49 protein-coding genes and 1 tRNA gene (1 of these 50 cut by a window edge) are annotated in these 56614 nt (G+C 71.9%); 23 read left to right on the top strand and 27 right to left on the bottom strand.

Going from position 1 to position 56614, the window contains the following annotated elements:
- Positions 1-252: 252 nt before the first annotated feature.
- The 5 genes from ACIBK8_RS31115 (at position 253) to ACIBK8_RS31135 (ending at position 6641) form a co-directional block, all read left to right on the top strand.
- Positions 253-1548, top strand: coding sequence for a M18 family aminopeptidase (locus tag ACIBK8_RS31115; protein WP_399045525.1), 1296 nt, complete (start codon positions 253-255; stop codon positions 1546-1548).
- A gap of 1 nt (position 1549) precedes the next feature.
- Positions 1550-3472: a BTAD domain-containing putative transcriptional regulator gene (locus ACIBK8_RS31120; protein WP_399045526.1), complete on the top strand. Its 1923-nt coding sequence runs from the start codon at positions 1550-1552 to the stop codon at positions 3470-3472.
- A 118-nt stretch (positions 3473-3590) separates the two neighbouring features.
- The gene (locus tag ACIBK8_RS31125) at positions 3591-4397 is read left to right on the top strand and encodes a DUF4232 domain-containing protein (protein WP_399045528.1); all 807 of its coding nucleotides are present in this window, start codon (positions 3591-3593) and stop codon (positions 4395-4397) included.
- A gap of 531 nt (positions 4398-4928) precedes the next feature.
- On the top strand, positions 4929-5828 hold the full coding sequence (locus ACIBK8_RS31130) for a helix-turn-helix domain-containing protein (protein WP_399045530.1): 900 nt from the start codon (positions 4929-4931) through the stop codon (positions 5826-5828).
- A 153-nt stretch (positions 5829-5981) separates the two neighbouring features.
- Entirely contained in the window at positions 5982-6641 is a 660-nt protein-coding gene (locus ACIBK8_RS31135) for a DUF4232 domain-containing protein (RefSeq protein ID WP_399045532.1), read from the top strand.
- Positions 6642-6690: 49 nt separating this feature from the next.
- On the opposite strand, the gene ACIBK8_RS31140 is transcribed toward ACIBK8_RS31135, so the two are convergent.
- Complete coding sequence (locus tag ACIBK8_RS31140; RefSeq protein WP_399045534.1) at positions 6691-8502, bottom strand: NHL domain-containing thioredoxin family protein; 1812 nt, start codon at positions 8500-8502, stop codon at positions 6691-6693.
- A gap of 64 nt (positions 8503-8566) precedes the next feature.
- Between ACIBK8_RS31140 and ACIBK8_RS31145 the strand changes: the two genes are divergently transcribed.
- Positions 8567-9097: an LURP-one-related/scramblase family protein gene (locus tag ACIBK8_RS31145; protein ID WP_399045680.1), complete on the top strand. Its 531-nt coding sequence runs from the start codon at positions 8567-8569 to the stop codon at positions 9095-9097.
- A gap of 281 nt (positions 9098-9378) precedes the next feature.
- Complete coding sequence (locus tag ACIBK8_RS31150) at positions 9379-10203, top strand: maleylpyruvate isomerase family mycothiol-dependent enzyme (protein WP_399045536.1); 825 nt, start codon at positions 9379-9381, stop codon at positions 10201-10203.
- Positions 10204-10571: 368 nt separating this feature from the next.
- Here the strand turns inward: ACIBK8_RS31150 and ACIBK8_RS31155 are convergent, their stop codons facing one another.
- The 3 genes from ACIBK8_RS31155 to ACIBK8_RS31165 all read right to left on the bottom strand — a co-directional run bounded on the left by ACIBK8_RS31155 (position 10572) and on the right by ACIBK8_RS31165 (position 13556).
- On the bottom strand, positions 10572-11900 hold the full coding sequence (locus tag ACIBK8_RS31155; protein ID WP_399045538.1) for a nitrate/nitrite transporter: 1329 nt from the start codon (positions 11898-11900) through the stop codon (positions 10572-10574).
- Positions 11897-12592, bottom strand: a complete 696-nt coding sequence (locus ACIBK8_RS31160; protein WP_399045540.1) for a GntR family transcriptional regulator — start codon at positions 12590-12592, stop codon at positions 11897-11899. Before ACIBK8_RS31160 ends, ACIBK8_RS31155 begins: the two co-directional genes overlap by 4 nt.
- A 127-nt stretch (positions 12593-12719) precedes the next feature.
- Complete coding sequence (locus ACIBK8_RS31165; protein WP_399045542.1) at positions 12720-13556, bottom strand: GNAT family N-acetyltransferase; 837 nt, start codon at positions 13554-13556, stop codon at positions 12720-12722.
- A 221-nt stretch (positions 13557-13777) separates the two neighbouring features.
- Between ACIBK8_RS31165 and ACIBK8_RS31170 the strand changes: the two genes are divergently transcribed.
- On the top strand, positions 13778-13954 hold the full coding sequence (locus ACIBK8_RS31170; protein ID WP_393684282.1) for a hypothetical protein: 177 nt from the start codon (positions 13778-13780) through the stop codon (positions 13952-13954).
- A gap of 71 nt (positions 13955-14025) precedes the next feature.
- On the opposite strand, the gene ACIBK8_RS31175 is transcribed toward ACIBK8_RS31170, so the two are convergent.
- From ACIBK8_RS31175 to pdhA (ACIBK8_RS31185), 3 genes are read right to left on the bottom strand one after another with little or no spacing between them, the layout of a single operon-like run.
- A complete protein-coding gene (locus ACIBK8_RS31175) occupies positions 14026-15453 on the bottom strand; it encodes a dihydrolipoamide acetyltransferase family protein (RefSeq protein ID WP_399045543.1) in 1428 nt (475 codons plus the stop codon).
- Between the two features lie 23 nt (positions 15454-15476).
- Complete coding sequence (locus ACIBK8_RS31180; protein WP_393684285.1) at positions 15477-16460, bottom strand: alpha-ketoacid dehydrogenase subunit beta; 984 nt, start codon at positions 16458-16460, stop codon at positions 15477-15479.
- A gap of 2 nt (positions 16461-16462) precedes the next feature.
- Positions 16463-17653: a pyruvate dehydrogenase (acetyl-transferring) E1 component subunit alpha gene (gene pdhA / locus ACIBK8_RS31185; RefSeq protein WP_399045545.1), complete on the bottom strand. Its 1191-nt coding sequence runs from the start codon at positions 17651-17653 to the stop codon at positions 16463-16465.
- Between the two features lie 328 nt (positions 17654-17981).
- Here pdhA (ACIBK8_RS31185) and ACIBK8_RS31190 point away from each other — a divergent pair, with 328 nt between their 5' ends.
- From ACIBK8_RS31190 to ACIBK8_RS31200, 3 genes are all read left to right on the top strand, one after another.
- The gene (locus ACIBK8_RS31190) at positions 17982-18638 is read left to right on the top strand and encodes a response regulator (RefSeq protein ID WP_393684288.1); all 657 of its coding nucleotides are present in this window, start codon (positions 17982-17984) and stop codon (positions 18636-18638) included.
- Positions 18639-18768: 130 nt separating this feature from the next.
- The gene (locus ACIBK8_RS31195) at positions 18769-19179 is read left to right on the top strand and encodes a pyridoxamine 5'-phosphate oxidase family protein (RefSeq protein ID WP_399045548.1); all 411 of its coding nucleotides are present in this window, start codon (positions 18769-18771) and stop codon (positions 19177-19179) included.
- A gap of 30 nt (positions 19180-19209) precedes the next feature.
- Entirely contained in the window at positions 19210-20253 is a 1044-nt protein-coding gene (locus tag ACIBK8_RS31200; protein ID WP_399045550.1) for a phosphotransferase, read from the top strand.
- 13 nt (positions 20254-20266) lie between these two features.
- Here the strand turns inward: ACIBK8_RS31200 and ACIBK8_RS31205 are convergent, their stop codons facing one another.
- Positions 20267-21886, bottom strand: a complete 1620-nt coding sequence (locus tag ACIBK8_RS31205; protein WP_399045552.1) for a protein kinase — start codon at positions 21884-21886, stop codon at positions 20267-20269.
- A 340-nt stretch (positions 21887-22226) separates the two neighbouring features.
- Between ACIBK8_RS31205 and ACIBK8_RS31210 the strand changes: the two genes are divergently transcribed.
- The gene (locus ACIBK8_RS31210) at positions 22227-23888 is read left to right on the top strand and encodes a protein kinase (protein ID WP_399045553.1); all 1662 of its coding nucleotides are present in this window, start codon (positions 22227-22229) and stop codon (positions 23886-23888) included.
- A 114-nt stretch (positions 23889-24002) separates the two neighbouring features.
- Here ACIBK8_RS31210 and ACIBK8_RS31215 read toward each other — a convergent pair whose 3' ends face one another.
- The 9 genes from ACIBK8_RS31215 to pdhA (ACIBK8_RS31255) form a co-directional block, all read right to left on the bottom strand.
- Positions 24003-24569 (bottom strand): bacterial proteasome activator family protein, encoded by a 567-nt coding sequence (locus ACIBK8_RS31215; RefSeq protein WP_393684298.1) that lies wholly within the window; start codon positions 24567-24569, stop codon positions 24003-24005.
- Between the two features lie 261 nt (positions 24570-24830).
- A complete protein-coding gene (locus tag ACIBK8_RS31220; protein ID WP_399045555.1) occupies positions 24831-25763 on the bottom strand; it encodes a hypothetical protein in 933 nt (310 codons plus the stop codon).
- Between the two features lie 194 nt (positions 25764-25957).
- Complete coding sequence (locus ACIBK8_RS31225; protein ID WP_393684302.1) at positions 25958-26938, bottom strand: NAD(P)H-quinone oxidoreductase; 981 nt, start codon at positions 26936-26938, stop codon at positions 25958-25960.
- A 99-nt stretch (positions 26939-27037) separates the two neighbouring features.
- Entirely contained in the window at positions 27038-28180 is a 1143-nt protein-coding gene (locus ACIBK8_RS31230; RefSeq protein WP_399045557.1) for a potassium channel family protein, read from the bottom strand.
- Positions 28177-30294: a molybdopterin-binding protein gene (locus ACIBK8_RS31235; RefSeq protein WP_399045559.1), complete on the bottom strand. Its 2118-nt coding sequence runs from the start codon at positions 30292-30294 to the stop codon at positions 28177-28179. Before ACIBK8_RS31235 ends, ACIBK8_RS31230 begins: the two co-directional genes overlap by 4 nt.
- Entirely contained in the window at positions 30291-31208 is a 918-nt protein-coding gene (locus ACIBK8_RS31240) for an NTP transferase domain-containing protein (protein WP_399045561.1), read from the bottom strand. The genes ACIBK8_RS31235 and ACIBK8_RS31240 overlap by 4 nt, the downstream gene beginning before the upstream one ends.
- A 215-nt stretch (positions 31209-31423) precedes the next feature.
- Entirely contained in the window at positions 31424-32866 is a 1443-nt protein-coding gene (locus tag ACIBK8_RS31245; protein ID WP_399045562.1) for a dihydrolipoamide acetyltransferase family protein, read from the bottom strand.
- Complete coding sequence (locus tag ACIBK8_RS31250; RefSeq protein WP_399045563.1) at positions 32866-33900, bottom strand: alpha-ketoacid dehydrogenase subunit beta; 1035 nt, start codon at positions 33898-33900, stop codon at positions 32866-32868. Before ACIBK8_RS31250 ends, ACIBK8_RS31245 begins: the two co-directional genes overlap by 1 nt.
- On the bottom strand, positions 33897-35078 hold the full coding sequence (gene pdhA / locus ACIBK8_RS31255) for a pyruvate dehydrogenase (acetyl-transferring) E1 component subunit alpha (RefSeq protein ID WP_399045565.1): 1182 nt from the start codon (positions 35076-35078) through the stop codon (positions 33897-33899). Before pdhA (ACIBK8_RS31255) ends, ACIBK8_RS31250 begins: the two co-directional genes overlap by 4 nt.
- Positions 35079-35302: 224 nt before the next feature.
- Between pdhA (ACIBK8_RS31255) and ACIBK8_RS31260 the strand changes: the two genes are divergently transcribed.
- Positions 35303-35851, top strand: a complete 549-nt coding sequence (locus ACIBK8_RS31260) for an Lrp/AsnC family transcriptional regulator (protein WP_399045567.1) — start codon at positions 35303-35305, stop codon at positions 35849-35851.
- Positions 35852-35951: 100 nt separating this feature from the next.
- Here the strand turns inward: ACIBK8_RS31260 and ACIBK8_RS31265 are convergent, their stop codons facing one another.
- Entirely contained in the window at positions 35952-36542 is a 591-nt protein-coding gene (locus tag ACIBK8_RS31265) for a TetR/AcrR family transcriptional regulator (RefSeq protein ID WP_399045569.1), read from the bottom strand.
- Positions 36543-37332: 790 nt separating this feature from the next.
- On the opposite strand from ACIBK8_RS31265, the gene paaN reads away from it, so the two are divergent.
- The gene (gene paaN / locus ACIBK8_RS31270) at positions 37333-39015 is read left to right on the top strand and encodes a phenylacetic acid degradation protein PaaN (protein WP_399045570.1); all 1683 of its coding nucleotides are present in this window, start codon (positions 37333-37335) and stop codon (positions 39013-39015) included.
- 83 nt (positions 39016-39098) lie between these two features.
- Here the strand turns inward: paaN and ACIBK8_RS31275 are convergent, their stop codons facing one another.
- The 3 genes from ACIBK8_RS31275 to ACIBK8_RS31285 all read right to left on the bottom strand — a co-directional run bounded on the left by ACIBK8_RS31275 (position 39099) and on the right by ACIBK8_RS31285 (position 41943).
- Positions 39099-39815 carry a TrmH family RNA methyltransferase gene (locus ACIBK8_RS31275; protein WP_399045572.1) on the bottom strand — a complete coding sequence of 239 codons (717 nt, stop codon included), beginning with the start codon at positions 39813-39815 and terminating at the stop codon, positions 39099-39101.
- A complete protein-coding gene (locus ACIBK8_RS31280) occupies positions 39812-41095 on the bottom strand; it encodes an HTTM domain-containing protein (RefSeq protein WP_399045574.1) in 1284 nt (427 codons plus the stop codon). The genes ACIBK8_RS31275 and ACIBK8_RS31280 overlap by 4 nt, the downstream gene beginning before the upstream one ends.
- A 179-nt stretch (positions 41096-41274) precedes the next feature.
- Positions 41275-41943 carry a DUF5819 family protein gene (locus tag ACIBK8_RS31285; protein WP_399045576.1) on the bottom strand — a complete coding sequence of 223 codons (669 nt, stop codon included), beginning with the start codon at positions 41941-41943 and terminating at the stop codon, positions 41275-41277.
- 240 nt (positions 41944-42183) lie between these two features.
- Here ACIBK8_RS31285 and ACIBK8_RS31290 point away from each other — a divergent pair, with 240 nt between their 5' ends.
- Positions 42184-43317, top strand: a complete 1134-nt coding sequence (locus ACIBK8_RS31290) for an acyl-CoA dehydrogenase family protein (protein WP_399045578.1) — start codon at positions 42184-42186, stop codon at positions 43315-43317.
- A gap of 187 nt (positions 43318-43504) precedes the next feature.
- On the opposite strand, the gene ACIBK8_RS31295 is transcribed toward ACIBK8_RS31290, so the two are convergent.
- The 3 genes from ACIBK8_RS31295 to ACIBK8_RS31305 form a co-directional block, all read right to left on the bottom strand.
- Positions 43505-43849, bottom strand: coding sequence for a rhodanese-like domain-containing protein (locus ACIBK8_RS31295; RefSeq protein WP_399045580.1), 345 nt, complete (start codon positions 43847-43849; stop codon positions 43505-43507).
- A gap of 9 nt (positions 43850-43858) precedes the next feature.
- Entirely contained in the window at positions 43859-44845 is a 987-nt protein-coding gene (locus tag ACIBK8_RS31300) for a J domain-containing protein (RefSeq protein WP_399045582.1), read from the bottom strand.
- 116 nt (positions 44846-44961) lie between these two features.
- Entirely contained in the window at positions 44962-46242 is a 1281-nt protein-coding gene (locus ACIBK8_RS31305) for an ABC transporter permease (RefSeq protein ID WP_399045584.1), read from the bottom strand.
- Positions 46243-46367: 125 nt separating this feature from the next.
- Here ACIBK8_RS31305 and ACIBK8_RS31310 point away from each other — a divergent pair, with 125 nt between their 5' ends.
- Entirely contained in the window at positions 46368-46802 is a 435-nt protein-coding gene (locus ACIBK8_RS31310) for a MarR family winged helix-turn-helix transcriptional regulator (protein WP_399045587.1), read from the top strand.
- 39 nt (positions 46803-46841) lie between these two features.
- Here the strand turns inward: ACIBK8_RS31310 and ACIBK8_RS31315 are convergent, their stop codons facing one another.
- Positions 46842-47204, bottom strand: coding sequence for a winged helix-turn-helix transcriptional regulator (locus ACIBK8_RS31315; RefSeq protein ID WP_393684325.1), 363 nt, complete (start codon positions 47202-47204; stop codon positions 46842-46844).
- A gap of 133 nt (positions 47205-47337) precedes the next feature.
- Between ACIBK8_RS31315 and ACIBK8_RS31320 the strand changes: the two genes are divergently transcribed.
- On the top strand, positions 47338-47988 hold the full coding sequence (locus ACIBK8_RS31320; protein WP_399045588.1) for an FMN-dependent NADH-azoreductase: 651 nt from the start codon (positions 47338-47340) through the stop codon (positions 47986-47988).
- Positions 47989-48096: 108 nt separating this feature from the next.
- On the opposite strand, the gene ACIBK8_RS31325 is transcribed toward ACIBK8_RS31320, so the two are convergent.
- On the bottom strand, positions 48097-49299 hold the full coding sequence (locus tag ACIBK8_RS31325) for an MFS transporter (protein ID WP_399045589.1): 1203 nt from the start codon (positions 49297-49299) through the stop codon (positions 48097-48099).
- Between the two features lie 142 nt (positions 49300-49441).
- Here ACIBK8_RS31325 and ACIBK8_RS31330 point away from each other — a divergent pair, with 142 nt between their 5' ends.
- Positions 49442-50332: a LysR family transcriptional regulator gene (locus tag ACIBK8_RS31330; protein ID WP_399045591.1), complete on the top strand. Its 891-nt coding sequence runs from the start codon at positions 49442-49444 to the stop codon at positions 50330-50332.
- Between the two features lie 207 nt (positions 50333-50539).
- Here ACIBK8_RS31330 and ACIBK8_RS31335 read toward each other — a convergent pair.
- Positions 50540-50623 (bottom strand) — tRNA-Leu (locus ACIBK8_RS31335).
- Between the two features lie 504 nt (positions 50624-51127).
- Here ACIBK8_RS31335 and ACIBK8_RS31340 point away from each other — a divergent pair.
- From ACIBK8_RS31340 to ACIBK8_RS31360, 5 genes are all read left to right on the top strand, one after another.
- A complete protein-coding gene (locus tag ACIBK8_RS31340; protein ID WP_399045593.1) occupies positions 51128-51958 on the top strand; it encodes an FhaA domain-containing protein in 831 nt (276 codons plus the stop codon).
- Between the two features lie 10 nt (positions 51959-51968).
- Positions 51969-52493, top strand: coding sequence for an FHA domain-containing protein (locus tag ACIBK8_RS31345; protein ID WP_393684333.1), 525 nt, complete (start codon positions 51969-51971; stop codon positions 52491-52493).
- 132 nt (positions 52494-52625) lie between these two features.
- Complete coding sequence (locus ACIBK8_RS31350) at positions 52626-54188, top strand: Stp1/IreP family PP2C-type Ser/Thr phosphatase (protein ID WP_399045595.1); 1563 nt, start codon at positions 52626-52628, stop codon at positions 54186-54188.
- 23 nt (positions 54189-54211) lie between these two features.
- Positions 54212-55597 carry an FtsW/RodA/SpoVE family cell cycle protein gene (locus ACIBK8_RS31355; RefSeq protein ID WP_399045597.1) on the top strand — a complete coding sequence of 462 codons (1386 nt, stop codon included), beginning with the start codon at positions 54212-54214 and terminating at the stop codon, positions 55595-55597.
- Positions 55594-56614: the 5' portion of a peptidoglycan D,D-transpeptidase FtsI family protein gene (locus tag ACIBK8_RS31360; protein WP_399045599.1), read on the top strand. Its footprint extends 449 nt past the window's final position; only the first 1021 of its 1470 coding nucleotides appear in the window; its start codon is at positions 55594-55596; the stop codon falls past the right edge of the window. The genes ACIBK8_RS31355 and ACIBK8_RS31360 overlap by 4 nt, the downstream gene beginning before the upstream one ends.

The raw sequence follows: 56614 nt of genomic DNA on the forward strand, positions 1-56614 counted from the left end.
TTTTTGGTGGTGTGGGGGGCGGTGTTGGGTGGGGCCGGCGCGGGCGGGGGGGGGGGGGGGGGGGTGTTTGGGGGGGGGGTTGGGGGGGGGGGCCGCCCCCCGCCCCGGGGGGGGGCGCCCACGGCCGTATCCCGGCCCCCCGGGGCACATTCATGGCGATTGCACGCATCCTGGCCGGAAGAGAGCGGAAGGGAGCGGAGTCACCCCGCACGCAGGCGGGGTTCGGGGGGCCCGGCTCCTTATGCTGAATCCATGACCAACTCCGCCCGCTTCGATCGCGGCCACACCGACGACTTGATGTCCTTCCTCGCCGCAAGTCCGTCCCCGTACCACGCGGTGGCGAACGCCGCGGCGCGGCTGGCGGAGGCCGGCTTCCGGCAGGTGGCGGAGACGGACGCCTGGGACGGCAGCAGCGGCGGCAAGTTCGTCCTGCGGGGCGGCGCGATCATCGCCTGGTACGTCCCGGAGGGCGCGGGCCCGGCGACGCCGTACCGGATCGTGGGGGCGCACACCGACTCCCCCAATCTGCGGGTCAAGCCGGTCCCCGACACCGGCGCGAACGGCTGGCGGCAGATCGCCGTCGAGGTCTACGGCGGCACCCTGCTCAACACCTGGCTCGACCGCGACCTGGGCCTGAGCGGCCGGGTGACCCTGCGGGACGGCAGACACCACCTGGTGCACGTCGACCGGGCGCTGCTGCGGGTGCCGCAGCTCGCCGTGCACCTCGACCGCTCGGTCAACACCGACGGTCTGAAGCTGGACAAGCAGCGCCACATGACGCCGATTTGGGGCCTGGGCAAGGTCGCCGAGGGCGATCTGATCGCCTTCGTGGCCGAGGAGATCGGCGTCGCCCCCGAGGACGTACGCGGCTGGGACCTGATGGTGCACAGCATCGAGCCGCCCGCCTACCTGGGGCGCGAGCGCGAGCTGCTCGCCGGGCCCCGGATGGACAACCTCCTCTCCGTGCACGCCGGTACGGCCGCGCTCGTCGCGGCGTCCGGCGGGGGCGGCGACCTGACGGCCATTCCGGTCCTGGCCGCCTTCGACCACGAGGAGAACGGCAGCCAGTCGGACACCGGCGCCGACGGCCCGCTGCTCGGCACGGTCCTGGAGCGTTCGGTCTTCGCCCGCGGCGGCTCGTACGAGGACCGGGCGCGGGCGCTCGCGGGTACCCTCTGCCTGTCGTCCGACACCGGGCACGCCGTACATCCCAACTACAGTGAGCGGCACGAGCCAGGGCACCACCCGATGCCCAACGGCGGTCCGATCCTGAAGGTGAACGTCAACCAGAGATATGCCACCGACGGCAGCGGGCGCGCGGTCTTCGCCGACGCCTGCGAGCGGGCCGGCGTTCCCTGGCAGGCGTTCGTCTCACACAACGCGATGCCGTGCGGCACGACGATCGGGCCGATCACCGCGGCCCGGCACGGCATCAGCACCGTCGACATCGGCGTCGCGATCCTCTCCATGCACTCGGCCCGCGAACTGTGCGGCGCCGAAGACCCGTATCTGCTGGCGAACGCCCTGACGGCCTTCCTGGAGGGCTGAGTTGGACTTCTCACTGCTGGGCCCGATCGCCGTCACGTCCGGCTCCGGCGAGCTGTCGCTCGGGCCCGCGAAACGGCGCAGTGTGCTGGCGCTGCTCCTGTTGCAGCCCAACACCACCGTCCCCCTGGAGCAGCTGATCGACTCCCTGTGGGAGGACGAGCCGCCCGAACACGCCCGTACGGTCGTCCAGGGCCATGTCTCGCGGCTGCGCGCGACGCTCGCCGAGGGCGGCGCCGACGCGTACGGCATCGAGCTGGCCACCCACGGATCGGCCTATCTCCTGCGGCTGCCCGAGGAGTTGATCGACGCCCACAGGTTCGGTGAACTGGTCGCGCTGGCGCGGCCCGAGGAGGCACCGGCCGACGCCGTACCGCTGCTGCGCGAGGCGCTGGGGCTGTGGCGCGGCCCGGCGCTGACCGGCACGGTCACCAGCCCGCCGTTCGCCGCCGCCGCCCATGCCCTGGAGGAGCGCAGGCTGACCGCGGTCGAGGCGCTGGGCCGCGCGCACGGCACGCTCGGCGAGCACGAACAGGCCGCGGCCATCCTCTACTCGGCCGCCGTCAACCACCCGCTGCGGGAAGGGCTGATCGCCGGCCTGATGGGGGCGCTGTTCCGTACCGGGCGGCAGTCCGACGCGCTGGAGTGGTTCCACCGCACCCGGCGGCTGCTCAACGAAGAGCTGGGTGTCGACCCCGGCGAGCGGCTGCGCGACGCGTACGAGGAGATCCTGCGGGCCGAGGCCGCCGACCGGCGCGAGGCGGGCTCCGCCGCGCGCGGCACCCAGCAGCGGAGCACCGGTGGCACCGCGGGAGCGGCGGCCGGCGAGGAGCGGGTGCCCGCACAGGGCGGCCCGGCCGATTCCGGCGCCCGCGGGCGCACGCCCGCCGCGCCCCGGCTGCTGCCCAGGCCGCCGGCCCGCTTCCTGGGCCGCCAGGACCAACTCGCCGCGCTGACGGGCGCTTTGACGGACCGTTCGACGGGCGAGAGTCCGCTGGCGGTGGTCGCGGGCCCGGCAGGCGTCGGCAAGACCGCCTGCGCCGTGCAGTGGGCGCACCAGTACGCGGGGGCGTTCCCCGACGGGCAGCTCTTCGCCGATCTGCGCGGCTTCGGGGAGGGCGACGAGGCGGCGCCCGCCGAGATCCTGCGGGACTTCCTGCTGGCGCTCGGCACACCCCAGGAGCGGGTGCCGACCTCGGCGCAGGCAGCGTCCGCGCTGTTCCGCTCCCTGGTCGCCGACCGCAGGCTGCTGGTCGTCCTGGACAACGCCCGCAGCTCGGCGCAGGTCAGGCCGCTGCTGCCCGGCGGCCTGAGCTGCGCCACCGTCGTCACCAGCCGCAGCAGGCTCGACGGCCTGGTCGCCACCGACTGCGCCCGCCCGGTGAGCCTCCAGGCGCTCGGCCACGCGGAGGGCGCGGCGCTGCTCGGCGCCATGCTCGGGGCGGAGCGCGTCGCCGAGGACCCGGCGGCTGCCCGGGAACTCGTCGCGCTGTGCGACGGGCTGCCGCTGGCGCTGCGGGCCGCCGCGGCCCAGCTGATGGCCAGGCCGCGCTGGCGGCTGGCCCGGCTGGCCGCCGCGCTGCGTGACGAACAGCGGCGGCTGGCCCTGCTGTCGGCCGAGGACACCGGTATCGCCGCCGCGCTGCGGATGTCCGTCGCCCGGCTGTCGGCCGACGACGCCCGGCTGCTGAGCGCCCTGGCCACCAGCGCCGACGGGCACCTGAACGCCTCGGTGGCGGCGGCGCTGGCCGGCTACGACCCGGAGCGCACCCAGGACGGCCTGGACCGGCTCGCCGACATGCACCTGGTGGACGAGGAAGCCACCGACGTCTACACGATCAGCGCTCTCACCCAGCTGTTCGCGCGGGACGAGAAGGACCATTCGGGAGACACGGACGGCGGCGGGGGCCCCGGCGGTACCGGCTGAGCGGAGTGGGCGGGGCATGGCGGGGCCGGGCGATGCGTTAGGCGTCCGTTAGTGGCACGGCAGCGGCGGGCGGCAGTGTGGTGGCACAGCAGGACGCGCCCCCAACGGGAGAGACCTCATGCCCCGCACCGCACGCACCCCCGACGCGGCAGCCCGCCGCGGCAACGGCCGGAGCGCCGCCCGGCGTCGCACCCTGCGGATCGCGGCGGCCGGTCTGACCGCCGTTGCCGCGCTCACCCTCACCGCCTGCGGCGGCAACGGCGATTCCCTCAAGACGCACGACGCCAAGCACTTCGACCCCGCGCCGCAGGACGCCGAGGACCCGGCGGCCGGGAACGGCGGGACGGCGCCGAGCGGGGCGGGCGCGTCGGACGGCAAGGGCGGCGGCGGCAAGCCGTCCGGGCAGTCGTCCCCCGAGCCCGGCGGCCACAAGACCGGTCCGGACGCCGCGAAGGACACCGCCGCGAATTCCGGCAGCGGCGGCGCCGACACCGGCGGCCACCAGCCCTGCGACGCCTCCCGTCTGCACGTCACCGCAGCGCCGCTCACCCGGCCGGTCAACCACCTGATGCTGGAGGCCAAGAACACCTCGGGCAGCACCTGCGACCTGTACGCGTACCCGTTCCTGCGGTTCGACGACGATCAGGCGCCCGTCGCCTCCTTCGACGACAGCAAGCCGCAGGCGGTCGTCAGCCTCGCCCCCGGCGAGTCCGGCTACGCCGGGGTGCTGACCTCATCGGCCGACGGCGGCGGCGCGCACGGCCACACGAGGACCTCCCTGTCGGTCCTCCTGGCCGGCCGCGACGGGCAGGGCAGCTCGGGCGGCGCCGCGCAGGTCGGGCTGCCGGGCGGCTCGGCGTACATCGACGACAGCGCCTGGGTCACGTACTGGCAGTCGGACCTCGCCGACGCCACCCAGTGGTAGCCCACGACGGCTGCCCCACCGAACCAGGGCGCCCGCATCCCCCAGCGGGCGCCCTGCCGCACCTCCCCCTGCGGCAGATGCCCGCCCCCGACGTCCCGTCATGTCCCACGCGGCGCCCTCCGCTGTCCCGCGCCTGATCCACGCTCAGGTCGTTCGTGCAGGTCACAGCCCTGGAACGGGCGTGACTTCGTCCCACGGGACGGATCCCGCCCGGATCGGCCCGCCGTCGGCCCGACGATGGTGACCGCCGTCGGGGCCGACCACCCGGCGGCTTCTCGACCGCTCGTACACCGCGTACGAACAGCGCGGCGGCCACGGCACCGACCACCGGAGCCTGGCCTACGGACTGCCGGGCGACGACGCCGCGTTCACGCCGTACCGCCCGGTGGCGTTCGGGGACTGATTCCCGGCCCTTCGGGGCGCGCATTCTTCACGGTTCGGTCCGCGTGCGGTCCGGATCGTGTCACGAGGGGCACTTCCGTCACAGGGGAGCGGAAGTGCCTCTCGCGCGCGTATGCCCACTGTGCTGGAATGCGGGACGTGCCTGGCCACCAGAACCACGCCGCGAACTCCCGCCGCAAACCGCTCGCCCCGCTGCCCGCCGAACTGTCGGGGCCGATACGGGAGTTCGTCTCCGCGCTGCGGCGGATGCACGGTGAACTGGGCTACAGCCTCAAGGACATGGAGAAGCGGCTGCCCGCCAGCCGCTCCTCCCTCTCGCGGTACCTGCGCGGCCAGAGCCTGCCCGACGAACGGCTGCTCGTGCAGTGGTGCAAGCTCTCGTTCACCGGCGAGGACCGGCTGCCCGCCCTCGTCGAACTGCTGCACCGCGCCCACGAGGCGAACGAGACGCCCCCGGCGCAGGCTCCCGCGGGGGAGCACGGCGACGGAGCGGGCGAGGGGCCCGTCCCGGTGGCGCAGTCGACCGCGGAGCCGGACACCACGACCGCCGCGGACCCGGCGGCTGCCGTCCCGGGCCGCCGCCGGCTGCACCTGGCGCTCGCCGGCCTCGGTACCGCCGTGGTCCTGGCCGCCGCCGCGGTGGCCGTCACGACGCTCACCGGCACCTCGGCGGACGCACCCGAAGGGTCAGGGGGCGCGGCGCCCGCGGTCACCGGCACCGCCCGTTTCACGGTCAACAACGTCGAGCTGGCCTGCCGGCACAGCCGCAGCCCGAACTGCGGGCTCGGTCTGGCCCGCGACCCGTACGTGCCCTACGGCCGCGCCAACGTCGTCGGACACGTCTGGCACGGCGACGTGCTGCACGCCCGCTGCCGGATCGCCGACGGCGTCTCGGTCACCGACGAGGTGGGCGGGCACAGCAGCATCTGGCTGCGCGTCGAGCACACGGGCGGCGAGGCGTGGATGCCGGGAATCCGCGTCCGTCCCGAGCAGCTGGAGAACACCGAGCTGCCGGTCTGCCCGCACTGATGGCGACATTTCCGGGCGGGCGGCGCACGCCCCGTCCGCCCGGTTCCCCGCTCCGCCGGGTCCGCCCTGGCGCATCGGACGCGAGTCGCTATCGTGGCGATGCCATGACACAGACGCTCAGCTGATCGCAGCAACTCACTGGGGGAACCACCGATGACCGCACACCGCTCCCGCCGCCGTTCCGCCGCGTATGCCGCGCTGGCCCTCGGGCTGTGCGGCACGCTCGCACTGACGGGCTGCAACAGCCACTCGAAGAAGTCGAAGAAGCACTCCTCGTCGTCCAGCCACAAGAGCAAGAAGCACAAGATCGCCGCCGCTGGTGGTGCGGCGGCAGCGGGCGCCGGCGCGGGTGCCGCGGCGCACCGGATCAGGGACTGCCGTCCCGACAACTACAAGATCCGGTTCGCCCAGCAGTCGGGCCCGCAGGGCTATGTGACGGTCACCTTCTTCAACTCGTCGAGCACCACCTGCCGGCTGCACAACGCGCCCCGGCTGCGCTTCGACAACGCCGCGAAGCCGCTGCCGCTGCTCCAGGGCGAGCCGGGCCTCATGGACGACACCAAGGTCGACGTCCCCTCGAAGGGCAAGGCGTACGCGGTCATTCCGACCGGTACCGCCGCCGCCAAGGGCACCCGGAAGAAGACCGCGCACATCGAGTTCATGACCAACCGCTCGGACATGACCATCGGGCAGACCGACTTCCCCTTCGACGAGAAGAACGATCACATCTCCGTCGGCACCACCAAGGTCACCAACTGGAACGGGCTGCTGTCCGGCGCCAAGCTGGCGGCCAAGATCCGGACCGACAGCTGACCAACAGCCGCTGAACGGCGGCGGTTTCACGTGAAACCGCCGCCGTGGGCTATCCGGCGTCCAGCCCCGCGAGCACCAGCCCCAGCCGGGCCTGTCCGCCCGCGGTGACCGTGACCGGCACACCCCAGTCCTGCTGGTGCACATGGCAGGCCGGGTACTCGATCTCCGGGTCGTCGTCGCAGGACGCGGCCATCGCCGAGACGTGCAGCACGCCTTCGGTCACGCCGTCGGCGAGCACCAGATCGCGCGCCAGGTCGGTGCCCGCGCCGGAGCCGTCGGCCAGCAGCTCCGGCGGCGTCGCGCTGACCAGCAGCCGGGTCGACGGGCCGTAGCGGGTGTCCAGCTTCTGTCCCGCGGGGGCCTGGAAGACCACGTCGAGCCGCAGGGCGCCCGGCGCGATCTCGGTGGCCGCGCGCTGGGTGCGGTGGGCGACCGACTCGACGCGGACCGCCTCATCGGGGAGGCGCAGCCGGGTCAGACGGTGCCGTGCCGACTCCACCACGACGATGTCGTCGTCGGCGAGCACCGCGTCCGACGGCTCGCGCAGGTCCGTCGCGAGCGTGCTCACCTCACCGCTCGCGGGGTCGAAGCGGCGCAGCGCGTGGTTGTACGTGTCGGCGACGGCCACCGAGCCGTCGGGCAGCGCCGTGACCCCCAACGGGTGCTGGAGCAGCGCCTGTTCGGCGGCACCGTCGCGGTGCCCGAAGTCGAACAGTCCGGTGCCGACGGCGGTACGCACCACATATCCGGCGTCGTCCCCGGCGGCGCGCTCCACCCAGCGCACCGCGCTGGTCTCCGAGTCGGCGACCCACAGCCGGTCGCCGCCGGCCGCGAGCCCGGAGGGCTGCGCGAACCACGCCTCGGCGGCCGGCCCGTCGACCAGGCCCTCGTTGGTGGTGCCCGCCGCGACCTCGACCGTGCCGGTCGCCGGGTCGTACGTCCACAGCTGGTGGACACCGGCCATCGCGATCCACAGCCGGTCCTGCCACCAGGCGACGTCCCAGGGCGAGGAGAGGTCGGTCTCCAGGGCCGGGCCCGCGGTGGGCGAGCCCTGCCACCACTGCTTGCCGGTGCCTGCCACCGTCTCCAGCGTGCCGCTCTCGGGGTCGAACACCCGGATCGCGTGATTCACCGTGTCCGCCACGGCGACCTTGCCGTCGGGCAGCAGCGCCAGGCCCTGCGGCTCGTTGAGAGCACCGGCGGCCAGGCCCCGCTCGCCGGACCCGATCCGGCGCAGCACCCGCTCGCCGTCGTCGGACAGCTCCACGAGCTGGTGCCGGGTGGTGTCCGAGACGAGGAAGGTGCCGGACGGCAGGCGCAGCGCCTTGCCGGGGAAGCGCAGGTCACCGGCGACCGGCTCCGGCGGTACGTACGGGCCGTCGCCGCGGCGCAGCGTCCCCTTCGCCGTGTGTTCCGCCTCCAGCTCGTCGACCAGCGTCTCGATGGCGTGGGCGTGGCCCTCACCGGCGTGCTGGGCGACGACATAGCCTTCGGGGTCGATGACGACGAGGGTCGGCCAGGCCCGCACCGCGTACTGCTTCCAGGTGGCCAGCTCGGGGTCGTCGAGCACCGGGTGTTCGACGCCGTACCGCTCGACGGCGTCCACGACGGCCTGGTGCTCCGCTTCGTGCACGAACTTGGGCGAGTGCACGCCGATGATCACGACGGTGTCGCGGTGGCGTTCCTCCAGCTCGCGCAGCTCGTCCAGAACATGCAGACAGTTCACACAGCAAAAGGTCCAGAAATCGAGGACGACGATGCGTCCTCGCAGGTCGGAGAGGGTGAGGTCGGTATCGCCCGTGTTCAGCCAGCCGCCCTTGCCGGTCAGTTCGGGGGCGCGGACGCGTGCACGTGAAGCCATGTCCACATTCAACGTCACCCCGGTGCGTACGCATTCCGCCGGGGTGCTGGGGAACACGTCACCCATGCAGCAATACCCCGGGCATCACTCCCCGCACTCGCGCAAGTACCTCGTCCGTGACCGGATCTTCGGTATCGGTGACGACTACTGGATCGAGGACGACCACGGGCGGCACGCCTTTCTCGTGGACGGGAAGGCGCTGCGGCTGCGGGAGACCTTCGAGCTGAAGGACACCGACGGCCGGGTGCTGATCACCATCCGCAAGAAGGTGCTGAGCCTGCGCGACGCGATGACCATCGAGCGGGACGACCGGACGCTGGCCGTCATCAAGCGCAAGCGGCTCTCGCTGCTGCGCCACCACTACCGCGTCGAGCTGGCGGACGGCACCGAGCTGGACGTCAGCGGCAAGATCCTCGACCGGGAGTTCGCGGTGGAGTACGAAGGCGAACTGCTCGCCGAGATCTCCCGGCGCTGGCTGACGCTGCGCGACACCTACGGCATCAACGTCGTCCGGGAGGACGCGGATCCGGCGCTGCTGATCGCCATCGCGGTGTGCGTGATCAGGATGGCGGAGCGGGAGCGGGGCGAGAACTGACGTCGGCCGGCGGCGGGCCGCGCCCCGGATCGCGGGGCCTCCTCCACTCGTCCGCGACCGGCCCAAACGGCCTGCACGCGCCGGGAATTGACCGTTTGCGGAGGGTATGCGCCGTTCTGGAGCGAGGCGGGCGGGCACAGTACCACCGCTCAAGGTCTCAGGCCGGGCCGCCGCCGGAAATCCACCTACGATGGTCATCCGAAAGCACTGCCGGGGTGCCCGTGCGCAGCGTAACTTAACTGCCAGACAGCAGCCCGCGTACGAACCGTCCGAGGGGTCACGTGACCGTCCATCCCAGCCTTCAGTCCTCCATCGATGCCTGGACGCACTCCATAGAAGCGGTAGTCGAGCTGGTGACACCGCTCGTCGAAAGCGAATGGAGCAGGGCAACGGACCTCCCAGGGTGGTCCGTTCGCGATGTCGTCTCCCACATCATCGGCCTGGAAAGCGAGATGCTCGGCGACCCGCGGCCGATCCACTCGCTGCCGCGCGACCTCTACCACGTGCGCAGCGAGTCGGCCCGCCGCATGGAGGTCCAGGTCGATGTCCGCCGGCACCACACCGCGCCGGAAATGCTCTCCGAACTGGAATACATCGTCATCCGGCGCTCCCGGCAGCTGCGCAACGAGAGCCGGCAGCCGGACGCGGTGATCCGCAGCCCGCTCGATGAGGACAGATCGCTCGATTTCGTGCTGCAACAGCGGGCGTTCGACGTCTGGGTGCACGAGCAGGATCTGCGCCGCGCACTGGGCAAGCCGGGCAATCTCGACTCGCCCGGTGCGTATGTGGCCCGCGATCTGCTGGTGAAGTCGCTGCCCGGGATCGTCGCCAAGCGGGCGCAGGCGCCTGCCGACTCGGCGGTGGTCTTCGATGTGGCGGGCGCTGTGGAGTTCATGCGCACGGTCCGCGTCGACGCCGCGGGCAACGGCACGGTCAACGGCAGCGTCTCGCTCGGCCCGACGGTGACCCTCGCGCTGGACTGGGACATCTTCGCCCGGCTGGCCTGCGGCCGGGTCAGGCCCGCCGCCGTCGCCGACCAGATCAAGATCGACGGGGACCGCGAACTGGCCGACGTGATCCTGGACCACTTCGCCGTCACACCGTAGGCAGCACGGCGGGCCGTCGGCACAGGGCACGACGGGGACCATGCGCACGGGGACGACGAAAGGCCCGAGGGCAGCGGCGGCTGGATCCCCGCCCCCTGTCGGCCGTCGGCCACGCACGCCGATGACGCCGTTTCACGTGAAACGCCACCCGGCGATCCGCCCGGTCAACTGGCCGTTCCTGTAGAGACGTTGGCGCCCCGCAGCGGGTGCCCCATGGAATGCGGGGCGCGGGCTGCGAGGCGCCAGGGAGACGGCGTCGGCGATGCGGTCCATCACGGCGGTGGTGAGCGGGCGGAGCGACCGGGACGCGGCTGATCCCGGCCCGCCCCGACCCTGCGAGAAGCCGCCGCCCCGCCGCCGTCCGGTCCTCAGGCGGGGACGTGGACGGCCTCGACCCGGCTCACCACAAGCCGCTCCTGCTCGCGGCGTACCGCGCGTCTGCGCAGCCGCAGGATCTGCGAGACGCCGATCGCCTCCAGGACGAAGACCGAGGCGAAGGCGATCCGGTAGTTGTCGCCGGTCGCGTCCAGCAGCACGCCGACGGCCAGCAGCGTCGTCATCGAGGCGGTGAAGCCGCCCATGTTGACGATGCCGGACGCGGTGCCCTGACGCTCGGGCGGGTTGGCCGGGCGGGCGAAGTCGAAGCCGATCATCGAGGCGGGGCCGCACGCCCCCAGCACCAGACACAGCACGATCAGCAGCGGCATCGGCGCGTGCGCGGCGGGCCAGAACACGGTGAGCGCCCACAGCGCGGCGGTGACCGCGGTGGTGCCGAACGCCAGCGGCAGCCGCGCCGCGTGATGGCGGGCGATGACCTGCCCGTAGACCAGGCCGACGGCCATGTTGGAGAGCACGATGAGGGTGAGCAGTTCGCCCGCGGTGCCCCGGGACAGGCCCTGCGCCTCGACGAGGTACGGCAGCCCCCACAGCAGCAGGAAGAACATCGCGGGGAACTGCGTCGTGAAGTGGATCCACATGCCGAGCCGGGTGCCGGGCTCGCGCCAGGCGTCCGCGATCTGCCGGCGGATGAAGGCGATGCCGGTGTGCCCGGAGGGAGCCGGCGGCGGCTCGAAGCCCTCGGGGTGGTCCTTGAGGAAGACCAGCAGCACGACGAGGACGACGACGCCGCCCAGCGCGCTGGCGGCGAAGGTGGGAGTCCAGCCGAAGGAGTGCAGCAGCCGGGCCAGCACCAGGGTGGAGACGAGGTTGCCCGCCATCCCGACCAGCGCGGCGATCTGCGCGATCAGCGGACCGCGGCGGGCCGGGAACCACCGGGCGCCCAGCCGCAGCACGCTGATGAACGTCATCGCGTCACCGCAGCCGAGCAGCGCACGCGAGCCGAGCGCCATGCCGTACGAGCTGGAGAACGCGAAGCCGAACTGGCCGATGGTGTAGAGCACCGCGCCGATGGCCAGCACCTTCTTGGCGCCGAGCCGGTCGACCAGGAGGCCGACGGGTATCTGCATGCCGGCGTAGACCAGCAGCTGGAGGATCGAGAAGGTGGACAGGGCCGAGGCGTTGATGTGAAAGCGCTCGGCCGCGTCCAGACCGGCCACGCCCAGGCTCGTCCGGTAGGTGATCGCCACGAAGTAGACGGCGACGCCGATGCCCCAGACGGCCATGGCCTTGCCGCCGCCGGGCGGATCGCCGCCCAGGGTGCGGGCCGGGGAGTTGCCGACGCCGGTGGTGCCGCTCATCGGTCGTCCCCCTGCGCGAGGTTGCGGACCCAGCTGACGTGCCGGTGCAGGGCGCCGGTGGCCGCTTCGGCGTCACCGGCCCGCAGGGCGTCGAGGATCTCGGCGTGCTCGGTGATGTTCTTGGCGATCCGGTCGGGGTGGGCGTGCATCACCGCGACACCCATCCGCAGCTGCCGGTCCCGCAGCTGCTCGTAGAGCCGGTCGAGGATCTGGTTGCCCGCGCTGCGCACAAGGGCGGCGTGGAAGCAGCGGTCGGCGACGGAGACGGCGGCCAGGTCACCCGCCGCGGCCTGCTCCTGCATGGTTTCCAGGTGCTCGGCCAGCTCGGCGAGGAGCGCCTTGGACGCCGGCACCGCCTTGGCCGCCGCGTGCTTCTCCACCAGCAGCCGGGTCTCGACCACATCGGCGATCTCCTGCGCGGAGACCGGCAGCACCAGCGCGCCCTTCTTCGGGTAGAGCTTGATCAGCCCTTCGACCTCAAGGCGCAGCAGCGCCTCCCGCACCGGTGTCCGCGATACGCCGACGGCCTCGGCCAGCTCGCCTTCCGTGAGCAGCATGCCGCCCTCGTAGCGACGCTGGAGCACGGCGTCCTTGACGTGGGTGTAGACCCGCTCGGCGGCCGGTGGCTGCTTGGTGGGGGCGGTCCCGGTGCGCTGCCGGGACGGGACGGTGGGCGCAGACGCTGGTGGCATGCGCACAGGATAGATACAACAGGTATACGAACGCCTGTGCTTTCCACCATGCGGACGGAGGAAGCGTGCGGAGTGGGCGCGGGAGGTGGCACGGGCCGGGACCGCGGAGTCCCGGCCCTGCCAGGTCTCAGGCCCGCATCAGACCCTGGGCCACGAGCCGGTCCACAACCTGGGAGTGCGCGGGCGCACAGCGCTCCCGCGCCTCCTGGCGGTCGAACCAGGCGTACTCGGCGATCTCCCGGCCGGGCACCGGCTCGATGTCCTGCGGGCCGCCGGTGAAACAGGTCATGTGCAGACGGCGGCCGTTCTGTCCGTGCGCGACGTCGTGGATGACGAACGCCTCCGCCAGCCCGCCGGCCGGAACCGTGAGGCCCAGTTCCTCGGCCAGCTCGCGGGAGAGCGCCTCGGGCGCGGTCTCCCCCTCCTCGTACTTGCCGCCCGGCAGATAGAACGTGTCGTTGCCGCGTGTGCGGACGCTCAGCAGCCGCCCGTCGCGCAGGTGCAGCCAGCCCACCGAGCGCAGCGGCGCCGTACGGTCCAGCGCGATCAGCACCTCGCCGGTCTCCTCGTCCACCCGGCGGGCCCGCTCGGTGAAGCCGAGGCCGTCGTAGAACCTGCGGGAGCGCTCGTTGCGCGCGAAGACTTCGAGGGTGAGCGCGCCGTGCAGCGAGGCGGCGTGCTCGACCAGGGCCCGGCCGGTGCCGCGGCCCTGCGCCTCGGGGGCGACGAACAGGCCGCCGATCTCCGGTCCGAGCAGCCCCAGCAGACCGACGACGGTGCCCTCGCGTTCGGCCACCCAGTTGTCCGCCGTGACCAGGTACACCTCCCGCAGGATGCGGGCCCGTTCGCCTTCGCCCTCACCCGGGATGAAGGGGTGGGCCTGGCGTACCGCCCGCGACCACAGGTCGGTGACGGCCGCCTCGTCGGCTGGCCGATAAGGCCGGATGATCATGTCGCTGCTCATGCCGCCGACGCTAAACAGCGCTGACGGCAGCGGCAAATCCTTTCCGGTCGCACCCCACGGCGGCCGGGCCCGCCCGCCCCTCGTATGCCGGAAGGGGGACAGCCGGTACGTCTCAAGTCGGAGCCGAATCCGTACCTGACGCGTACGAACCCGCGAGGATTCCATGGGTGAATAGAGGTGCGGAGCCGGACCGGCTCCGGCACCGGAGGGGGAGAAACACCATGCAGCCCAGGACGACCGCCGGCCGCCGCACCCGGAACACCGTTGTGGTGGCACTGCTCGTTGCCGCTGTCTGGGCCGGCACCAGCCTGGCCCGCAGCGCCGCGCACGCCGACCCGTCGGCACCGACGGGCCCGGTCGCGCACTTCAGCCGCGCCGTGGAGCTCATCCGCGGCTGACACCCGCCGATCGAAGGGAACGGCCCGTGACCGCAGTTGCGATCACGGGCCGTCCTCTTCCGTCCCGGGCACTAGCCCCAGGTCATCAGCCGCTTCGGCTTCTCCAGGATGCCCGCGATGTCGGCGAGGAGCTTGGAGCCCAACTCACCGTCGATCAGGCGGTGATCGAACGACAGGGCAAGCGTGGTGACCTGACGGGGCTTGACCTTGCCCTTGTGCACCCACGGCTGGAGCTTGACCGCGCCGAAGGCGAGGATCGCCGACTCCCCCGGGTTGAGGATCGGCGTACCGGTGTCGACGCCGAAGACGCCGACGTTGGTGATCGTGACCGTGCCGCCGGACATCGCGGCCGGCGAGGTCTTGCCCTCGCGGGCGGTGGCGACCAACGCGCTCAGTTCCTCGGCGAGTTGGGGCAGCGTCTTGACGCCGGCGTCCTTGATGTTCGGGACGATCAGCCCGCGCGGGGTCGCCGCGGCGATCCCGAGGTTGACGTAGTCCTTCTGCACGATCTCCTGGTGCTCCTCGTCCCAGGACGCGTTGGCCTCCGGGTGGCGCTTGAGGGCGACCAGGAGTGCCTTGGCGACGAAGAGCAGCGGGTTGACGCGCAGGCCCGCCATGTCCGGGTCCTGCTTGAGCTCCTGAACGAGCTTCATGGTGCGGGTGACGTCGACGGTGATGAACTCCGTGACGTGCGGCGCGGTGAAGGCCGAGGCGACCATCGCCTGCGCGGTGGCCTTGCGCACGCCCTTGACCGGGATGCGGGTCTCGCGTGCGGACGCCTCGACCGTGCCGACGGCCGCCGGTGCGGCTTCCTCGGGCGCGACGGCGGTTTCACGTGAAACCGGCGCGGCGGCGGACGCCGCGGCGTGCACGTCCTCCCGGGTCACGACACCGTCGGCACCCGTCGGCACCACGGCGGCCAGGTCGATGCCGAGGTCCTTGGCGAGCTTGCGCACCGGCGGCTTGGCCAGCGGGCGGCCCGCCGACGGCACGGCGGGCGCCACCGGCTCCGGAGCGGGTGCGGTCCGCCCGTTCAGCTCGGCCTGAAGGCCCGCGGTCACCGGCTCCTGCTGGGCCGGAACCCCCGGCTGCGCCTTGCGCGGCCGGCGCTTGGTCGACGACGGAGCGGCGCCGTAGCCGACGAGCACGGCCTGCCGGCCCTGCGGCTCGGCCTCTTCCTCGGGCGCGGCCGGAGCCTCCGCCGGGGCGGGCGCACCGACGGGGCCCGCGCCCGGGTCGGTGTCCACCGAAATGATGACGGTGCCGACGTCGACGGTGCTGCCCTCATCGAAGTTCAGCGTGTGCACCACCCCGTCGTAGGGGATGGGCAGTTCGACGGCGGCCTTGGCGGTCTCGACCTCGCAGACGACCTGGCCGTCGGCGACGGTGTCGCCCGGCTGGACGTACCACTTGAGAATCTCGGCCTCGGTGAGTCCCTCGCCCACGTCGGGCATCTTGAACTCGCGGAAACGCTGTGCCTGGGCGGCGGTTGCAGTCATGGTCACGGCTCTCCTCAAACCCCTCAGTACGCCAGCGCGCGGTCGACGGCGTCGAGCACCCGGTCAAGGCCCGGGAGGTACTCGTCCTCCAGCCGGGACGGCGGATACGGGGAGTGGAAGCCGCCGACCCGCAGGACCGGGGCCTCCAGGTGGTAGAAGCAGCGCTCCGTGATGCGGGCGGCGATCTCGGCGCCGAGACCGAGGAAGACCGGAGCTTCGTGTACGAGCACCAGACGGCGGGTCTTCTCCACCGACGCCTGGACGGTGTCGAAGTCGACGGGGGAGAGCGAGCGCAGGTCGACGACCTCGACGGACTTGCCCTCCTCGGCCGCGACCTTGGCGACGTCCGTACAGACCTTCACCATCGGCCCGTAGGCGGCGAGCGTGAGGTCCGAACCGGCCTGGGTGACCCGGGCCTTGTGCAGCGGGTCCGGGATCGCCTCGGTGTCCAGGCGCGACTTGTCGTGGTAGCGGCGCTTGGGCTCGAAGTAGATGACCGGGTCGTCACCCGCGATGGCCTGCTGGAGCATCCAGTAGGCGTCGGACGCGTTCGAAGGCGTCACGCACTTGAGCCCTGCGACGTGCGCGAACAGCGCCTCGGGGGACTCGGAGTGGTGCTCGACCGCGCCGATGCCGCCCGCGTACGGGATGCGGATGACGACGGGCACCTTGACCTTGCCCAGCGCGCGGGCGTGCATCTTCGCGAGCTGGGTGACGATCTGGTCGTAGGCGGGGAAGACGAAACCGTCGAACTGGATCTCCACGACCGGGCGGTAGCCACGCAGGGCCATGCCGATCGCGGTGCCGACGATGCCGGACTCGGCGAGCGGGGTGTCGATCACCCGGTCCTCGCCGAAGTCCTTCTGAAGGCCGTCGGTGACGCGGAAGACGCCGCCGAGCTTGCCGACGTCCTCACCCATCACGAGGACCTTGGGGTCGGCCTCCATGGAGGCCCGCAACGAGGCGTTGATCGCCTTGGCGATGGTGATCTTCTCGTGGACGGCCATGATCAGTTCTCCTCCGCGGCGGCATCGGCGTCGGCGAACGACGCCTGGTACGCGGCGAACTGCGCGCGCTCCTCATCGACGAGCGCGTGCCCGTCGGCATAGACGTTCTCGAAGATCGCCATGGTGTCCGGGTCGGGCATTGCCCGTACGGCGTCGCGGACCCGCTTGCCCAGGGCGTCGCTCTCCTCCTCGATCCCGGCGAGGTAGGCGTCGTCGACGAGACCCTCGGTCTCCAGGTACGTCCGCAGCCGCAGGATCGGGTCCTTGGCCTCCCAGGCCAGCGTCTCCTCGTCGGCCCGGTACTTCGTCGGGTCGTCGGACGTGGTGTGCGCGCCCATCCGGTAGGTGAACGCCTCGACCAGCATCGGTCCCTGGCCGGTGCGGGCCCGCTCCAGGGCGGCCTTGGTCACCGCCAGACAGGCCAGCACGTCGTTGCCGTCGACGCGGACGCCGGGGAAGCCGAATCCGCGGGCACGCTGGTAGAGCGGCACCCGGGTCTGCTTCTCGGTGGGCTCGGAAATCGCCCACTGATTGTTCTGGCAGAAGAAGACGACCGGGGCGTTGTAGACCGCGGAGAAGGTGAAGGATTCGGCGACATCTCCCTGGCTGGAGGCGCCGTCACCGAAATAGGCGATGACCGCGGAATCCGCGCCGTCCTTCTGCACACCCATCGCATAACCGGTCGCGTGCAGCGTCTGCGCGCCGATGACAATCGTGTAGAGGTGGAAGTTGTTGCTGTTGGGATCCCAGCCGCCGTGGTTGACGCCACGGAACATGCCCAGCAGATTCGTCGGGTCGACGCCACGGCACCAGGCCACGCCGTGCTCGCGGTAGGTCGGGAAGACGTAGTCGTCGTCCCGCAGAGCGCGGCCCGAGCCGATCTGGGCGGCCTCCTGGCCGAGCAGCGAGGCCCACAGACCCAACTCGCCCTGGCGCTGGAGCGTGGTGGCCTCGGCGTCGAACTTCCGCGTCAGCACCATGTCGCGGTAGAGACCGCGCAGTTCGTCGGGGGACAGATCGATCGCATAGTCCGGGTGCTCGACCCGCTTTCCCTCGGGAGTCAGCAGTTGAACGAGCTGATCCCTTTCCGCCTGGTCAGCGGCCTTGGCCTTGGCCGGTGACGCCTTTTTGGCGGTGGTGCGCTTGCTGCCGCTGCGGGTGGTTTTCCGCTGGGCAGTGCCTTCCACGGTCACGTGCTGCTCCTCCGTCTGTCCGGCCCCCGGGGTCCGCCGGTGGCCGTATTGCGGCTCACCCGGTATCCGATACGGCGCACGGGGTGTGTGCGAACGCGGCCTGATCCGGGTGGAACAAAGCGCCCCGGAAGGTGGCCTGCTCATTGCACGTTACCTATTGTCAAAGCCTAAGTGGAAACGGCCCTGACCTGCGATTTTGCTTGGATTTCCAAGTAAATCGCCAAGGCTGGGAACAACTCCTGGTCACAGCGTTGCAGGCCGCCGGGACAACGGCACGTTATATCGGTGACCTGGAGCACGGGAAGAGTCCATGTGTGAGACTGGGGCCGTGCGCGAAGACGGAAAAATCACGGTATTCCTGCTCGATGATCACGAAGTGGTGCGGCGGGGCGTCCACGAAATGCTGGCGGTCGAGGACGACATCGAAGTGGTCGGTGAAGCAGGCACCGCCGCAGATGCCCTGGTCAGGATCCCGGCGACGCGTCCGGATGTAGCCGTACTCGATGTCCGGCTACCGGACGGCAGCGGCGTCGAGGTCTGCCGCGAGATCCGGGCGCAGAACGAGGACATCGCCTGCCTGATGCTCACCTCGTTCGCGGACGACGAGGCCCTTTTCGATGCGATCATGGCCGGTGCGGCCGGATATGTCCTCAAAGCCATCCGCGGCAACGAGCTGCTGGCCGCCGTCCGTGACGTCGCGGCCGGAAAGTCACTGCTCGACCCCGTGGCCACCGCCCGCGTTCTCGAACGGCTGCGCGGCGGCGCCGACAAGGGTGACGACAAGCTGGCGAGCCTCACCGACCAGGAACGCAAGATCCTCGACCTGATCGGCGAGGGCCTGACCAACCGCGCCATCGGCGAACGGCTTCACCTCGCCGAGAAGACGATCAAGAATTACGTCTCCAGCCTGCTCTCCAAGCTCGGCATGGCCCGCCGCTCCCAAGCCGCCGCCTACGTCGCCCGGATGCAGGCCGAGCGCCGCTGACCCCCACCGGGACGGCGCCCGCACCCCGGCCCGCCGTCCCGGATTCCGGCGCGCCAATCGGGACCAACGTCCCGGATTCTCGGGGCTGCTGCCTCTACTGACGGCCGGTTGCCATGGGCACGCTGGCAGCATGCCCACCGACGACCACCGCGCGATCGAACTGCTCAGCCGCACCCCGTACGGACGGGTGTCGGCCAGCCGGCGGGCACTGCCCTTCACCACCGTCACCCGGCATCTCGTCACCGACGGCCGGCTGATCCTGCGGCTGCACCGCGGTTACGGCTACCACCACGCGCTGGACGGCAGCGTCGTCGCGTACGAGGCGGACAACGTCGACAGTGGCGCCTGCGACGCCTGGTCCGTGCAGTGCACCGGCACCGCCAGGGTCATCGAGCCCGCGCCGGCCGAACGCGAGCGCTTCGGCCGCACCCCGCGGCTGGCCGACGGCGTGCCGTTCGACCCGGTGTTCCTGCGCATCGAGCCGGAATTCATGACGATGCACCACCTGGCGGACGTACCGGTCTTCCGATACGCCCACTAGTCCCCTGGCCAGTGATCTAACATCTGGCGCGTGCTGCGCTCATCTGTAGTCCGGACGGCGGTCGCGCCCGACGGACCCACCCTCGACTCGTTACTGCACCACTACGTCGACGCAGGGGAGCCGCTCTCCTGCGAACCCGTCGCCGAGGGGCTGCTCAACCGCGGATACGTTCTGGTCACCACCCACGGCCGGTTCTTCCTCAAGCACCACCTCGACGGCGACCGCACCGGCATCGCGCGCCAACACCGCGCCACCCGCAGGCTCGCCGCGCTCGGCCTGCCCCTCGCCCCGCCGCGCGCCCGCGCCGACGGCCGCACGGTCACCGTCCTGGACGGCCGCTGCTACGCCCTGCATCCGTGGGTCGAGGGCGAACACCTCGGCGGCGCCGCGCTCAGCCCCGGCCAGTCCCGGCACCTCGGCGCGCTGCTCGGCCTCGTCCACACCGCCCTGGAACAGGTCATGCGGACCGGCTCCGCACCACGGCGCACGCCGCGTCCGCAGCGCAGCGCGGAGCCCGCGCGGACCTTCGAGATGATCGACGAACTGCTGGCCATGGCCCGCGGCACCCGCCCGCGCACCAGCTTCGACGAACTGGCCGAACACCGGCTGCGGGAGCGCCGGACGCTGCTGGCGCGCCATGCCCACCGGCGTCCCGCGGACCCCGCCGCAGCCGCCACCGGCTGGGTGCACGGCGACTTCCACCCGCTGAACGTCCTCTACCGGGACGCCGAACCCGCCGCGATCGTGGACTGGGACCGGCTGAGCGTGCAGCCCCGCGCGGAGGAGGCGGTGCGCGCCGCGGCGATCTTCTTCGTGCGTCCCGGCGGGACGCTGGACCTGGCGAAGGTGGCGGCGTACGCGGGCGCCTACCGCAGCGCGCGCGGCGCGGATGCCGGCGAGCTGGCCGCGGCCGTCCACCGGGTGTGGTGGGAGCGGCTGAACGACTTCTGGATGCTCACCTGGCGCTACCGGCTGGGCGACCGGCGCACCGATCCGCAGTTCCCCGCCGCCTCCGCGCTGGCCGTGTGGTGGACGCGCGAATACGAGGCGGTACGGGACGCGTTCACCGGGTGAACCGCGGGGCGGCTCAGCCGCCCGCCCCGGCCACCGCCCCGGCGTCCGTACCCGTGGTGGAGCCCCCGTCGGTGGTCCCGCCGTCCGTCGTCCCGCCGTCGGTGGTGCCGCCGTCCGTCGTCCCGCCGTCCGTCGTCCCGCCGTCGGTGGTGCCGCCGTCCGTCGTCCCGCCGTCGGTGGTGCCGCCCGTGGTGCTGGTCGGGGGCGTGGTCGTCGGGGTCTCCACCGGGCTGGAGGGGGTCTGGGATGTGGAGGGGCTCTCGGGCGGCGGGGTGGTCTCGGGCTGCGGCTGGGTGTAGCCGCCGGTCCCGCCGGGTTCGGTGACCTCGTCCGTCGGCTCGTCGCTCGGCGGCTCGGTGGTCTCCTCCTCCGTCGATGACGAGGCGGAGGGCGACTTGGTGGGGTCGGGGGACGTGCCGCCGCCGTTGCCGCTGTTCTGCAGCGCGAAGGCCACGCCGACGGCGATGGCGATCACCGCGAGCGCCGCGATCAGCCAGATCTTGCCGCGTCCGCTCTTCGCGGAGCGGTGGCCGCCCTCGAAGGCGCCGTCGTCCGCGTGCATCCCGGGCGGCAGGATCGGGTTGGCCGCGGTGGGGCCGGCGTCCGAGCGCGGCATCGCGGTGGTGGCCGCGGTGCCCATCGCTGGGGTGCCGCCCTCGTGCACGGCGACCGGGCCGGTGTTCCAGGTGCCGGTGTGGCCACCCTGCTCGTGCAGCATCTGCAGCGAGTACTGGACCAGGCCGCGCATCTCCTCCGCGGTCTGGAAACGGTCGTCGGGGTCCTTGGCCAGCGAGCGCATGACCAGGCCGTCCAGCTCCGGCGGCACCGCGTCGGCGACATCGGACGGCGGGACGGGCATGTCCTGGACGTGCTGGTAGACAACCGAGAGCGGCGTCTCGCCGGTGAACGGCGGTCGCAGCGCGAGCAGTTCGTACAGCAGACAGCCGGTGGCGTAGAGGTCGGAGCGGGTGTCGACGGTCTTGCCGAGCGCCTGCTCGGGGGAGAGGTACTGCGGGGTGCCCATGACCATGCCGGTCTGGGTCATCGTGGACTGGGCGCCGTGCAGCGCGCGGGCGATGCCGAAGTCCATGACCTTGACGGCGCCGCTGTTCGTGATGATCACGTTCGCGGGCTTGATGTCACGGTGCACGATGCCGTGCTGATGGCTGTAGGCCAGCGCCTCCAGCACACCGGAGACGATGATCAGTGCCTGGTCCGGCGGCGGTGCGTCGGCGTTCAGCAGCAGGTCACGGATGGTCCGGCCCTCGACCAGCTCCATCACGATGTACGGCACGGTGTTGCCGCCGACGAAGTCCTCGCCCGAGTCGTAGACCGCGACCACCGCGTGGTGGTTCAGGCCGGCCACGGACTGTGCCTCGCGGGTGAAGCGGGCCTTGGACACCGGGTCCTCGGCGAGGTCGGCGCGCAGCAGCTTCACGGCGACGGTACGGCCGAGCCGTACGTCCTCGGCGGCGAACACCTCCGCCATGCCACCGCGGCCGAGCCGGTGCGTGAGCCGGTAGCGGCCGTCGCCGACCAGCCCGCCGTTGCCCCACATCTCCGGTACGTCGGGGATATTGGAGCCGGTGGCGTCAGGATCGGACGGGCCCTGGGGGCTCTGCGTCGGTGCCATCGGTCCTCGCCGTCGAATCGATCCGCGTGAGCGGTAAGGTCTCGGTCCTCGCCAGGGCCTGGCGAAACTGCGCCCGCCCTGTTGGAGCACGCTACAGGCTCCGCGGCACCCGCCGGTCCGTGGAGGACCGGCCATCAAACCTTCCGGATACCAAGTGTCGCAAGTTGACCGCGGGTAATCGAAGCCCTCGTCCGTTCCCGGCCGTAACCGGATCTTGCACATCTGGTCACGGAACGGGCACACAGCTTGACGTGTCCCCGGCCTGGGGCAGACTTGGCAGCGAAATCATGGATTTTGATCGCCATACATGCAGGCAGTGCGCCGAGGGGGAAGCGGAACGATGAGCCAGGACGGCGCTCAGGGCCAATTCGATGGCCGGGCGGTCGGCGGAGGACGTTACCAGCTTCGTGATCTTCTCGGCGCCGGCGGTATGGCATCCGTGCACCTCGCCTACGACAGCGTGCTCGACCGCGAGGTGGCGATCAAGACCCTGCACACGGAACTGGGCCGTGAGCAGGCATTTCGTGAGCGATTCCGGCGTGAGGCGCAGTCCGTCGCCAAGCTGACGCACACCAATATCGTCTCGGTTTTCGACTCCGGCGAGGACGAAATCGACGGCGGCATGGTGCCGTACATCATCATGGAGTACGTCTCAGGACAGCCGCTCCGTTCCGAACTGGACAACGACATTGCGCAGCACGGCGCGATGCCGACCGAAAAAGCACTGAAAATCACCGCGGATGTGCTCGCCGCGCTCGAAGCGAGCCATGAGATGGGCCTGGTCCACCGGGACATCAAGCCGGGCAACGTCATGATGACCAAGCGCAACGTCGTCAAGGTCATGGACTTCGGTATCGCCCGCGCCATGCAGTCCGGTGTGACGTCGATGACGCAGACCGGCATGGTCGTCGGCACCCCGCAGTACCTCTCGCCCGAGCAGGCGCTGGGCCGCGCCGTGGACGCCCGCTCCGACCTCTACTCCGTCGGCATCATGCTCTTCGAGCTGCTGACCGGGCAACTGCCGTTCGACGCGGACTCCCCGCTCGCGATCGCGTACGCGCACGTGCAGGAGGAGCCGCCGGTTCCGTCGAGCATCAACCAGTCGGTGCCGCCCGCGGTGGACGCGCTGGTCGCCCGTGCGCTGAAGAAGAACCCCAACGAGCGTTTCCCCACCGCCGAGGCGATGCAGGACGAGTGCCTGCGCATCGCCGGAACCGCGCAGTCCGGCGGGACACCGCTGATCATCAGCGAGGGCCCGCGGGCGCGCACGAGCGGTGCGTCGGTCTCCTCCGCGGTATTCCCCACGGCGACCGGCAACGCTCCGCACACCCCGGCGCCGCCGAACGTGCAGCAGCCGTACCAGCCGCCGCAGAACGGGGGCTTCGGGCCCTCCACCCCGCCGCCGGTGAACAACGCCTTCCCGACTCCGGTGCCGGGCCCCGCACCGTACAACGCCGGCGGTTTCCCGACCCCCGCCCCGGCTCCGGCACCGTTCACACCGCCGCCCGTGGCGCCCCCGATGCCGGTCGGCGGCGGCCCGCGTCCGCGGAAGAACAACACCCCGGTGATCGTCGTCTCGGCGATCGTCGGTGTCGTCGTGGTGACCGCCATCGCGATCGGCATCGGGCTGAGCGCCGGATCCGGGGACAACAAGGGCAGCGGCAGCAGCCCCACGTCGACGTACACGCCGTACTCGTCCCCGACGGTGAGCACCCGGCCCGAGGACAAGAACTCGACGGTGACGACCGACAGGTGCACCAACGCCTCCCACCCCTACGGCGAGAAGAAGAAGGTCTATTTCCCGTCCTTCATCTACCGGAACCTGGAGTCGGTGAAGGCGTGCATGGACGCGGCGGGCTGGAAGTACACCGTCAAGGAGGAGAACGACTCGCTCTGGGGGAAGAACACCGTCACGAAGCAGTCGCCGACCGGCCTCGACCGGTGGGATCCGGACAGCGGCGAACCCATCGAGCTCACCGTCTCGACGGGGCGCAGCAACTGACGCGGGACCGCACGGAGAACACGGAGAAGAGGGGCCCGGCACGCGGAATGCGCGCCGGGCCCCTCTCTGCGTTCCCTGCCTCGTCCGGTGACAGGACACCGGCGGGCCGGACGGTCAGAGATACGGGCCGGAGCGGGTGGCGCCGTGACCGCCGAGGTGGTCCTCGCCGTCCTCCGCCGCTGCGGCACCGGGCGGCAGTGCCCGGCGCATCGTCTCCAACTGGGCGCGGGCGGCCATCTGTTGCGCGAACAGCGCGGTCTGGATGCCGTGGAACAGGCCCTCCAGCCAGCCGACCAACTGGGCCTGCGCGATGCGCAGTTCCGCGTCGGTGGGCACCGATTCGTCGGTGAACGGCAGCGACAACCGCTCCAGTTCCTCGACCAGTTCGGGCGCCAGCCCGTCCTCCAGCTCCTTGACCGAGCTGGAGTGGATCTCCTTCAGGCGGACCCGGCTCGCTTCGTCCAGCGGAGCGGCCTTCACTTCCTCCAGCAACTGCTTGATCATGCTGCCGATCCGCATGACCTTCGCCGGCTGCTCGACCATGTCCGTCACCGGCATCTCCCGGGGCTCTTCGTCGCCGTCCCCGCCGCCGGAGCCGGCGCTGCCGAGCGCCATGCCGTCCGGGCCGACAACCAGGACGTGCGGACTCTCCTGCGACCGTTCGTTCATCGGCATATCCATGCCGCCATTCTCTCGTACACGCGACCTTCCACGAGGGTGCCCCCACCACACCGTGATCCACCCTCCGCGAACCCCGGGCCGCTCCGTCCGCCTCTGGTGACCTGCGGTAGCGGGGGGGGCGGCCGGAGGCAGGAGGCGCCCGCCCCTCGCTTCGGGTCCGCGAGGTTTCACGTGAAACCGGCGGGGCCGGCCGTGTCCGCCATTCGGGTTTCACGTGAAACCGGCGCCGCGGCATGCCGTACGCGCCTCCCGGCCGGGAGATCAGTACCGGCGCAGCCGCAGGGCGAGGAAGGCCAGGCCGAGGCCGGTGAGGGCCAGTCCTGCTCCCATCGGCAGCACCCGCTCGACCCGGGCCGTCGAGCCGTTGAAGGTGTACGGCCCGCCCGCGGTGGGCGATTCGGCCTCCACCGCCGCCGGCTCCGAGCTGCGCCGGTCCTCACTGCCGACGGTTGCCGACGGCTCGTCCCAGCGGGGCGGGCGGCTCGACGTCCCGGTGCCCCGCCGGTGCGACGGCCGGCTCGGCGAGACGGCGGAGCTGGGGGAGGCCGAAGGCGAGGCGGCGGGGCGGGGCGGCTTCGCCTTGCCGGACGGGGTGCCCGTGCCCGGCCTTTTGGCTCCCGGGGCGGGACGGCCGGCGTCAGGGTCTGCCGCGTGCCGGGGCGGGCCGGACGGGATCGCCCCGGCGGGCGCGCCGGGACCACCGGTCTCGGCGGGCGCGTCCGCCAGGTCCGGCCATCCACCGGGCGGGACGGCACCGTTCACGGGCGGTCCGTTCGCGTCCCGGCCGGCGTCGCCCGGTACGGAATCCGCCGGGGGCGGGGGGACGATGGGCGGGCCGTGCGGCGGGACATGGGACCACGGGGTGTCATCGGCGTACCGGCCGTGCGGGTGCCGCGGCTCGTCCAGGAACCCGAGGAAGGCGTCCGGCAGCTCGGCGAGACCGGCGAAGGGTTCCGGCAGGTGGCTGTCGGAGGCCGGGCCGTCGTGATGGTGGCGGTGGGTCGCGCCGCCGCCCGTGAGCCGCAGGCGCGGCGGAGCGGTATCGGCGGCGCGGGCCGCGCGCAGGAAGCTGCGGTCGGTGGGGGCGGCGCCCGCCGGTGACGCCGCCGCGACGAGGGCCGCCACCGGGACGGGCAGCGCGGCGGACAACACCAGCAGGCCGGTGGCAAAGCGCGTACGGAATCGTGGAGCCACGGTCGTGCCCCTCCCGTGCCGAGCCGTCGAGTGACGTGCTCAGCGTCACACGGCACCCGGGTCGCGGCATCTTGGAGATGTCGCTCAGGTGACGGGGCGGGGCGGGGAACGCGGGCCCTGCGAAGGCGGGCCGGGGGGGCGGGCAGGCGGCGGGCCGGCCACCGTCCCGCGGTGGCCGGCCCGTCCGGTCGTGCTCAGCCCGTCGTCAGGACGACCTTGCCGACGTGGGTGCTCGCGTCGACGACGCGGTGCGCCTCGGCGGCCTGGTCCATCGGGATCGTGCGGTCGATGATCGGGCGGACCTGGCCGTTGGCGATCAGCGGCCAGATGTGTTCGCGTACGGCCGCGACGATGGCCGCCTTCTCGCCCAGCGGGCGGGCGCGCAGGCCGGCCGCGGTGATCGCGGCACGCTTGGAGAGCAGGGTGCCGATGTTCAGCTCCGCCTTGATCCCGCCCTGCATGCCGATGATGGCGAGCCGCCCGCTGACCGCCAGCGCCTTGACGTTCCGTTCCAGGTACTTCGCGCCGATGATGTCGAGGATGACGTCCGCGCCCTTGCCGTCGGTGGCCCGGCGGATCTCCTCGACGAAGTCCTGTTCGCGGTAGTCGATGAGGATGTCGGCGCCCAACTCGGCGCACCGCGCCAGCTTTTCGGCGCCGCCCGCGGTGACCGCGACGCGCGCGCCGACGGCCTTGGCCAGCTGGATCGCCATGGTGCCGATGCCGCTGGACCCGCCGTGCACCAGCAGGGTCTCGCCGGGGCGCAGATGCGCGATCATGAAGACGTTCGACCAGACCGTGCAGGCGACTTCGGGCAGCGCGGCGGCCGACACCATGTCGAGGCCCTGCGGCAGCGGCAGCACCTGTCCCGCCGGGACGGCGACCTTCTCCGCGTACCCGCCGCCGACCAGCAGGGCGCACACCTCGTCGCCGACGGACCAGCCGTGCACGCCGGGCCCGAGCGCCGCGATCCGTCCGGCGCATTCGAGGCCGGGGTAGGGGGACGAGCCGGGCGGCGGATCGTAGAAGCCCTGACGCTGCAGCAGATCAGCGCGGTTGACCGCGCTGGCCACGACCTCGATCAGGACCTCGCCTTCGGCGGGCTGCGGATCCGGCACGTCGGCCCAGACGAGGGCTTCGGGGCCGCCGGGTTCGGGAATGGTGATCGCTCGCATGGCCGCGAGGCTACTCGCCGGTGGTGCCAGGGGCGACAGCACGGGGCCGCGCGGCCCCGCCCCGTGTGGGCAGACCGCGGGCCGTCCTTGCGTCCGTGCTCAGTCGTCCGCCCGGCGCATCGGCGAGACCCCCGAGCCGGGCAGCGGCGACTTGCCGGTGCGGCTGCTCCGGCCCGCCAGGTCCGGGTCGTCCGGGACCGCGCGGACGATGGTGATCAGCCGGTCGGCGGCCTGGAGCGGGCTGGCCGCCGGGTCGTCGTAGCCGAGGAGCCGGTGGCCGCGCAGGACGGAGACGACCAGGTCGCCCGTCTCGCGTACGGACTTGCCGACCTCGGCCTTCACCACCGGACGCTCGATCAGGTCGAGGCCGCTGCCCTGCTGGATCAGGTCCTCCATCACCGTGCCGGCGCTGGGGCTCTGGACGGAGAGTCCCAGCAGGCGTCCGGCCGCGCTGGCCGAGGTGATCACGGAATCCGCGCCGGACTGCCGCAGCAGCGGCGCGTTCTCCTCCTCGCGGACCGCGGCCACGATGTTGGCCTTCTTGTTCAGCTGACGCGCGGTCAACGAGACCAGTACGGCAGTGTCGTCGCGCTGGGTCGCGATGATCACCTGGTGGGCGCGCTGGATCTCGGCCCGTACGAGCACATCGCTGCGGGTGGCGTCGCCGATCACACCAACGAAGCCCTCGGCGACCGCCGAGTCGATCACCTTGGGGCTGGGGTCGACGACCACGATGCGGTCGCGGGTCAGGCCGGTGGCGCAGAGGGTCTGGACCGCGGAACGGCCCTTGGTTCCGTAGCCGACGACGACGGTGTGGTCACGCAAGGTTTTTCTCCAGCGTTTCAGTTGCCACTGCTCGCGGGTGCGCTCGGTCAGCACTTCCAGTGTGGTGCCGACCAGGATGATCAGGAAGAGCACCCGCAGGGGCGTGATGAGCAGGATGTTCAGCAGCCGTGCGCTGTCGCCGTACGGGACGATGTCGCCGTAGCCGGTGGTGGAGAGCGTGACGGTGGCGTAGTAGACGCAGTCGAGCAGGTCGACCGAGCCGTTGGCGTTGTCGTGGTACTCGTCGCGGTCGATCCAGACGATGACGACCGTCGCGACGAGGACCAGCAGGGCCATCAGCAGCCGCCTGGCGACCTGCCGTATCGGCGCCACCGGCGTCCGGCGCGGCAGCATCACCTGGTGGGAGTTGTCCTCGGGGATCTCACGCGCCGCGGCATCGTGGGAGGGGAGCTTCACGCGGCGCCTCCGGTCGGGGGTGCGGGAACAGTGGAGCGTACGGGACCGGCGGGGCCGGGGTGCGCACCGGGTCCGTACGCGGGGCCCGGCGCGGACCGGTCCGTCAGCCCGCTCTCGGGGCCGCCCGCCGTCCCGCCGGCCGGCCAGGGAAGTTCCAGGATGCCGACCTCGGTGCCGCGTTCCGCGCCGCCGGGCGGGATGACGGCGAGCGCGTCGGCCGCCGCGATGCCGCGCAGCATGGCGGGCCCGTGGAAGCGCAGCGGCTGTGCCGTCAGCCCGCGTGCGTCCTCGCGGTAGATCACCGGGACCAGCCGGGTGTCGTGCGGATGCCCCGGTACGGCGTCGCCGAGCGGCGCGCGGTGCGGGAGCGAGGGACGGCGCGCGGCGAGCGTTCCGAGCAGCGGTTCGGCCAGGGTCAGCAGGCCGGAGACGGCGGCGAGGGGGTTGCCGGGCAGCCCCACGAGGTGCCGGCCGGGGGCGAGCCTGGCCAGCAGCATGGGATGGCCTGGCCGCACCTGCACGCCGTCCACCAGCACCTCGGCGCCCAGGCCGCGCAGCGTGGGATGCACGTGGTCGACGGGGCCCGACGCGGTGCCGCCGGTGGTGATGACCAGGTCGGCGGTGGACGCGGATACGGCCGCGTGGAGCGTGCCGAGGTCGTCGGTGAGGTGCCGGGGCGGGGCCACGTCGGTGCCCAGGGCCCGCAGCCAGGGGCCGAGCATCGGGCCGAGCGCGTCCCGGATCCGGCCGTCCTGGGGGAGGCCGTGCCGGAGCAGTTCATCGCCCAGGACGAGGACCTCGACGCGGGGCCGCGGAAACGTCGTCAGCTCGTCGTATCCGGCGGCTGCGGCCAGGCCGAGGACCGCGGGGGTCACCGGCGTACCGGCCGGCAGCAGCTGATCGCCGCGACCGCATTCCTGGCCGCGCGGGCGGATGTCCTGGCCCAGCGGTGCGGGCCAGGGGGAGAACAACCGGGCGCGCCCGTCCGCCAGTTCACGCACCTCGCCGTGCTCGCTGCGCAGCACGGCGGTGGCCCCGGCCGGCACCCGTGCCCCGGTGGCGATCGCCACCGCGTGCCCGTCGGGGAGTACGGCGGCGGAGGTGTGCCCGGCGAGGAGGCCGTGGGATGCGGCCGGGCGGTGCGTCCCGGGGGCCGACGTGCCGGGCGGGCGGTCGCCGGCCTCCTGGTCGAGGGACCAGGGGCCGGGGCCTGAGACGGCCCAGCCGTCCATCGCGGAGGTGTCGAACGAGGGCAGGTCGGTCAGGGCGGTGAGCGGCGCGGCGAGCGTACGGCCGAGCGCGTCGGCCGGCGCGGTCGTCTCGGGCGGGCGCGGGCCCTTGGCCGCTTTCCTGGCGATCTCCCGGGCCACCTGCCAGGGAGAGGACGGCTCGGAGTGCCCGCCGCGGGCCGCCGGGGCCTTGCGGTCGCCGGGGCTGCCGGGCTCCGCCGGGGCCTTGCGGTCGCCGGGGCTGCCGGGCTCCGCCGGCCCGCCGGGGTCGGCGGCGACGAGCGGGGGGCGGGGGTCGGCAAGCGGGGGTCGGGGGTCGGCGAAGGCGTCGGTCGCGAGGCGGGTGGTGGGCCGGTCTGCGGTGACGGGCGGATCCGTGGTGGCGGACGGCTTCGGGGTCGTGGGCGGCGCCGTGGTGGTGGACGGCTTTGCGGTGGTGGCGGTGCGCGGAGCGGGTTCCCGGGGTGTGGGTGCCGCGCCGGTGCCGGATTCCGGTTCGTGCGCCGCGCCGTGGTCCGCGGCCGTGGTCTGCTTCCGGGCCCGGCTTCCGGCCGTGCCCCGGCGCTCGTTCCGGCCGGTGTCCTGGGGCTGACCGGCGTCCGCGCCCCGGGGTTCGTCGGGCCAGAAGTCCCAGCCGAAGCACGCGTCCGGCTGCGCGTCACCGCGCGCGCCGCCTGCCGCGGGGCCTCCGGCCACCGGGTCGGTGCGGCCGGTGCGCGGAGCGGCTTCGGCCTCTCCAGGGCCGGTGCCGCCCGCGTCGGACGCGGTTTCCGCCGTCCCCCGAGCGGTGCGTCCCTCGGACCGCGGGGCCCGCGCCGCCGCCCGGTCGCCGTTGGCCAGGGCCAGTGCGTCGGCGAACGCGTCGTCGAACTCCCCGTCGGTCATTCCGCGGGCTTCCCTGCGGGCCTGCCGCCGGTGGACGGGGCGCCATCGCCGCCGTCCGTGGTTTCCGCGGCCCAGCGGTTGGCCAGTGCGGCGACCCGCTCGGCCAGCTCCGTCACGTCGCCGTCCTGGCGGCCCGCCGCGTAGCCGATCAGGAACGTCGTCAGCGGCGCTGCCGGGCGTGCCACGCCGTGCGCCGCGTCACGGGCCAGGTCCAGGAGCGCCGTCGTGTCGACATCGAGGGTGATGCCCAGTTCGGCCTTGACTGCGGTGATCCATTCGTCCAACACGTTGCCATGCTCCCTGATACGCGCGCGAGCTGCGCTGATGTCCTCCCAGGTGTCGCAGTCGAAGGATGCCGTGGCCGTGGCGTCCTGGACCCGTTCGACCGCGAGTCGGGACAGCACGGCGCGCAGCGGAAGACCGGCCAGGGTGCCGCGTTCGGTGCGCAGCAGGTCCATCTCCCGGCGCAGCGCATCGGCCCGGTAGGCAGCCACCAGCGGCTGGTCGCGCCCGCCCGCGTCCCGCAGCATGGCGCCCTCGGGGGCGGGCCCCGTCCCCGAGGAGGGCGCCTCGCCAACCGCCACCTCCAAGAGGGTGCGTACGGTCGCCGCCGTCAGGAAGGGGAGGTCGGCGGAGAGGACCAGCACCCAGGGCGCGGTGGTGTGCCGCAGTCCGGCGTCGAGGGCTGCCAACGGGCCGCCGCCCGGCGGGTTCTCCCTGGCGTGGACGACGGCGCGTGCGGTCGGGCGTGCGGGGCCGACGACGACCGTGGTCGCGGCGTCCTGGCAGGCGTCGAGTACCCGGTCCAGGAGCGGGCGACCGCCGACGGACAGGGCGGGTTTGTCCGCCCCGCCGAGCCGCCGGGCCGCGCCGCCTGCCAGCACGATGGTGTCGTAGTCGGTGTGGTCGCTCACCCCTTGAGTATCGCCGGGATCCGGGCGGCCACACCGACGTCACGGGCACCTTCGGGCACGCGGACCCGGTCGGACGCCAACGGTCGGGACGCCAATGGTCGGGACGGCGCCACGGACTGCGCCGGGACGCCACCCGTCACACGGGCGCCACCGGTTCCCGGCGCGCCCCGGGTGGGCCCCCCGAGTGCGCGCCCCAACCGCCGCCCGTGCCCCGCCTACAGGTTGCGCAGCAGCAGCGCGGGCTGCTCCACGCAGTCGGCGACGTGCCTCAGGAAGCCGCCGGCCGTGCCGCCGTCGCACACCCGGTGGTCGAAGGTGAACGAGAGCTGGACGACCTGACGGACGGCCAACTCGCCTTCGTGCACCCAGGGTTTGGCGGCTATCCGGCCCACGCCGAGCATCGCGGCTTCGGGGTGGTTGATGATCGGTGTGGAGCCGTCCACCCCGAAGACGCCGTAGTTGTTGAGGGTGAAGGTGCCGCGGGTCAGGTCGGCGAGGGAGAGTCCGCCGGCCCGTGCGCTGTCGGTGAGGCGGGAGATCTCTTCGGAGAGCCCCTCGACCGTGCGGGCCTGGGCGTCCCGCACCACCGGCACCACCAGGCCCCGGTCGGTCTGCGCGGCGAACCCGAGGTGGACCGCGGGCAGCCGGACGATCTCCTGGCTCTCGGTGTCGATCGTCGCGTTCAGCTCGGGGTACCGCGCCAGTGCCGCGGTGCAGATCCGGGCCAGCAGCGCGAGCAGTGACACCTTGGGGGCGCCCGGGGTGTTCATCGCCCTGCGGGCGGCGAGGAGTTCGGTGGCGTCGGCGTCCACCCAGCAGGTCGCGTCCGGGATCTCCCGGCGGCTGCGGCTGAACTTCTCGGCCGCGGCGCCGCGCATCCCCCGGAGCGGAATGCGTTCACCCTCCGCCGGGGCCGCGGTCTCGGGTGCCGCCCCCGGGGCGGAGCGGGTGCCGAGGGCCGTTGCGGGCGGAGCGGTCACGGTGGCCGGGCCGGCGAGACCCGCGGTGGCTCCGGAAGCCGCCGCTTCCCGCTGCCGGACCGCGCGCTCGACATCCGTTCGCAGGATCAGACCGTCCCGCCCGCTGCCGTGCAGTGCGCTCAGGTCGAGGCCGTGCTCCCGTGCCATGCGGCGCACCAGCGGGGAGATGACGGCCACCGAGCGGCACTGCCCGGACGTCTCGGCCCGCTCGTGCACCTCCGCCACGGCCCCGGTCCTGGCGTCGTCCGCGAGGCCCGTGCCGCCGCCGTTGGCCTTGGTGGTGCCGACGCCCGGCCTGACGCGACGGCGGCGGGATGCGGATGCGCTGGTTCCGTAGCCGACCAGCACGTTTCCCGAGCCCTCGGCCTGCGGCTCCGGGGGAGCTTCCGACGGCGCGGTGGACGCCGGCTCCGCGTCATCGGGCTCCGGGGACGCGCCGACGGCGACGGTCAACAGGGGCGCTCCGACCGGGAGATCGGCACCCTCGTCACCGAAGCGGGCGGTGACCACGCCGCCGTACGGGCAGGGCACCTCCACCATCGCCTTGGCCGTCTCGACCTCGACGACCGGCTGATCGACGGCCACCACCTCGCCGACCTCGACCATCCACTGGACGATGGTGGCTTCGGTGAGGCCCTCCCCCAGGTCAGGCAGGGTGAATTCACGGACCACAGCCATCACTCCCCCCTTCCTTCGATCCAGTCCGACTCCCACTGGAGCCGGGCGACCGTATCGAGAATCCGGTCCACACCAGGGAGATGATGCCTCTCCAGCATGGGCGGCGGATACGGAATGTCGAATCCCGCCACCCGCAGCACCGGCGCCTCCAGGTGGTGGAAGCAGCGCTCCGTGATGCGGGCGGCGATCTCGCCACCGGGGCCGCCGAATCCGTGGGCTTCGTGGACGACGACGGCCCGGCCGGTGCGGCGCACCGACGCGCAGACGGTCTCGTCGTCGAACGGCATCAGGGACCGCAGGTCGACCACTTCCAGGTCCCAGCCCTCCGCACGGGCGGCCTCCGCGGCTTCCATGCAGACCGGCAGCGAGGGGCCGTAGGTGATCAGCGTGGCGTCCGCGCCGCGGCGGCGTATCGCGGCGCGGCCCAGGGGCTCGACCGGCTCGGGGTTATCAGGCGACCAGTCGGACTTCGACCAGTAGAGCCGCTTGGGTTCGAGGAAGACGACCGGGTCGTCGGAGGCGATGGCGGCCCGCAGCAGGCCGTAGGCGTCCTCGACCGTGGCGGGGGTGACCACCTGGAGCCCGGGGGTCGCCAGGTAGTACGCCTCGGAGGAGTCGCTGTGGTGCTCGACGCCGCCGATGCCGCCGCCGTACGGGATGCGGATGGTCAGCGGCATCGGCAGGGCGCCGCGGGTGCGGTTGCGCATCTTGGCGACGTGGCTCACAAGCTGCTCGAACGCCGGGTAGGCGAAGGCGTCGAACTGCATCTCGACGACCGGCCGCAGCCCGTACATGGCCATGCCGACTGCCGTACCGAGGATGCCGGCCTCGGCCAGCGGGGTGTCGCTGCACCGGTCCTCGCCGAACTTCTCGGCCAGGCCGTCGGTGACGCGGAAGACACCGCCCAGGGTGCCCACGTCCTCGCCCATGACGTGGACGGACGGGTCGTCCGCCATGGCGTCGTGCAGCGCGCGGGTCAGTGCCTGCGCCATGGTGGCGGGCTTGCGCGCGGTGGCCGGTGCGGTCGTCGTCATGGCCTGGCCTCCTGGGCGGGCTCGTTGCCGGCTTCGGTTCCGGCGGCCTCCGCGGCCAGCTCGGCACGCAACTGTGCCGCCTGTTCGCGCAGTTGGCCGGGCTGCTCGGCGTAGACATGGGGGAACAGGTCCATCGGGTCCAGGGTCGGGTCCTGGTTCATCCGCTCCCGCAGGTCGGCGGCCATCGCCTCGGCGCCGTCCCTGGTGGCGGCCACGAAGTCGTCGGACAGCAGGTCGCGGGAGGCCAACTCGCGTTCCAGGAGGGCTATCGGGTCGTGTGCCCGCCATGCCTCGACCTCGGATGCGGCGCGGTAGCGCGTGGCGTCGTCGGCGTTGGTGTGCGCCTCGATGCGATAGGTGACGGCCTCGACGAGGGTCGGGCCGCCGCCGTTGCGGGCCCGTTCGACGGCCTCGGTGAGGACTTCGTGCAGGGCCGCCGCGTCGTTGCCGTCCACCAGGCGGCCCGGCATGCCGTAGCCGACCGCCTTGTGGGCGAGCGAGGGCGCGGCGGTCTGCTTGGCCAGCGGCACGGAGATCGCGAATCCGTTGTTCTGGACGAGGAAGACGACCGGCGCCTGCCAGACGGCGGCGAAGTTCAGGGCTTCGTGGAAGTCGCCCTCGCTGGTGCCACCGTCGCCGACCATGGCCATCGCGACCACGTCGTCCCCCTTGAGGCGGGCGGCGTGCGCCAGGCCCACGGCGTGCGGGAGCTGGGTGGCGAGCGGGGTGCACAAGGGGGCGATCCGCTGCTCGCGGGGGTCGTAGCCGGTGTGCCAGTCGCCCCTGAGGAGCGTCAGTGCCTGCACCGGGTCCAGACCGCGGGCCACGGCGGCGAGGGTGTCGCGGTAGCTGGGAAAGAGCCAGTCCTGCTGTTCCAGGACGAGCGCCGCCGCCACTTCGCAGGCTTCCTGTCCTGTGGACGACGGGTAGACCGCCAGGCGGCCCTGCCGGGTCAGGGCGGTCGCCTGGGTGTTGTACCGCCGGCCGCGTACGAGCTGTTCATAGAGCCTGGTCAACAGGGCGGGGTCGAGCTTGCGGGCGGCGTCCGTCCCCAGGACGCGATGGGGTTCCGCGTCCGGCAGGAGGGGCGCCGGATCGACGCGCGGACGCCAGGCGGGCGCAGGGCCGGGCAGTGCGCCCTTGTTCCTGCTGCTACCGGGCTGCTCAAGGACCGTCATGACGAGCACCTCCTCGAATCGAAGGGGTGGCGCGAAGCGCCTCATATGGGGTGGGGGCAGGCGACGGATGGGCAGGATCACCAAGGCCGGGCCGAGCGACCCCGTCCCTACCGATTGTTCGGTCGCCAGCACATTTTGGCTACAGGCGGGCCCAGCCTGTGGACAAACGGTTCTCCACAGCTTCAGATGACGTCAGGGCGTCCACCAAGGGGAGGCGGGACCACATGCCGGAGGAACAGATGGCCAATCCCGGCGGGGCGCCACCGGCGGCGCCAGGAACGACCGCACCGGGATCGTCCGCGGCAGGCCCTTCCGTGCCGCCCGCACGTCCGCTGGACACCATCGACCGCTCGATCCTGCACCTGCTGCAGACCGACGGACGGGCCTCCATCCGCTCCGTCGCCGACCAGGTGCACGTCTCGCGCGCCAACGCCTACGCGCGCATCAACCGGCTGATCGACGACGGCGTCATACGCGGCTTCAGCGCCCGCGTGGACCAGGAACGGGCAGGTCAGGGCGCGTCCGCCTACATCACACTGAAGATCGTGCAGAACTCCTGGCGTACGGTGCGCGAGCAGCTCACCGCGCTCCCGGGCGCCTCGCACATCGCGCTGGTCAGCGGCGATTTCGATGTCCTGCTGCTGGTGCACACCAAGGACAACCGGGAGCTGCGGGAGCTGGTGCTGACCCGGATCCAGTCGATTCCCGAGGTCCTCAGCACCCGCACGCTGCTGGTCTTCGAGGAGACCGGTCTGGGGCCCCAGCAGCAGTGAGGCCCGCTCCGGAACCCTGCCGGATGCCGGGCGGCCAGGAGGAACACGGGCGCACGCCCCTCATCCGGTGAGGAGGGTCCGGCGAGCAGGGGCGGCTCCGTCAGGAGGTGCGCAGTCCAGCGAACGCCGTACGGACGACCGCATCGGCGACCTCGTCCCTGCTGGCCGCGCCGCCGCGCCCCGGGCGGTACCACTCCACAATCGAGTTGATCATGCCGAAGAGCAGCCGGGTCGCCAGCGGAATGTCGACGTCCGCCCGCAGGTCGCCGTCGGCCGCGGCCAGCTTCAGCAGGTCGGCCACCTTGTGGTCGAATTCCCGGCGGCGTTCCATGGCCCACCGCTCGGTGTCGGTGTTGCCCCGCACCCGCAGCAGCAGCGTCACGTACGGCAGTTCGTCCATCAGCACCTCGGCCTCGCGCCGGGTCACGTACTCCAGGCGCTCGATCGCCCGCCCCTCGACGGCGCCCGGCTCCTCCAGCACCCCGAACAGCCCGTCCAGGGCACGGCTTATCGCACGGCGCAGCAGCTCTTCCTTGCTGCGTACGTGGTGGTAGATCGAGGACTTGGAGATTCCGGCCGCCTTGGAGAGGTGCTCCATGGACGTGCCGTCGTACCCGCGCTCGTTGAACACCTCGGCGGCGACCGCGAGCAGCGAATCGGGCGTGTAGGTGTCGCGCTTGGCCATGGTCATGATTAGAGCACTCATTCCTCTTGGTCTGCACGGCGCCGCAGGGCGCGGGGACGGCACGCAGCCGCCGCCGGTGTACTGGTGGTGGTGCAGGGAGTCCAGCACATCCCGGAACCAGGACGCACCACAACGCCCGGTCCGCTCCACCGGGCCGCCGGGCCCCGGACGGTCAGCGCCGCCCGGCCGCTCCACCGGCCGGCACCGCCGCACTCGCGCCGCGAACAGGTCCTGCGTTTCCGTGAGTTGCCCCAGGGGTGCTCCGGCGAGCAGGGAGGCAGGAAAGGCCGCAGGGGGCGAGAGCCGACCACGGGAGGGGAGCGGACCTTCGCACGGCGGATCCCGCCGATGCGCCGGGATCCGGCCTTTCTCGGCACGTCGATCCGGTCGACGCACGGCCTCCGCCACAGCCCGTCCGGCACGGCACGGCCTCGCGCCCCGGAGCCGTACTGCGCGGCCGGCACCCACGATCACCTGCGGTAACCCGCGCCCCACGCCCCGCACACCCACCGCCGCGAGGGCGTCGCCCGGCCCGGTTCCCACCATGCCGACCGCCCCTCCCCGACCGAGTTATCCACAGGCTCACCGGACCCTCTTGCACCGACCGATCGTTCGGTTACTCTAACTCCATCGCCCTAGTACCTCCCACCTACGCACATCCACCGACCCCACGCTCCCTGCCCGCACTCTCACCTCCGCTCTTTCCGCCTCCGTCCCCATCCCGCTTCCATCGCGCCCCACCGCGCGCCCTTTCCCTGTTCGTTCTCCGCCCGGCTCGACGAGGAGTTGGTCATCGATGGCCGCCGAAATGACCGCAGCGCAGTTGATCGAAAAGCACCGCCCGACCCTCGACCAAGCGCTGGAGACGATCCGCACCCGCGCGTACTGGTCGCCCCACCCCGAGCACCCGAAGGCGTACGGCGAGACCGCGGCGCCCGACGGCGTGGCCGCGTTCGAGGCGCTGCGCGGCACCCGCTTCGAGCTGGACCAGCCCGGTACGGACGACTGGGTCGGCCAGGAAGTGTCGCCGTACGGACCGGAGTTGGGCATCAGCTATCCGCACCCCGACGTGGACGTGCTGCTGCCGGCCATGCGCGACGCGATGCCCGCCTGGCGGGACGCGGGGCCCGAGGTACGGGCGGCGGTCTGTCTGGAGATCCTGGCGCGGATCAGCGCCCGCACCCACGAGTTCGCCCAGGCCGTGATGCACACCAGCGGCCAGGCGTTCATGATGGCGTTCCAGGCGGGCGGGCCGCACGCGCAGGACCGCGGCATGGAGGCGGTCACGTACGCGTACGCCGAGCAGACCCGCACCCCGCAGCAGGCCCCCTGGTCCAAGCCCCAGGGCAAGCGCGACCCGCTGGAGCTGGCCAAGTCCTTCACCGCAGTGCCGCGCGGCGTCGCGCTGATGATCGGGTGCAACACCTTCCCGACGTGGAACGGCTATCCGGGCCTGTTCGCCTCGCTGGCCACCGGCAACCCGGTGCTCGTCAAGCCGCACCCGCGCGCCGTACTGCCGCTGGCGCTGACGGTACGGGTGGCGCGCGAGGTCCTCACCGAGGCCGGCTTCCCCGCCGACCTGGTGTGTCTGGCCGTGGACCGCCCCGATGAAGGGCTCGCCAAGACCTTGGCGGTCCGCCCCGAGGTCCGCATCATCGACTACACCGGGTCGACCGCGTTCGGCGACTGGCTGGAGGCCAACGCCCGTCAGGCGCAGGTCTACACCGAGAAGGCCGGCGTCAACACCGTCGTGATCGACTCGACGGACGACTACAAGGGCATGCTCGGCAACCTCGCCTTCTCCCTGTCGCTCTACAGCGGCCAGATGTGCACCACCCCGCAGAACCTCCTCATCCCCCGGGGCGGCATCACCACCGAAGCGGGCCCCAAGTCGTACGACGAGGTGGTCACCGATCTCGCGGGCGCGGTGAGCGGCCTGCTCGGCGATGACACACGTGCCAACGCGCTGCTGGGCGCGATCGTGAACCCGCAGGTGAAGGCGCGGATCGACGCGGCGTCCGGGCTGGGCGAAGTGGCCCTGGCGACCCGGGCGGTGGCCAACCCGGAGTTCCCCGGGGCGATGGTGCGCACACCGGTGATCGTCAAGCTGGACGGCGCGAAGCCGGAGGACGAAGCGGCCTACCTCTCGGAGTGCTTCGGCCCGGTGTCCTTCGCCGTGGCCGTCGACTCCGCGGCGGACGCGGTGGAGCTGCTGCGGCGCACGGTCCGGGAGCAGGGCGCCATGACCGTCGGCGCGTACACCACGTCCACCGAGGTGGAGGACGCGATCCAGGACGTCTGCCTGGAGGAGTGCGCCCAGCTGTCGCTGAACCTGACCGGCGGCGTCTATGTGAACCAGACCGCGGCGTTCTCCGACTTCCACGGTTCGGGCGGCAACCCGGCGGCCAACGCGGCGCTGTGCGACGGCGCGTTCGTGGCGAACCGCTTCCGGACGGTGGAGGTACGCCGCCCGGCGTGACGCGGACACCAGGTCCCCGGGGTGCGGCGGTGCCCCCCGGGGAGACGGCCGGACGGCGTCCGGGGTACGCGGGCGGGCGGCCGTCAGGAGGCGCCGGGTGCCTCGATCACGGCGTGCCGGCCGATCCAGGCGTGCATGGCGATGGCTGCCGCGGCACCCGCGTTGATCGAACGGGTCGACCCGAACTGCGCGATCGAGCAGACCACGGACGCATGCCGGCGCGCTTCCTCCGTCAGCCCGGGGCCTTCCTGCCCGAAGAGCAGCACACAGCGGCGCGGCAGCTCCGTCGTCTCCAGCGGGACGGCGCCGGGGAGGTTGTCGATCCCGATGATCGGCAGCCCCTCGGACGCGGCCCAGGCGGTCAGGTCCTCGGTGCCGGGGTGATGGCGGACGTGCTGGTAGCGGTCGGTCACCATCGCGCCGCGGCGGTTCCAGCGGCGCCGTCCGACGATGTGGATCTCCCGGGCCAGGAAGGCGTTGGCGGTCCGCACCACCGAACCGATGTTGAAGTCGTGGCCCCAGTTCTCGACCGCCACATGGAATTCGTGGCGCCGGGTGTCGAGGTCGGCGACGATCGCCTCGCGCGTCCAGTAGCGGTACCGGTCGACGACGTTGCGCCGGTCGCCCTGCGCGAGCAGCTCCGGGTCGTAGCGGTCGTCCCGGGGCCACGGCTCCGGGTGCGGCCCGACGCCGATCTCCTGGCCGAAGCCCTCGTCGTACTGGACCGGCTCGGTCGGGGCGCCCGGCTCCCCTGCGGCCTCGGGGCGCTGCTCGGCCGGGGCGGTTTTCTCGCTGCTCACCCCACGAGCGTATGGCCCCCGCCGGAGCCGTGCGTACGGGCCTCCGGTTCGTCGTCCCCGGGTGCCGCGGCCGGGAGTGCCGGGCCGCCCCCGGAGAACAACCGCCGGCGCAGCGCCGAGATCCGGCCGGAGAGCCAGGTCAGGAAGTTCGTCGGCAGGAAGACGGCGTCGGCGGCGATCATCGCGAGGGAGAAGAACGGCAGCCCCAGCAGGAACGCGATCGACAGGTGTTCGCAGATCATCGCGACCAGCAGGACGTTCTTGAGGCGGCGGTTGAACAGCGTGAACGGGAAGGCGACCTGCACGATCACCGTGCCGTAGGTCAGCAGCATGACCAGCAGCCCGCTGTCGCCCAGCAGCCGGGACAGTTCGGGCCAGGGCGAGAAGTAGTCCAGGTGCATCGGGTAGTAGACGGCCGTGCCGTCCTGCCAGCGCGATCCCTGGATCTTGTACCAGCCGGCGGTGGAGTAGACGAGGCAGACCTCGACCATGATCACCAGCAGGGCGCCGTTGTGCGCGAGCTTGGCGAGGACGTCGAGAACGATCCGCGGCTCCCCGGGGGCGTAGCGGTTCGCGGCCCACCACAGGCCGTGCCCGGCCCACAGGATCCACAGCGCGAGCCCCCAGCCGAGATCCGGGAACGGCCCGCCGTCGAACCAGCCCAGACCGTGGCAGCCCAGCAGCTGCGCGATGGCCAGGGCGAGCCCGGAGACGGCCCACAGCAGCACACCGGGCAGGTCCCGCCCCGAGGCGGCGTCGGCACCGGGGGCGTCGGACGCCGCGGCGTTCCCGGCAGCCGCCCGCCGGGCGCGGCGGGCGTCCAGGGACCACACCTGGCCGCACCGGGTCAGCACCAGGTACATCGACATCAGGTGGATGACGTTGTCCCCGCCGTCACCGATGAAGATGCTGCGGTTCTGCAGCGACAGCACGCCGATCATGAAAAGCACCGACATGGTGCGGGTGCGCCAGCCCACCATCAGCAGCGCGGCGGAGACGATGGCCAGCAGGTAGACGCACTCGAACCAGCCGCGCCCGTCGGACCAGGCCAGCGCGGAGAACGCCTGGTTGCCGTCGAGCATCCGGCGCGCCATGTCGAGGCTCCAGGGGCCGTCGGGCCCGTACAGCTCCGCGCGATGCGGCCATTCCCTGAGCAGGAACAACAGCCAGGTCGCCGCGAAGCCGATACGGATCACGGCGGTCTGGTACGGGGCCATGGCCCGCCCGGTGACCTGCCGGAAGCCGCGGCCGATGACCCGCTCCAAGCGCGTCTCCGTCACGAGGCCGGTGGCCGGGGGCGGGACGGCGGGCTCGCCCGGAGACTCCGGTGACCGCGAGGGCCCCGGAAGACCGGCCGAGCCCGGCGATTCCGACGCGGCCGACGATTTCGGCGGGGCCGACGCGGCTGGTGATTCCGGCGATTCCAGCGATTCCGATGATTTCGGTGAGTGCGGCACGGTCACTTGGTCGTCGCCCCCTCGGGCAGGTCGGCTGCGGTGACCTGCCACCAGGGCAGCACCCGGAACTCGGGCTTGGTGCTGATCTTCTCCGTGCTCCACGGAGGCGGCATGACCGGCGTCGTCTTCGAGCGGACCTGTATCCGTTCGACCTGCCCGCCCTTGGCCCACTCGGCGCCCATCCGCTGCAACATGATCCGGCGGATGTAGCGCTCGGCCAGCTCACCACGCTGCCCGTTGGGGCGGTTCTGCGCGTCGTGCGAGCTGAGGAAGTTCTCCCAGCCGCGGCGCAATTGGTTCTGCTGGGAGTGGCTGGGGAACAGGTTGTGGCGGATCGCCTGCCCGTCGCGGGCGGTCAGGTCGGTCCAGCCGGTGGTCCGCAGGCCGCCGTCCCGGGTCCGCAGCTCCGCGCGGACCTGCACCGCGATGTTCTGCTGGAGAGGGTTCGGCGCGAACAGTCTCCAGTTCTGCTCGTACTCGGGATAGACGTAGTCGCCGATCAGCTTCCCCTGCGATCTGCTGAGCGTGTTCGACGGCGCGACGTGCAGAAACATCATGGCCAGGTGGATCGCCACGGCAACCGCCACGGCACTGGCCGCCACACATATGACGATCCGCGAGGGTAGCGAGAGCGCGGCTACCGGCCGCGTTTCGTCCCCGTATGACTGCATTCCCGCCCCGTCCCCAGAATCCCGATCGGCTGACTCCGCCACGGAACCGTACCCAGGCAGCCCCCACCGGGCACAGCCTCACCGAGTTATCCACAGGGTTTGACCCCCGCACCGCGCCCCTCCCACCATGGAACCGAACGATCGGTCGTCAGCTCACGCCTCACCCGCCATTCCCAATTCCTGCAACCTGTTCTAACTTGACACTCCGTCAGGTCGAAGTGCCCGCGGAAGGACGGACCAGTGGACTTCACCTTCACCGAGGAGCAACAGGCCGCGCTCGAAGCGGCGAAAGCCGTCTTCTCCGGGGTCGCACCCGACAGCGTGCCGAGCCCCGCGCTCACTCCCGGCGCGGTCGCCGACGACTTCGACCGCACGCTGTGGCAGACCCTCGCCGACGCCGACCTGCTGAGCCTGCTGATAGCGCCCGAACACGGCGGCGCCGGCCTCGACCCGGTGGCCCTGTGCCTGGTGCTGCGCGAATCGGCGAAGGTACTGGCGCGCGTCCCGCTGCTGGAGTGCGGCGCCGCGGCGCTCACCCTCCAGCACCACGGCCCGGACGCCCTGCGCGCCGAGATACTGCCCCGCATCGGAACCGGCGAGCTGGTGGTGACCGTCGCCGCCGGAGGACGTACCGGGCACGAAGCCGCCGAACTCGCCGTGGACGCACGCCCCGAGGACGAGCACTGGATACTCGACGGCGTACAGACGGCAGTCCCCTGGGCCCACGGCGCGGACCACATCCTGCTGCCCGCGCACACCGCCGACGGCCGGGCGATCCTCGCGCTGGTCCCGCCCACCCGAACCGGCGTCACGCTCGACGCACAGGTCTCGACGAACGGCGAGCGATACGCCGAGGTCCGGCTGAACGCCGTACGTGTCACAGGCCGGGAGACCCTCACCGACCCGGCGGCCTGGGAACAATTGCGGCTGCTGCTGACCACCGGCACCTGCGCACTCGCACTGGGCCTGGGCGAAGCCGTACTCACCATGACCGCCGACTACACGAGCAAACGCGAACAGTTCGGCTTCCCGGTCGCCACGTTCCAGTCGGTCGCCGTCCAGGCGGCGGACCGCTTCATCGACCTACGGGCGATGGCGGCCACCCTCTGGCAGGCCGCCTGGCGCATCAGCACCGACGCGGACGGCGCCCTGCCACCCGCCGGGGACGTCGCGGTCGCCAAGATCTGGGCATCGGACGGCATACGCCGGGTCGTCCAGACCGCGCAGCACCTGCACGGCGGCTTCGGCGCGGACACCGACTACTCACTCCACCGCTACCACGCCTGGGCCAAACAACTGGAACTGTCCTTGGGCCCCGCCGCCGCCCATGAAGAAGCTCTGGGGGATCTGCTGGCCGATCACATGTTGGCGTGAGGTGGGAGGGGAGACGGGGGCAGGTGGGGCACCTGGGGCTTGGCGCTTGAGGCTTGGGCGGGGGCGGGGCGGACGTCTCGGGAGGTGGGGGAGGGGGTGGGGTGGGGCGGGGGGGAGAAGAAGAAAGGCCCCGCCAGGAAGCAAGCCAGTCCACCCCGGCCCGCCCCCACACCCACACCAAACCCCCTCAGATAACCGTCCCCGCGCCACCCCGCCCATCCGTGACCGGTCGGCCGGCGGCCTCCCACGCCTGCATGCCGCCGTCGACGTTCACCGCTTCGACGCCCTGCTGAATGAGGTACTGCGCGACCTGCGCGGACCGCCCACCGACCCGGCAGAGCACATAAATCTTGCCGTCCGCGGGCGCGGCCTCGGTCAACTCCCCATAACGGGCGACGAATTCGCTCATTGGGATGTGCAGCGCGCCTTCGGCGTGCCCCGCCTCCCACTCGTCGTCCTCGCGCACGTCCAAGAGGAAGTCCTGGGACGTGAGCGCGTCGACACCGACCGTGGGCAGAGAACCAAATCGCATGCCCCGACGCTACCCGACCAGCTGGGCGAGGCGGGTCTCGCGCTCTGCGACATCGGCGAGCAGCTTCTCGGCGATCTCGTCCAGCAGGGCGTCCGGATCCTGCGGCGCCATCTTGATCATCGCGCCGATCGCGCTTTCCTCCAGCTCGGCGGCGACGGCCGCCAGCAGTTCCTTGCGCTCGGCCAGCCACTCCAGCCTCGCGTACAGCTCCTCGCTCTCGCTGAGCCGCTCCTCGGCGGGCGCCGGTCCCGCCTCCCACTCCTTCGCCAGCTCGCGCAGTGCCGCCTCGTCCCCCGCGCCGTACGCGGCGTTGACCCGTGCGATGAAGGCGTCCCGGCGCTCCCGCTCCGCGTCGTCACGCGCCAGGTCGGGGTGTGCCTTGCGCACCAGGTCGCGGTACGCCTTGCGGGCGTCCTCGCTGGGCCGCACCTTCTGCGGCGGCTGTACCGGCTGCTCGGCGAGCATCGCCTGCGCCTCGGGGAACAGCCCGTCCGACCCGATCCAGCCGTGGAACAGCTCCTCGACGTTCGGCATCGGCAGCACCGAAGCGCGGGCCTCGCGTGCCTTGCGGACGTCCTCCGGATCGCCGGTACGGGCCGCGACCGCCTCGGCGATCTGCGCGTCCAGCTCGTCCAGCCGCGCGTACATGGGGCCGAGCCGCTGGTGGTGCAGCCGGGAGAAGTTCTCCACCTCCACCCGGAAGGTCTCCACCGCGATCTCGAACTCGATCAGCGCCTGCTCGGCAGCCAACACCGCCTTCGCCAGCCGCCGGGTCGCCGCGTCCTCGGCGGCCCGGTCCCGCTCACCGCCGCCCGGTGCCTGCGCGTCCCCGGACGCGCTGCCCTCACCGGACACCGCAGGCCCGCCGGACCCACCAGGCACCCCCGGCGCATCCGGCGCGCCCGCCGCCCCCGGTCCATCGGTGGCGTACGCCGCTCCCCGGGCGTCCGGTCGGTGCTGGCCGTCCTGCGCGTTCTCCGCGTGCGAGTTCGTCACCCGGTCAGCGTACGGCCCTCTCCCCGACCCCCGGTTCAGCGGCTGGTCGGCCCGCCTCCACCCCTGCTCGACGAGCCCCAGCTACGGCAGGAACGTCTGCTGCGCCTCACACCCCGCTACACCCCCACAGCCTCCTCCATCTCCTCTTCCTCAGCCTCGGCGTCCGCGTCCGCGCCCCGCCCCCGCCGTCCCCGGCCATCCACCGCATCCGCCTGCTCCGCATGGCGTGCGCCCTCGGTCACCGTCGCGGCCACCGCGGCAGCCGCGACGGCGGTGGCCCGTTCCGCTGCCGCTTCCTCGGCGGCCTTCCTACGGTTCTCGGTCAGGCCGGCGATGGCGGCCACTGCCGCGCCGATCACCAGCCAGATCACCAGCGTCCAGACGTGTCCGGCCAGTCCGTAGCCGTCGAAGTAGACGTGGCTGCGGGTGCCCTCCACGAAGCCCGCGCCGTTCCAGAACGCGTGCAGGGCCGCGAAGAATCCGTTCTGCATCTCGGGCCGGAAGATGCCGCCCGACGAGGTGAAGTTGAGCATCACGAACAGGGCCATCACGCCGAGCGTGGTCCAGCGCTTGAGGAAGGTGTGCAGCCCCGTTCCGATCAGCAGGATGCCGGCGGAGTACAGCCAGGCCATGCTCCACAGGCCCCACATGCCGTGGTCGACGAGGTGGAAGACCGGGCCGGCGAAGAGCGTCCCGATGATGCTGACGACGAAGGAGGTGCCGACGGCCAGCAGGGCGCGCAGCCGCATCGGCAGCACCGCCCCCGCGCCGCCGATCACCGCGACCGATGCGTACGAGCCGATGCTGATCGCGACCAGCAGGAAGAAGATGCCCTGGCCGGTCGGGTCGTGCTGCACGGTCGGTGCGACGTCGGTGACCTTCAGGGGCCGGTCCTGCTGGGCGGCGATGGGGGTGAAGACCTTCTGCACCACGGAGGCGGTGGTGTCCGACCCGGCGGTCGCGACCATCAGTTCCGGCGCGGGTCCGGCCGTGCTCGCGGTCCTGTCCGGGCGGGCGGAGTCGTCGCCGTGGGCGGCCGTTCCGCTCTTTCCGTGGGGGAGGTAGGCGCCGAAGATGTCCTGGTGCCGGAGTTGCTCGGTGGCCGTCGCACGGTCGGGGACGGTGCGTACCTCCAGGTCACCGCCCGTTTTGTCGTTGATCGACTGCGCCAGCAGCTGTGCGCTCTGCCCTGAACCGACGACCGCGACCGGCAGGTGGTGCGGCGCCGGATCGGCGAACGCCCCGAGGTAGGCCAGGCCCATCCCGATGCACATCAGCAGCGGGGTGACCAGGTGCAGCAGGACGTGGCGCAGCCCGGCCGCGTGGGGGTTGCGGCGGTCGGGGCGGTGATCAAGTCCGTGATCACGGTGGTGGTCGGAACGGCGGACCGGACTCATGGTGCCTTCTCAAGCTAGTCGGCTCGGATACAGCCAGTAGATGGCTTTTACAACTCTTAATGGTTGGCTTATACAACTCCCAAACCACGTTGTACTATACAACTACTTCAACGAAAGGCAACCTCGTGGCCCACCGCGACGACTCCGTCGAGACCATCCAGCAGGAGCTGACCGCCTTCGCCCGGCGGGCCCGCGCCACCGCGGCCCGCATCCACCCGGAGCTGTCGCTGGTCTCGTACACCCTGCTTGCGCACCTCGATGACCAGCAGGGATGCCGGGCAACGGACCTCGCGGCGCACTACCTCCTGGACAAGTCAACGGTCAGCAGGCAGATCGCCGCGCTGGAGAAGCTCGGGTTCGTCGAGCGCCGCCTGGATCCCGCCGACCACCGCGTCCAGGTGCTGCATCCCACAGCGGAGGGCGCCCAGGTGCTGGACAACGCCTCGAACAGCCGCCGGCAGGCGTTCCACGAGCGGCTGGCCGACTGGAGCGCGGCGGATCTCAACCGCTTCGCGCTGTACCTGCTGCGCTACAACGCCGCCCAGAAACGGCTCGGCTGACCGCCGCCGCCCCATGGCGGCCCGGCGCCCCGGTGCGCGCTACTTCCGGAAGCGCTCCGGGCACTGCCCGCCTTCGGCCAGGTAGGTCTCGGCCCAGCGGGCCAGTTCCTTGAGTGAGGGCTCCATCGCCCGGCCCGCTTCCGTCAGCCGGTAGGCGACCCGCAGCGGAGGACCGGCGTCCACTTCGCGTACCACCAGGCCGGTCGCCGCCAGCTCCATGAGGCGGTCGGACAGCATCCGCTCACTGATGCCGGGAATCGCCCGCCGCAGGTCGGCGAAGTGCACAGGACCCGGCATCAGGGTGGCGACGATCAGGCCGGTCCAGCGTTTCCCGAACAGCTCGAAGACGCGCGTCATGCCGCCGTCGACCTGCCTGCACGTCGCCTCGCTGTGATCCGCCATGCCCTCAGCGTACCGCTTTCCCGTTGGCTACTGCGGAAAAGTAAGTACCTGTGTTATGAATAGTGACGTACGGAATTCAACCATCGTGCCGCGGCCTCGCCCGCCGGCCGCGAACCTCTGAGGAACGATCACCATGGCCACGCTTCTGCACCTCGACTCCTCCGTCTTCCCCGAGACCGGCTCCGCCTCCCGCGCCGTGACCGCGGCCTTCCGCGACGCATGGCAGGCGCAGCACCCCGACGGCACCGTCATCTACCGCGACCTGGCCGCCGACCCGCTGCCGCACCTCGACGGGATCGCCGCGTCCGCCGGCTTCTCCGACCCCGCGACCCACTCCCCCGAGCAGCAGGCCGCCTTCGCGCTGCGCACCCGGCTCGCCGAGGAGCTGGAGCAGGCCGACGCGATCGTCATAGGCGCGCCGATGTACAACTTCACGATCCCCTCGACGCTCAAGGCATGGCTCGACCAGGTGATCATCATGGGCCGCACGGCCGGAGCCGAGCCGTCCGCCAAGGGCACCCCGGTCACCGTCGTCGCCAGCCGCGGCGGTTCGTACGCCCCGGGGACGCCCCGTGCGGGCTCCGACCACGTGCAGAACTACCTGGAGACCGTGCTGGGCGACGGCTTCGGCCTGGAGGTCGACTTCATCGTCCCGGAGCTGACCATGGCGCCCGCCAACCCGGCGATGGCCGAGCTGATCCCGAAGTACGAGGCTTCCCGCGAGAAGTCCCTCCAGGACGCCGCGTCGAAGGGCAAGGCCGTCGCCGAGCGCGCCACCGCCTGACGCCACGGCCACCGTGCCGGCCCACGGCACCGGCCCGCCCCGGGAGCGCCGCCTTCCCCGCGCGCCCCGGGGCGACGCGTACCGACGGCCCCCGGGAGGCCACCGCCGTCATCCCGCCGCCGGTGCCCGTCCGACACCCGCGGTCACCAGCGCCCCCACCACGAGCACGCCGCCCAGCCAGAGCACGCCCGCGGCGCCCCAGCCGTCCGCCGCCCGGCCACCGGCCAGCGCGCCCAGGGCGATGGCACCGTTGAACACCGCCACGAAGAGGGCCGAAGCCGCCTCACGCCCCTTGGGCGCCGCGGCCATCAACCAGGTCTGGGTACTGACCGACACACCCCCGTAGGCGAGCCCCCACACCGCGAGCGCCACCGCGCCGCCCGCGACGCCCCACGCGCGCCCGCACACCGGCAGCAGCAACACCGCCCCCGCCAGCACCGCGCAGATCACCAGCAACGCACCACGCGGCGACCGGGCCGCCCCCGCACCGGCCACGAAGTTGCCGACGAGCCCGGCGACGCCGAACACCAGCAGCAGGCTGCCGACCTGCGCGGCACCGGCCCCCGCCATCTCTTCCAGCACCGGCCGCACATAGGTGTACGCCGCGAAATGGCCCGTCACCAGGAGCGCCACCAGCACCAGCCCGGTCCGCACCGGCGCCCTGCCGAACAGCGCCAGCACCCCGCCGAGCCGCACCGCACCGGTGGACGGCAGCGACGGCAGCAGCAGGGCGAGCGCCCCGGCCACCGCGCCGCACACCGCGCCCATCGCCACGAACGCCGCACGCCAGCCGCCGAGTTCACCGACCAGCGTGCCCGCCGGTACGCCCAGCACCGACGCGGCGGCGACACCGCTGAAGATCAGGGACGTCGCCGCGGGCACCCGCCGCTCCGGCACCAGCCGCACCGCGAGTCCCGCCGCGAGTGCCCACACCCCGCCCATCCCCAGACCCACCAGCACCCTGGAAACCAACAGCACCACGACACCCGGAGCAGCCGCCGCCAGCAGATTCGCCGCCGCCAGCGCCCCCATCAGCGCGATCAGCACGGCACGCCGGTCCCACCGCCCCACCAGCATCGTCAGCAACGGTGCCGACACCGCGGCGACCAGCCCGGTGACGGTGAGCGTCAGCCCCGCCGTCCCGTCCGAAACCCCCAGGTCCCCGCCGATCGGCGTGAGCAGCCCCACCGGCAGCATCTCCGACGTCACCACCGTGAACGTCGCCGCCGCCAGCACACCCACGGCCGGCCAACCGCCCCCGGGGCGCCCCAACACGCCTTTTTCCCCCACCACTTCACCGGTCTTCGTCATGCCCCCAGCCAACGCCCGGCCGCCACGGGGAACAACGCCGAAGTTCTCACCCTTCCATGAGCAGGACTCATGGATCTTCCACGAGCAGAGCTTCCCGGCCGGCCGCCGCCGCGACCGGTCCGGCACCACCGAAGGGATCCCCGTGAGCGGCATGGAGCTTCGCGAACTGGAGTGCTTCCTCGTACTCAGCGAGGAACTGCACTTCGGCCGTACCGGCGAACGGCTCCGCCTCTCACAGAGCCGCGTCAGCCAGCTGCTGCGCGCCCTGGAGTCCCGCATCGGCGCCCGCCTCGTGGACCGCACCAGCAGACGGGTGTGCCTCACCCCTCTGGGAGAGGACTTCCGCACCACCCTGCGCCCCGCGTACGCGACCCTGCACGCCGCCTTCGACGCCACCCGCAGCGCCGCCCGGGGCATCGAGGGCACCCTCACCATCGGCTTCCAGGGCACCGTGGACGACCGCATCATGCGCGCCATCGACACCTTCCACACCCGGCACCCCGGGTGCGTCACCTCCCTCACCGAAATCCCGCTGTGCGACCCCTTCGGCGCGCTGCGCGCGGGCACGGTCGACATCGCCGTGGCCCTGCTGCCCGCCGCCGAGCCCGACCTCGTCATCGGCCCGGTCTTCGCCGCCCAGCCGCAGACCCTCGCGCTCTCCGTACGGCACCCGCTCGCCGCGCGCTCCGCCCTCACCGCGGAGGACCTCGCGTCCGTACCGCTGATCTCCATCGGCGGCCCGGCCCCGGCCTACTGGCGCCGGGCGCAGGCCCCCACAGCCACCCCCGCAGGCCGCCCGATCCCCCCGGGCCCCGCCGTCGGCACCCTCCAGGAGGGCCTCACCCTGGCCGCCACGGGCCGCGGAGCGATGCTGCTGTGCCGCCCCACCGCCGACTATCACGGCCGCCGGGACCTGACCTTCCTCCCCGTGTCCGGCCTGCCGGGCTCCGTCCTCGGCCTGCTCCACCGCGGCGCGCACGAGACCGCCAGGATCCGCGCCTTCGGCACCGCGGTCGCGGACGTGCTGACATAGCCCGCAACTCCCCGGCCCACCGCCCCCGTCGGACTTCCCGACGACGGAGCGCGCGGCCAACTGCCTTACGGGGTACGGAAGATCGCGCCCACGACGCCCCGCGAGCGATGGCTTCCGGACAGGAATGACCGGCGAGCGCGGCCGTTTCCGGACACAACGAGAGACCCCCGGTCTCCGGATTTCTCCGGAGACCGGGGGTCTCATCTGTGCGCGAGGGGGGAGTTGAACCCCCACGCCCTTTCGGGCACTGGAACCTGAATCCAGCGCGTCTGCCTATTCCGCCACCCGCGCATGGGTGCTGCCGAATGATTCTCTCACGCGATCCGGGCTTTTCGGTCCGGGTCTTGTGCGAGCGCCTTCCGACATGCAGAACATTAGCACGGCGTGGCGGGTGGTTTCACCTGCCCTTTCGTTGCCCCCGCAGCACGGTCCGCCGGCCCCTTCCCGGACGGCCGGCCGGTGTGGAAAGGTCCGGCACCCGGAGCGGACCCCGGCGCACCCGCCGTCCCAGGTGACCCGGCATCCCCGGGCCGGACGGGCACCAGCCGGACAGGGTCTCGGCCCCCCGCCCGGCAAGAGAGGTCGGCAGTTGCGGGACACTGTCTTCCGGGCACATCTACGATCGCAGTGCACAAGCAACCGGCCGAAGAACAAGGAAGCAGCGGGCAACCCTGTGTGGGGCGACACTCGTCACTCCGGGCAGGAAAGGGGAACCAGCCGATTTCCCGACGCGTGGATACGATCAGTAAGCAGTATCAGGACGACCCTGACGAAGCCTGAGGAAGGAGGTGTCCCGTGGGAGTACTGAAACGCTTCGAGCAGCGTCTTGAGGGGCTCGTCAACGGCACCTTCGCCAAGGTGTTCAAGTCCGAGGTGCAGCCCGTTGAGATCGCCGGTGCGCTCCAGCGCGAGTGCGACAACAACGCCACCATCTGGAACCGCGACCGCACGGTCGTCCCCAACGACTTCATCGTCGAACTGAGCACCCCCGACTACGAGCGGCTCAGCCCCTACAGCGGGCAGCTCGGTGACGAGCTGTCGGGCATGGTCCGCGACTACGCCAAGCAGCAGCGGTACACCTTCATGGGTTCGATCAAGGTGCACCTGGAGAAGGCCGACGATCTCGACACCGGCCTGTACCGCGTCCGCAGCCGCACCCTTGCCTCCAGCTCATCCCAGGAACAGCCGGGCCAGGCAGCCGGCCCGCGCGCCTCTTCGGCGCCGCGCGGCGGCTACACCGGCGGAGGTCACGTGGGCCCGCCCCCCATGCCCTCGTCCCCGCCTCCCGGCGCGCCGCCCGTATCCCGTACGGCGCCGCCAGGTGCAGGACCGCAGCCGCACGCACAGACCAGGCGCTGGGTCGAGATCAACGGCACCCGCCACCAGATCTCGCGCGGCACTCTCGTGCTGGGCCGCAGCACCGACGCCGACGTACGGATCGACGACCCCGGGGTTTCCCGGCGGCACTGTGAGATCCGCGTCGGCACGCCCCCCACGATCCAGGATCTGGGCTCCACGAACGGGATCGTGGTGGACGGGCAGCACACCACCCGCGCTAATCTCCGCGACGGTTCGCGGATCGTCGTGGGCAGTACCACCATCGTTTACCGGCAAGCCGAAGGGTGAAGCGGGGGCAATGTCAGAGCTGACCCTCACGGTCATGCGGTTGGGTTTCCTCGCCGTACTGTGGCTGTTCGTCATCGTGGCCGTTCAGGTCATCCGCAGCGATCTGTTCGGCACGCGCGTCACACAGCGCGGCGCCGCCCGGCGGGGCGGCCAGGAGGCGCGTACCCAGCGCCAGCCCGCCACTCCACCGCAGCAGCGCCGCCAGGACGGCGGTCGCGGCAACAACCGCCAGCGCCGCGGTGCCCCCACCAAGCTGGTGGTCTCCGAAGGCACCCTGCAGGGCACCACCGTCGCGCTCCAGGGCCAGACCATTTCGCTGGGCCGCGCGCACGATTCCACGATCGTCCTGGACGACGACTACGCGTCCAGCAGGCATGCCAGGATCTATCCGGACCGTGACGGCCAGTGGATCGTCGAGGACCTCGGTTCCACGAACGGCACGTATCTGGACCGGAGCCGGCTCACGACGCCGACCCCGATTCCGCTGGGAGCCCCGATCCGCATCGGCAAGACCGTCATCGAGCTGCGGAAGTAGTACGACAATGAGCGAGCGGAGCGAGCGAGCCGCGGCGGTCCACTCGACGGACCCGAGCGTGCTCCCGACCGGAGGGTGGGCAGTGTGGCTCGACGAGACCGGCTGTACCCCGAGCCGACGGGTGAGGTGCGCATGAGTCTGTCACTGCGCTTCGCCGCCGGATCGCACAAGGGCATGATCCGCGAGGGCAACGAGGACTCGGGCTATGCGGGCCCGCGCCTGCTGGCCATCGCCGACGGCATGGGCGGCCAGGCGGCAGGCGAGGTCGCCTCGTCCGAGGTGATCTCCACCCTGGTCCAGCTCGACGACGACGTACCCGGCTCGGACATCCTCACCTCCCTGGGGACGGCCGTGCAGCGCGCCAACGACCAGCTGCGGGTGATGGTCGAGGAGGACCCCCAGCTGGAGGGCATGGGCACGACCCTGACCGCCCTGCTGTGGACGGGTCAGCGCCTCGGCCTGGTGCACGTCGGCGACTCGCGCGCCTACCTCCTGCGGGACGGCCAGCTCACCCAGATCACCCAGGACCACACCTGGGTGCAGCGGCTCGTCGACGAGGGCCGGATCACCGAGGAAGAGGCCACGACCCACCCGCAGCGCTCGCTGCTGATGCGGGCGCTGGGCAGCGGCGATCATGTCGAGCCCGACCTGTCCATCCGGGAGGTCAGGGCCGGTGACCGGTACCTGATCTGTTCGGACGGGCTGTCCGGCGTGGTCAGCCAGCAGACGCTGGAAGAGACCCTCGCCGGCTATCACGGCCCGCACGAGACCGTGCAGGAGCTGATCCAGCTCGCGTTGCGCGGCGGCGGCCCGGACAACATCACCTGCATCGTCGCCGACGTCCTGGACGTCGACGGCAACGAAGCCCTGGCCGGGCAGCTCAACGACACCCCGGTCATCGTGGGCGCGGTCGCCGAGAACCAGAACCAGCTCAACGACCCGAGCACGCTCCAGACGCCGGCCGCCCGCGCCGCCGAGCTGGGCCGCAACAGGGACGTCCCGCAACAGGCCGCCCCCGGTGGCGCGTTCGGGCCGCCCGGAAGCGGCGACGGTGACATCGCCGGGCCGCCGCAGGGCTCGTTCGGCGCGTTCACCGACGAGGACTTCCTCAAGCCCGAGCGGCGCGGGAAGTGGCTCAAGCGGTCGCTGATCGCCGTCCTCGCGCTGGCCGTCGTCGGCGGTGGTCTCTACGGGGGCTACCGCTGGACGCAGACCCAGTACTTCGTCGGCGCCAAGGACGATCACGTCGCGCTCTACCGGGGCCTCAGCCAGGACCTGGCGTGGATCTCGCTGAACAAGGTCGACAAGGACCACCCCGAGATCGAACTCAAGTACCTACCGGTGTACCAGCAGAACCAGGTCAAGGAGACGATCCCGGCCGACAGCCGCGACGAGGCGACCGAGAAGGTCGCCGAGCTGGGCAAGCAGGCCGGCGCCTGCCTCGACAAGGCACAGCGGGAGGCCGCCGAGCGCGCCGCCGCGAAGGCCAAGGGCCAGGGCCAGGGCCAGGCCGACGGTACGCCGGGCAGCAAGCCGGGCAGCAAGCCCACCACCCCCGGCAGCAAGACCGGGAAGGCCGGCACCGGCGGCACCGTCGGCACGCTCGCGGCGACACCGACTCCCACTCCCACCACCAGCCAGGCCCCCTCCGAGGAGCAGCAGAAGCTGGAAAAGAATTGCAGCACCCAGCAGTGAGGGCGTAGGGGGCCGTTACTTTTATGAGCAGCAGTACCACCAACACCACCACCATCGGCACCATCGGAGCGCCCAGCCGCCGTAACACCGAGCTGGTCATGCTCGTCTTCGCGGTGCTGATCCCGGTGTTCGCGTACATCAACGTCGGCCTGGCCAAGGACCACACCGTCCCGGCCGGCGTCCTGGGCTACGGCCTCGGCCTCGGGCTGCTGGCCGGGGTCACCCACCTCGTCGTCCGCAAGTGGGCGCCGTACGCCGACCCGCTGATGCTGCCGATCGCCACGCTCCTGAACGGTCTGGGTCTGGTCTTCATCTGGCGGCTCGACCAGGAACCCTCACTGGGCAAGGCGATGGCGCCGAACCAGATGATGTGGTCCACCCTCGGCGTCGCGATTTTCCTCGGCATCCTGATCTTCCTCAAGGACCACCGCGTCCTCCAGCGCTACACCTACATCTCCATGGTCGTCGCGCTGGTCCTGCTGATCGCCCCGATGTTCTTCCCCGGTGTGAACGGCGCCAAGATCTGGATCTCCATCCCGGGCCTCGGCTCGCTCCAGCCCGGCGAGTTCGCGAAGATCATCATCGCGATCTTCTTCGCCGGCTATCTCATGGTGAAGCGGGACGCGCTGGCACTGGCCAGCCGCCGCTTCATGGGCCTCTACCTCCCGCGCGGACGTGACCTCGGCCCGATCCTCGTCATCTGGGCACTGAGCCTGATGATCCTGGTCTTCGAGACCGACCTGGGCACCTCGCTGCTCTTCTTCGGCCTCTTCGTCGTCATGCTGTACGTCGCCACCGAGCGCACCAGCTGGATCGTCTTCGGCCTGCTGCTCAGCGCGGGCGGCGCGGTCGCCGTGGCGACCTTCGAGTCGCACGTCCAGGAACGTGTGCACAACTGGCTCAACCCGCTGGCGCTGCTCAACGGCGGCGTCACCGAGACCGCCCAGGCCATGTACGCCTTCGGCTCCGGCGGCATCCTCGGCTCCGGCCTCGGCCAGGGCTACTCCCGGCTGATCCTCGGCATCGCGCCGAAGAGCGACTACATCCTCGCCACCGTCGGCGAGGAGATCGGCCTGGCCGGCCTGATGGCCGTTCTGCTGCTGTACGGCCTGCTGATCGAGCGCGGCCTCCGTACGGCGCTGGCGGCCCGCGACCCGTTCGGCAAGCTGCTCGCCGTCGGCCTGTCGGGCGCCTTCGCGCTCCAGGTCTTCGTCGTCGCCGGCGGCGTGACGGGCCTGATCCCGCTGACGGGTATGACGATGCCGTTCCTCGCCCAGGGCGGTTCCTCCGTGATCGCCAACTGGGCCCTGGTCGCGATCCTGCTCCGTATCAGCGACACCGCGCGGCGGCCCGCCCCGGCCCCCGCTCCGTCCACCGACGCCGAGATGACCCAGGTGGTCCGTCCGTGAACAAGCCCCTGCGCCGGGTCGCGATCTTCTGCGGCCTGCTCGTACTCGCCCTGCTCGTCCGCGTCAACTGGGTGCAGTTCGTGCAGGCCGACGACCTCAAGAACGACAAGTACAACCGCCGGGTCGCCATCGAGCGCTACAGCACCCCGCGCGGCGACATCATCGTCGACGGCAAGCCGGTCACCGGCTCGACGACCACCGGCAGCGGCGACTTCAAGTACAAGCGGACGTACACGAACGGCAAGATGTGGGCGCCGGTCACCGGCTACGCCTCACAGGCGTTCGACGCCAACTTCCTGGAGAAGCTCAACGACTCCATCCTGACCGGCACCGACGACAAGCTCTTCTTCAGCCGCACGGTCGACATGCTCACCGGCGGCAAGCAGGAGGGCGGCAACGTCGTCACCACCCTCAGCGGCAAGGCCCAGAAGGCCGCCTTCGAGGGGCTCGGCGACAAGAAGGGCGCGGTCGCCGCGATCAACCCGGAGACCGGCGCGATCCTGGCGCTGGCCACCGCCCCGTCGTACGACCCCTCCACCTTCGCGGGGATGACCGACAAGGACTCCAAGGCGTACAACGCGCTCCAGAGGACGAACAACCCGGACGACCCGACGCTCAACCGGGCGCTGCGCCAGACCTACCCGCCCGGCTCCACCTTCAAGGTGGTCACCGCGTCGGCGGCCCTGGAGAACGGCCTCTACACCGACATCGACGCCAAGACGCGCTCGCCGCTGCCCTGGACGCTGCCCGACACCGCCCACCAACCGCTGAACAACGAGGGCGACCTCCCCTGCGAGAACGCCAGTCTCCGTGAGGCGCTGCGGGTGTCGTGCAACACCGTCTTCGGCAAGATCAGCGCCGACCTCGGCAACAAGGCGATGAAGGAAGAGGCCGAGAAGTTCGGCTTCAACAACCCGAAGGTCGACACCCCGGTCCGGGCGTCCGAGAGCGTCTACCCGAAGGACAACCGGCCGCAGAACGCCATGGCGGGCATCGGCCAGGCGTCCAACCGCGCCA

Source organism: Streptomyces sp. NPDC050161 (genome assembly GCF_044460025.1).
In the GTDB taxonomy this organism is placed as follows: Bacteria; Actinomycetota; Actinomycetes; order Streptomycetales; family Streptomycetaceae; genus Streptomyces.

What these genes read in the sequence shown, in the direction of transcription:
- ACIBK8_RS31160 (WP_399045540.1), bottom strand. Translation starts at nt 12,592, where the DNA reads ATGCCACCAGCGTCTGCGCCCACCGTCCCGTCCCGGCAGCGCACCGGG.
- ACIBK8_RS31225 (WP_393684302.1), bottom strand. Translation starts at nt 26,938, where the DNA reads ATGCGAGCGATCACCATTCCCGAACCCGGCGGCCCCGAAGCCCTCGTC.
- ACIBK8_RS31345 (WP_393684333.1), top strand. Translation starts at nt 51,969, where the DNA reads ATGTCAGAGCTGACCCTCACGGTCATGCGGTTGGGTTTCCTCGCCGTA.
- ACIBK8_RS31130 (WP_399045530.1), top strand. Translation starts at nt 4,929, where the DNA reads ATGCGGGACGTGCCTGGCCACCAGAACCACGCCGCGAACTCCCGCCGC.
- ACIBK8_RS31250 (WP_399045563.1), bottom strand. Translation starts at nt 33,900, where the DNA reads ATGACGACGACCGCACCGGCCACCGCGCGCAAGCCCGCCACCATGGCG.
- ACIBK8_RS31145 (WP_399045680.1), top strand. Translation starts at nt 8,567, where the DNA reads ATGCAGCAATACCCCGGGCATCACTCCCCGCACTCGCGCAAGTACCTC.
- ACIBK8_RS31165 (WP_399045542.1), bottom strand. Translation starts at nt 13,556, where the DNA reads ATGAGCAGCGACATGATCATCCGGCCTTATCGGCCAGCCGACGAGGCG.
- ACIBK8_RS31350 (WP_399045595.1), top strand. Translation starts at nt 52,626, where the DNA reads ATGAGTCTGTCACTGCGCTTCGCCGCCGGATCGCACAAGGGCATGATC.
- ACIBK8_RS31235 (WP_399045559.1), bottom strand. Translation starts at nt 30,294, where the DNA reads ATGACCGACGGGGAGTTCGACGACGCGTTCGCCGACGCACTGGCCCTG.
- ACIBK8_RS31215 (WP_393684298.1), bottom strand. Translation starts at nt 24,569, where the DNA reads ATGGATATGCCGATGAACGAACGGTCGCAGGAGAGTCCGCACGTCCTG.
- ACIBK8_RS31205 (WP_399045552.1), bottom strand. Translation starts at nt 21,886, where the DNA reads ATGGCACCGACGCAGAGCCCCCAGGGCCCGTCCGATCCTGACGCCACC.
- ACIBK8_RS31180 (WP_393684285.1), bottom strand. Translation starts at nt 16,460, where the DNA reads ATGGCCGTCCACGAGAAGATCACCATCGCCAAGGCGATCAACGCCTCG.
- pdhA (WP_399045565.1), bottom strand. Translation starts at nt 35,078, where the DNA reads ATGACGGTCCTTGAGCAGCCCGGTAGCAGCAGGAACAAGGGCGCACTG.
- ACIBK8_RS31325 (WP_399045589.1), bottom strand. Translation starts at nt 49,299, where the DNA reads ATGACGAAGACCGGTGAAGTGGTGGGGGAAAAAGGCGTGTTGGGGCGC.
- ACIBK8_RS31295 (WP_399045580.1), bottom strand. Translation starts at nt 43,849, where the DNA reads ATGCGATTTGGTTCTCTGCCCACGGTCGGTGTCGACGCGCTCACGTCC.
- ACIBK8_RS31140 (WP_399045534.1), bottom strand. Translation starts at nt 8,502, where the DNA reads ATGGCTTCACGTGCACGCGTCCGCGCCCCCGAACTGACCGGCAAGGGC.
- ACIBK8_RS31315 (WP_393684325.1), bottom strand. Translation starts at nt 47,204, where the DNA reads ATGGCGGATCACAGCGAGGCGACGTGCAGGCAGGTCGACGGCGGCATG.
- ACIBK8_RS31265 (WP_399045569.1), bottom strand. Translation starts at nt 36,542, where the DNA reads ATGACCATGGCCAAGCGCGACACCTACACGCCCGATTCGCTGCTCGCG.
- ACIBK8_RS31175 (WP_399045543.1), bottom strand. Translation starts at nt 15,453, where the DNA reads ATGACTGCAACCGCCGCCCAGGCACAGCGTTTCCGCGAGTTCAAGATG.
- ACIBK8_RS31115 (WP_399045525.1), top strand. Translation starts at nt 253, where the DNA reads ATGACCAACTCCGCCCGCTTCGATCGCGGCCACACCGACGACTTGATG.
- ACIBK8_RS31195 (WP_399045548.1), top strand. Translation starts at nt 18,769, where the DNA reads ATGCCCACCGACGACCACCGCGCGATCGAACTGCTCAGCCGCACCCCG.
- ACIBK8_RS31135 (WP_399045532.1), top strand. Translation starts at nt 5,982, where the DNA reads ATGACCGCACACCGCTCCCGCCGCCGTTCCGCCGCGTATGCCGCGCTG.
- ACIBK8_RS31245 (WP_399045562.1), bottom strand. Translation starts at nt 32,866, where the DNA reads ATGGCTGTGGTCCGTGAATTCACCCTGCCTGACCTGGGGGAGGGCCTC.
- ACIBK8_RS31125 (WP_399045528.1), top strand. Translation starts at nt 3,591, where the DNA reads ATGCCCCGCACCGCACGCACCCCCGACGCGGCAGCCCGCCGCGGCAAC.
- ACIBK8_RS31305 (WP_399045584.1), bottom strand. Translation starts at nt 46,242, where the DNA reads ATGAGTCCGGTCCGCCGTTCCGACCACCACCGTGATCACGGACTTGAT.
- ACIBK8_RS31155 (WP_399045538.1), bottom strand. Translation starts at nt 11,900, where the DNA reads ATGAGCGGCACCACCGGCGTCGGCAACTCCCCGGCCCGCACCCTGGGC.
- paaN (WP_399045570.1), top strand. Translation starts at nt 37,333, where the DNA reads ATGGCCGCCGAAATGACCGCAGCGCAGTTGATCGAAAAGCACCGCCCG.
- ACIBK8_RS31260 (WP_399045567.1), top strand. Translation starts at nt 35,303, where the DNA reads ATGCCGGAGGAACAGATGGCCAATCCCGGCGGGGCGCCACCGGCGGCG.
- ACIBK8_RS31210 (WP_399045553.1), top strand. Translation starts at nt 22,227, where the DNA reads ATGAGCCAGGACGGCGCTCAGGGCCAATTCGATGGCCGGGCGGTCGGC.
- ACIBK8_RS31355 (WP_399045597.1), top strand. Translation starts at nt 54,212, where the DNA reads ATGAGCAGCAGTACCACCAACACCACCACCATCGGCACCATCGGAGCG.
- ACIBK8_RS31320 (WP_399045588.1), top strand. Translation starts at nt 47,338, where the DNA reads ATGGCCACGCTTCTGCACCTCGACTCCTCCGTCTTCCCCGAGACCGGC.
- ACIBK8_RS31285 (WP_399045576.1), bottom strand. Translation starts at nt 41,943, where the DNA reads ATGCAGTCATACGGGGACGAAACGCGGCCGGTAGCCGCGCTCTCGCTA.
- ACIBK8_RS31170 (WP_393684282.1), top strand. Translation starts at nt 13,778, where the DNA reads ATGCAGCCCAGGACGACCGCCGGCCGCCGCACCCGGAACACCGTTGTG.